Annotated in this window: 51 protein-coding genes and 1 tRNA gene (1 of these 52 running past the window's edge); 36 read left to right on the plus strand and 16 right to left on the minus strand. The window is 32.7% G+C overall.

Annotated features, from left to right (window positions below; genetic code table 11):
• The 3 genes from ACODSI_RS13160 to ACODSI_RS13170 form a co-directional block, all read left to right on the plus strand.
• The coding region (locus tag ACODSI_RS13160) for a T9SS type A sorting domain-containing protein (protein ID WP_488917321.1) at positions 1-1,871 on the plus strand (1,871 nt) is incomplete at its 5' end.
• A 214-nt stretch (positions 1,872-2,085) separates the two neighbouring features.
• Complete coding sequence (locus ACODSI_RS13165) at positions 2,086-2,769, plus strand: response regulator transcription factor (protein ID WP_488917322.1); 684 nt, start codon at positions 2,086-2,088, stop codon at positions 2,767-2,769.
• 48 nt (positions 2,770-2,817) lie between these two features.
• Complete coding sequence (locus tag ACODSI_RS13170) at positions 2,818-3,861, plus strand: sensor histidine kinase (protein ID WP_488917323.1); 1,044 nt, start codon at positions 2,818-2,820, stop codon at positions 3,859-3,861.
• Here the strand turns inward: ACODSI_RS13170 and ACODSI_RS13175 are convergent.
• Positions 3,844-4,905 (minus strand): glycosyltransferase, encoded by a 1,062-nt coding sequence (locus ACODSI_RS13175; RefSeq protein ID WP_488917324.1) that lies wholly within the window; start codon positions 4,903-4,905, stop codon positions 3,844-3,846. The genes ACODSI_RS13170 and ACODSI_RS13175 overlap by 18 nt on opposite strands.
• A gap of 93 nt (positions 4,906-4,998) precedes the next feature.
• Here ACODSI_RS13175 and trmB point away from each other — a divergent pair, with 93 nt between their 5' ends.
• Genes trmB through ACODSI_RS13190 form a run of 3 tightly spaced genes read left to right on the plus strand, consistent with a single transcriptional unit; the run spans position 4,999 to position 6,629 of the window.
• Entirely contained in the window at positions 4,999-5,673 is a 675-nt protein-coding gene (trmB, locus tag ACODSI_RS13180; RefSeq protein ID WP_488917325.1) for a tRNA (guanosine(46)-N7)-methyltransferase TrmB, read from the plus strand.
• The gene (locus ACODSI_RS13185) at positions 5,674-6,306 is read left to right on the plus strand and encodes a LysE family transporter (protein ID WP_488917326.1); all 633 of its coding nucleotides are present in this window, start codon (positions 5,674-5,676) and stop codon (positions 6,304-6,306) included.
• Complete coding sequence (locus ACODSI_RS13190) at positions 6,306-6,629, plus strand: MGMT family protein (RefSeq protein WP_488917327.1); 324 nt, start codon at positions 6,306-6,308, stop codon at positions 6,627-6,629. The genes ACODSI_RS13185 and ACODSI_RS13190 overlap by 1 nt, the downstream gene beginning before the upstream one ends.
• Here ACODSI_RS13190 and ACODSI_RS13195 read toward each other — a convergent pair.
• On the minus strand, positions 6,619-7,449 hold the full coding sequence (locus ACODSI_RS13195) for a UDP-2,3-diacylglucosamine diphosphatase (protein WP_488917328.1): 831 nt from the start codon (positions 7,447-7,449) through the stop codon (positions 6,619-6,621). The two genes, ACODSI_RS13190 and ACODSI_RS13195, sit on opposite strands and share 11 nt — an antisense overlap.
• A gap of 238 nt (positions 7,450-7,687) precedes the next feature.
• Here ACODSI_RS13195 and ACODSI_RS13200 point away from each other — a divergent pair, with 238 nt between their 5' ends.
• From ACODSI_RS13200 to ACODSI_RS13215, 4 genes are all read left to right on the plus strand, one after another.
• Positions 7,688-8,818, plus strand: a complete 1,131-nt coding sequence (locus ACODSI_RS13200; protein WP_488917329.1) for an Mrp/NBP35 family ATP-binding protein — start codon at positions 7,688-7,690, stop codon at positions 8,816-8,818.
• Between the two features lie 74 nt (positions 8,819-8,892).
• Positions 8,893-9,132, plus strand: coding sequence for a NifU family protein (locus tag ACODSI_RS13205; RefSeq protein WP_448361317.1), 240 nt, complete (start codon positions 8,893-8,895; stop codon positions 9,130-9,132).
• Positions 9,133-9,206: 74 nt separating this feature from the next.
• Positions 9,207-10,265 (plus strand): NAD(P)/FAD-dependent oxidoreductase, encoded by a 1,059-nt coding sequence (locus ACODSI_RS13210; protein WP_488917330.1) that lies wholly within the window; start codon positions 9,207-9,209, stop codon positions 10,263-10,265.
• Entirely contained in the window at positions 10,265-10,597 is a 333-nt protein-coding gene (locus tag ACODSI_RS13215; RefSeq protein ID WP_488917331.1) for a 2Fe-2S iron-sulfur cluster-binding family protein, read from the plus strand. Before ACODSI_RS13210 ends, ACODSI_RS13215 begins: the two co-directional genes overlap by 1 nt.
• Positions 10,598-10,646: 49 nt before the next feature.
• Here ACODSI_RS13215 and ACODSI_RS13220 read toward each other — a convergent pair whose 3' ends face one another.
• The 7 genes from ACODSI_RS13220 to ACODSI_RS13250 all read right to left on the minus strand — a co-directional run bounded on the left by ACODSI_RS13220 (position 10,647) and on the right by ACODSI_RS13250 (position 17,049).
• Positions 10,647-11,702 (minus strand): dioxygenase family protein, encoded by a 1,056-nt coding sequence (locus ACODSI_RS13220; RefSeq protein ID WP_488917332.1) that lies wholly within the window; start codon positions 11,700-11,702, stop codon positions 10,647-10,649.
• A gap of 41 nt (positions 11,703-11,743) precedes the next feature.
• On the minus strand, positions 11,744-12,418 hold the full coding sequence (locus ACODSI_RS13225) for a pirin family protein (protein WP_488917333.1): 675 nt from the start codon (positions 12,416-12,418) through the stop codon (positions 11,744-11,746).
• A gap of 1 nt (position 12,419) precedes the next feature.
• Positions 12,420-13,103: a LytR/AlgR family response regulator transcription factor gene (locus ACODSI_RS13230; protein WP_488917334.1), complete on the minus strand. Its 684-nt coding sequence runs from the start codon at positions 13,101-13,103 to the stop codon at positions 12,420-12,422.
• Entirely contained in the window at positions 13,100-14,128 is a 1,029-nt protein-coding gene (locus tag ACODSI_RS13235) for a sensor histidine kinase (RefSeq protein ID WP_488917335.1), read from the minus strand. The genes ACODSI_RS13230 and ACODSI_RS13235 overlap by 4 nt, the downstream gene beginning before the upstream one ends.
• A gap of 85 nt (positions 14,129-14,213) precedes the next feature.
• Entirely contained in the window at positions 14,214-14,918 is a 705-nt protein-coding gene (locus ACODSI_RS13240) for an SGNH/GDSL hydrolase family protein (protein WP_488917336.1), read from the minus strand.
• A gap of 49 nt (positions 14,919-14,967) precedes the next feature.
• Positions 14,968-15,747 carry a DUF3050 domain-containing protein gene (locus tag ACODSI_RS13245; RefSeq protein WP_488917337.1) on the minus strand — a complete coding sequence of 260 codons (780 nt, stop codon included), beginning with the start codon at positions 15,745-15,747 and terminating at the stop codon, positions 14,968-14,970.
• A gap of 123 nt (positions 15,748-15,870) precedes the next feature.
• A complete protein-coding gene (locus tag ACODSI_RS13250; RefSeq protein WP_488917338.1) occupies positions 15,871-17,049 on the minus strand; it encodes an acyl-CoA dehydrogenase family protein in 1,179 nt (392 codons plus the stop codon).
• 236 nt (positions 17,050-17,285) lie between these two features.
• Between ACODSI_RS13250 and ACODSI_RS13255 the strand changes: the two genes are divergently transcribed.
• Positions 17,286-18,107 carry a peptidase associated/transthyretin-like domain-containing protein gene (locus ACODSI_RS13255; RefSeq protein ID WP_488917339.1) on the plus strand — a complete coding sequence of 274 codons (822 nt, stop codon included), beginning with the start codon at positions 17,286-17,288 and terminating at the stop codon, positions 18,105-18,107.
• Here the strand turns inward: ACODSI_RS13255 and ACODSI_RS13260 are convergent, their stop codons facing one another.
• From ACODSI_RS13260 to ACODSI_RS13270, 3 genes are read right to left on the minus strand one after another with little or no spacing between them, the layout of a single operon-like run.
• On the minus strand, positions 18,108-18,821 hold the full coding sequence (locus tag ACODSI_RS13260) for a tRNA1(Val) (adenine(37)-N6)-methyltransferase (protein ID WP_488917340.1): 714 nt from the start codon (positions 18,819-18,821) through the stop codon (positions 18,108-18,110).
• A 60-nt stretch (positions 18,822-18,881) separates the two neighbouring features.
• Positions 18,882-19,406, minus strand: a complete 525-nt coding sequence (rimM, locus tag ACODSI_RS13265) for a ribosome maturation factor RimM (protein ID WP_488917341.1) — start codon at positions 19,404-19,406, stop codon at positions 18,882-18,884.
• 12 nt (positions 19,407-19,418) lie between these two features.
• Positions 19,419-20,015, minus strand: coding sequence for a 30S ribosomal protein S16 (locus ACODSI_RS13270; RefSeq protein ID WP_488917342.1), 597 nt, complete (start codon positions 20,013-20,015; stop codon positions 19,419-19,421).
• 179 nt (positions 20,016-20,194) lie between these two features.
• On the opposite strand from ACODSI_RS13270, the gene ACODSI_RS13275 reads away from it, so the two are divergent.
• The 15 genes from ACODSI_RS13275 to qatD all read left to right on the plus strand — a co-directional run bounded on the left by ACODSI_RS13275 (position 20,195) and on the right by qatD (position 42,729).
• The gene (locus ACODSI_RS13275; protein WP_488917343.1) at positions 20,195-20,947 is read left to right on the plus strand and encodes a DUF6252 domain-containing protein; all 753 of its coding nucleotides are present in this window, start codon (positions 20,195-20,197) and stop codon (positions 20,945-20,947) included.
• 137 nt (positions 20,948-21,084) lie between these two features.
• Entirely contained in the window at positions 21,085-21,456 is a 372-nt protein-coding gene (rbp, locus tag ACODSI_RS13280) for an RNA-binding regulator (RefSeq protein ID WP_488917344.1), read from the plus strand.
• A gap of 307 nt (positions 21,457-21,763) precedes the next feature.
• The gene (locus ACODSI_RS13285) at positions 21,764-23,119 is read left to right on the plus strand and encodes a tyrosine-type recombinase/integrase (protein WP_488917345.1); all 1,356 of its coding nucleotides are present in this window, start codon (positions 21,764-21,766) and stop codon (positions 23,117-23,119) included.
• A gap of 30 nt (positions 23,120-23,149) precedes the next feature.
• The gene (locus ACODSI_RS13290; protein WP_488917346.1) at positions 23,150-24,031 is read left to right on the plus strand and encodes a hypothetical protein; all 882 of its coding nucleotides are present in this window, start codon (positions 23,150-23,152) and stop codon (positions 24,029-24,031) included.
• Positions 24,032-24,132: 101 nt separating this feature from the next.
• The gene (locus tag ACODSI_RS13295) at positions 24,133-24,408 is read left to right on the plus strand and encodes a helix-turn-helix domain-containing protein (protein ID WP_488917347.1); all 276 of its coding nucleotides are present in this window, start codon (positions 24,133-24,135) and stop codon (positions 24,406-24,408) included.
• Positions 24,409-25,025: 617 nt separating this feature from the next.
• Positions 25,026-26,297 carry a DUF3987 domain-containing protein gene (locus tag ACODSI_RS13300; RefSeq protein WP_488917348.1) on the plus strand — a complete coding sequence of 424 codons (1,272 nt, stop codon included), beginning with the start codon at positions 25,026-25,028 and terminating at the stop codon, positions 26,295-26,297.
• 298 nt (positions 26,298-26,595) lie between these two features.
• On the plus strand, positions 26,596-27,543 hold the full coding sequence (locus tag ACODSI_RS13305) for a DUF6371 domain-containing protein (protein WP_488917349.1): 948 nt from the start codon (positions 26,596-26,598) through the stop codon (positions 27,541-27,543).
• 790 nt (positions 27,544-28,333) lie between these two features.
• Positions 28,334-29,983 carry a T9SS type A sorting domain-containing protein gene (locus ACODSI_RS13310; protein ID WP_488917350.1) on the plus strand — a complete coding sequence of 550 codons (1,650 nt, stop codon included), beginning with the start codon at positions 28,334-28,336 and terminating at the stop codon, positions 29,981-29,983.
• A gap of 11 nt (positions 29,984-29,994) precedes the next feature.
• A complete protein-coding gene (locus tag ACODSI_RS13315; protein WP_488917351.1) occupies positions 29,995-33,438 on the plus strand; it encodes an RHS repeat domain-containing protein in 3,444 nt (1,147 codons plus the stop codon).
• Positions 33,439-33,443: 5 nt separating this feature from the next.
• Positions 33,444-37,034, plus strand: coding sequence for a DUF6443 domain-containing protein (locus ACODSI_RS13320; protein WP_488917352.1), 3,591 nt, complete (start codon positions 33,444-33,446; stop codon positions 37,032-37,034).
• 3 nt (positions 37,035-37,037) lie between these two features.
• Positions 37,038-37,457 carry a hypothetical protein gene (locus ACODSI_RS13325; RefSeq protein WP_488917353.1) on the plus strand — a complete coding sequence of 140 codons (420 nt, stop codon included), beginning with the start codon at positions 37,038-37,040 and terminating at the stop codon, positions 37,455-37,457.
• A 506-nt stretch (positions 37,458-37,963) separates the two neighbouring features.
• A complete protein-coding gene (locus tag ACODSI_RS13330; protein WP_488917354.1) occupies positions 37,964-39,883 on the plus strand; it encodes a KAP family P-loop NTPase fold protein in 1,920 nt (639 codons plus the stop codon).
• 1 nt (position 39,884) lies between these two features.
• Positions 39,885-40,625, plus strand: a complete 741-nt coding sequence (locus ACODSI_RS13335; protein WP_488917355.1) for a hypothetical protein — start codon at positions 39,885-39,887, stop codon at positions 40,623-40,625.
• 2 nt (positions 40,626-40,627) lie between these two features.
• Positions 40,628-41,986 carry a Qat anti-phage system QueC-like protein QatC gene (gene qatC / locus ACODSI_RS13340; RefSeq protein ID WP_488917356.1) on the plus strand — a complete coding sequence of 453 codons (1,359 nt, stop codon included), beginning with the start codon at positions 40,628-40,630 and terminating at the stop codon, positions 41,984-41,986.
• Positions 41,983-42,729 carry a Qat anti-phage system TatD family nuclease QatD gene (gene qatD, locus ACODSI_RS13345; RefSeq protein ID WP_488917357.1) on the plus strand — a complete coding sequence of 249 codons (747 nt, stop codon included), beginning with the start codon at positions 41,983-41,985 and terminating at the stop codon, positions 42,727-42,729. The genes qatC and qatD overlap by 4 nt, the downstream gene beginning before the upstream one ends.
• A gap of 249 nt (positions 42,730-42,978) precedes the next feature.
• Here the strand turns inward: qatD and ACODSI_RS13350 are convergent, their stop codons facing one another.
• Both ACODSI_RS13350 and ACODSI_RS13355 read right to left on the minus strand, forming a co-directional pair.
• A complete protein-coding gene (locus ACODSI_RS13350; RefSeq protein WP_488917358.1) occupies positions 42,979-43,914 on the minus strand; it encodes an STING domain-containing protein in 936 nt (311 codons plus the stop codon).
• A gap of 12 nt (positions 43,915-43,926) precedes the next feature.
• Positions 43,927-44,952 carry a nucleotidyltransferase family protein gene (locus ACODSI_RS13355; protein WP_488917359.1) on the minus strand — a complete coding sequence of 342 codons (1,026 nt, stop codon included), beginning with the start codon at positions 44,950-44,952 and terminating at the stop codon, positions 43,927-43,929.
• A gap of 748 nt (positions 44,953-45,700) precedes the next feature.
• Here ACODSI_RS13355 and dnaE point away from each other — a divergent pair.
• The 6 genes from dnaE (at position 45,701) to ACODSI_RS13385 (ending at position 52,978) form a co-directional block, all read left to right on the plus strand.
• The gene (dnaE, locus tag ACODSI_RS13360) at positions 45,701-50,260 is read left to right on the plus strand and encodes a DNA polymerase III subunit alpha (RefSeq protein ID WP_488917360.1); all 4,560 of its coding nucleotides are present in this window, start codon (positions 45,701-45,703) and stop codon (positions 50,258-50,260) included.
• A 107-nt stretch (positions 50,261-50,367) separates the two neighbouring features.
• Positions 50,368-50,685 carry a thioredoxin gene (trxA, locus tag ACODSI_RS13365; protein WP_488917361.1) on the plus strand — a complete coding sequence of 106 codons (318 nt, stop codon included), beginning with the start codon at positions 50,368-50,370 and terminating at the stop codon, positions 50,683-50,685.
• A 107-nt stretch (positions 50,686-50,792) separates the two neighbouring features.
• Entirely contained in the window at positions 50,793-51,719 is a 927-nt protein-coding gene (locus ACODSI_RS13370; protein ID WP_488917362.1) for a DUF58 domain-containing protein, read from the plus strand.
• 86 nt (positions 51,720-51,805) lie between these two features.
• A tRNA-Asp gene (locus tag ACODSI_RS13375) sits at positions 51,806-51,879 on the plus strand.
• Between the two features lie 241 nt (positions 51,880-52,120).
• Complete coding sequence (locus ACODSI_RS13380) at positions 52,121-52,492, plus strand: hypothetical protein (RefSeq protein WP_488917363.1); 372 nt, start codon at positions 52,121-52,123, stop codon at positions 52,490-52,492.
• A gap of 6 nt (positions 52,493-52,498) precedes the next feature.
• Positions 52,499-52,978, plus strand: a complete 480-nt coding sequence (locus ACODSI_RS13385) for a hypothetical protein (RefSeq protein ID WP_488917364.1) — start codon at positions 52,499-52,501, stop codon at positions 52,976-52,978.
• On the opposite strand, the gene ACODSI_RS13390 is transcribed toward ACODSI_RS13385, so the two are convergent.
• The gene (locus ACODSI_RS13390) at positions 52,979-54,106 is read right to left on the minus strand and encodes a glycosyltransferase family 2 protein (RefSeq protein WP_488917365.1); all 1,128 of its coding nucleotides are present in this window, start codon (positions 54,104-54,106) and stop codon (positions 52,979-52,981) included.
• A 73-nt stretch (positions 54,107-54,179) separates the two neighbouring features.
• Positions 54,180-55,109 (minus strand): hypothetical protein, encoded by a 930-nt coding sequence (locus ACODSI_RS13395; protein ID WP_488917366.1) that lies wholly within the window; start codon positions 55,107-55,109, stop codon positions 54,180-54,182.
• A gap of 105 nt (positions 55,110-55,214) precedes the next feature.
• Between ACODSI_RS13395 and ruvC the strand changes: the two genes are divergently transcribed.
• From ruvC to ACODSI_RS13415, 4 genes are all read left to right on the plus strand, one after another.
• The gene (gene ruvC, locus ACODSI_RS13400; RefSeq protein WP_488917367.1) at positions 55,215-55,769 is read left to right on the plus strand and encodes a crossover junction endodeoxyribonuclease RuvC; all 555 of its coding nucleotides are present in this window, start codon (positions 55,215-55,217) and stop codon (positions 55,767-55,769) included.
• Positions 55,769-56,896 (plus strand): radical SAM family heme chaperone HemW, encoded by a 1,128-nt coding sequence (gene hemW, locus ACODSI_RS13405; RefSeq protein WP_488917368.1) that lies wholly within the window; start codon positions 55,769-55,771, stop codon positions 56,894-56,896. The genes ruvC and hemW overlap by 1 nt, the downstream gene beginning before the upstream one ends.
• Before the next feature lie 74 nt (positions 56,897-56,970).
• Positions 56,971-57,255 carry a GIY-YIG nuclease family protein gene (locus ACODSI_RS13410; protein ID WP_488917369.1) on the plus strand — a complete coding sequence of 95 codons (285 nt, stop codon included), beginning with the start codon at positions 56,971-56,973 and terminating at the stop codon, positions 57,253-57,255.
• Positions 57,256-57,317: 62 nt separating this feature from the next.
• Positions 57,318-57,671, plus strand: partial view of a cyclase family protein gene (locus tag ACODSI_RS13415; protein WP_488917370.1) — the 5' end (the start) only. It continues 396 nt past the right edge of the window; the window shows 354 of its 750 coding nt (coding positions 1-354); the start codon lies at positions 57,318-57,320; its stop codon lies off the right edge, out of view.

Below are 57,671 nucleotides of genomic sequence, written 5' to 3' on the forward strand. Positions count from 1 at the left end.
CTTCTAACGCTGGATTATTAATCAATCCTTACGATGTTTCAAATGCTACTAATTATGTAGGATTGGATTACCGTCCAGGGTCAACTTCAATTGTAGCTACTGGTGCTGATTTCTCGGATACTCCTTTTACAGGAATAGTACAAAATACCTATTATGTTGATGCAGATGCCGACGGTTATGATAACGGAGTTGTTGAATTGAATGCCACTACTGCTCCAACAGGATATTCTGCTACAACCTTAGGTTCTGATTGTGATGATACTAATGCGGCGTATCATAGTAACTGTCCGGTTGTGACTAACACAGTGTACCGAGGCGCATTTGCACCATCACCTACACCTATGTGGACAGATTCATGGACGAATTATGATCCACAAAATACAGTTTATCCAACACCTACAGTGGATGTTACAACTAACATTACCACTGATACTCATTGGACGGCTTGTAACACCTATTATTTAAGAGGACAGATTTATGTAAAAAACAATGCTGTTTTAACCATCGATCCAGGTGTGGTTATTAGAGGTGATCATACTGCGGTTGGTGCAGGATTGTTTGTAACTAAAGGAGCTAAAATTATTGCAGTTGGAACGGCAACAAGTCCGATTGTATTTACTTCAGACAATGCACCGGGTTCAAGAAACAAAGGCGATTGGGGAGGTGTTATTTTGTTAGGAAAAGCTTCTTACAATATTAATGGAGGTGTGAATAATATCGAAGGAATTGCCGCTAGCACAGATACCGAATATGGCGGTGGGGCTACTCCAGATGATAATGACAATTCAGGAACTTTGAAATACGTTAGAATTGAGTTTGGAGGGTATGTTTATGCTGCCAATCAAGAAATCAACGGATTGACTTTTGGAGCTGTAGGACGCGGAACAACGATTGACTATGTTCAAGTTTCTCATGCTAATGACGATTCATTCGAATGGTTTGGTGGAACAGTTAACTGTAAACACTTAGTAGCTTACAGAGGTTTGGACGACGATTTTGATACGGATAACGGCTACAGCGGAAACGTTCAATTTATTTTAGGCGTAAGAGACCCACAAGTTTCGGATAATCCATTGGTATCTACCTCAGAAGGATTTGAATCGGATAACAACGCAACAAGTACTGCAGTTTCGCCTTACACCAGTGCTATTTTCACCAACTGTACTTTAATCGGACCATCTTATAGATTGACCTTACCCAATGGTGGAACTTTAGCTTCAGGGTACAAGAGAGCGGCACGTTTGAGAAGAAACACTCAATTAAAAGTATACAATTCTGTGTTTTTAGATTTCCAAGAAGGACTTCACATCGATGGTGCTACCACAGAAGCTAATGCTACGGCAAATACTTTGAAATGGAAAAACAACATCTTAGCGGGTATTGTTACTACGTCAAAAATACTACAAGTAAACACAGGTTCTACTTTTGATATTACCACTTGGTACAATGCCAATGCCAACACTACAGTTGCTTCTAACGCTGGATTATTAATCAATCCTTACGATGTTTCAAATGCTACTAATTACGTAGGATTGGATTACCGTCCAGGGTCAACTTCAATTGTAGCTACTGGTGCTGACTTTGCAGACATCAACACTTTAGCCAATACCACATTTGAAAACAATGAAATAACATTAAAAATTGCTCCAAATCCATTCGGAAATAATTTCAAGTTGTACTTATCATCTCCATCATCTGAAGATGTAAAAGTTTCCATTTACGACATGACAGGCAGACTTATAGAATCACAAAATATCGAATTTTTGAATGTAAATAATCAAGAGTTTGGAAGTGACTATAATGCTGGAGTTTATATTGTAGTGGTTAAACAAGGCGAAATTTCTAAATCATACCACATTATTAAAAAGTAGTCAGTAGTTTTTTTCAATAGATTGAAAGGCCTCATGAATTAAGTTTCATGAGGCTTTTCGCTTTAAAATAACTTTTTTAGGATGCTATTTTGCGATATTATTGGTTTGTTTTCTAATTGTTACTTTAATGTTATCATATTAGATTGCGGTTACTATTTTATAACGTTTTGTATTATCTTTACCATTGAATAAAAATTACTAACTTCTGTTTTTTATGAAGAAAAAAGACATTAAGATTTTATTGGTTGATGATGAACAAGATATCCTAGAAATTGTAGGATATAATTTGACACAAGAAGGATATAAAATTGTAACAGCAAGTAACGGTAAAGAAGCCATTGCTGTGGCAAAAAAAGAACGTCCACAATTGATAATCATGGATGTGATGATGCCCGAAATGGACGGAATGGAAGCGTGTGAAAACATCCGAAAAATCCCAGAGCTTAGCAACACCATCATCACTTTTTTAACGGCTAGAAGTGAAGACTATTCTCAAGTAGCTGGTTTTGACGCTGGAGCTGATGATTACATAGCCAAACCAATCAAACCAAAATTGTTGGTGAGTAAAGTAAAAGCATTGTTACGAAGATTAAAGGACGAAACAGGTTCCAGTGAAAACCTTAATGTGGGTGGTATCGAAATCAATCGTGAAGAATATAAAATTGTAATGGAAGGAAGAGAAATCGTACTTCCAAGAAAAGAATTTGAATTGTTTTATCTATTGGCTTCCAAACCTGGAAAAGTATTTAAAAGAGAAGAAATTCTCGATAAAGTTTGGGGTAATGAAGTTATTGTTGGCGGAAGAACCATCGATGTTCACATCAGAAAATTACGCGAAAAAATAGGTGAAGATCTTTTTAAAACCATTAAAGGTGTAGGGTATAAATTTGAAGCTTAAATTCCGTATTTTTACCGCATTAATTGCAACCACAGATTGTTTTCCAACATGGGATTAAGCTTTAAAAAAACATATACTTTTGCTGTAATATCTACGTTTTATATTACACTTTTTTCAACCACTTTAGTAGCGGTATTGTTGTTTTTGTTTGCTACTTTCTCCTGGCAATTTTGCGTTGCTTTTGCCTTTTCAATTGCTGTTTTCTCTTTTTTTGTATTGCAATATCGTGTAGAACATTTTATTTACAGACGGGTCAAAAAAATCTACGACGACGTGTCGCTTCTAGATTCAACTACACTTCGAACACAATCCATTACTACCGATATGGCTACGTTAACGCGTGAAGTAAAAAAGTTTGCCACCGACAAAAAAATCGAAATTGAAAACCTAAAAGTCCGTGAAGAATACCGACGCGAATTCATGGGAAATGTGTCTCACGAATTAAAAACACCACTTTTTACGGTTCAGGGTTATCTTTCTACGTTGCTTGATGGCGCCATGAAAGACAAAGATTTGCGTAAAAAATACATCGAAAGAGCCGAAAAAGGAGTAGAACGTCTCATTTACATCGTGGAAGATTTAGACATGATTGCCAAATTGGAAATGGGCGAATTGAACCTGGAATACTCCGAGTTTAATATTGTGGAACTCATACAGAATGTCTTCGATTTATTGGAAATGAATGCCGATAAAAAGAACATTATTCTCATGTTTGATCGAAAATACAACAAGCCTGTAATCGTTTATGCTGATCAAGAAAAAATCCAGCAAGTATTGACTAATTTGATCATGAATTCTATCAAATACGGAAAAGAAAACGGTACTACTGAAGTATCTATTGAGGATTTGGTTAAAAATAAAATTATCGTTAGAGTTAGAGACAACGGCGAAGGAATTGAAAAACAGTTCATTCCAAGACTTTTTGAACGATTTTTTAGAGTTGATAAAAGCGGTGCTCGCAGTGAAGGCGGTTCTGGATTAGGGCTTTCTATCGTGAAGCACATTATTGAAGGTCATAATGAGAAAATATATGTAGAAAGTGAATATGGCAAAGGCTCTGAGTTTTCATTTACCTTAGAAAACTTGAAATAATTCGTGCCAATCGGTTGTGTCATTTATTTTTGGTAATCCTGCATATAACGGTACGGCCAACAAATCTTCCAATTTAAATTTATCTTGTTTTGAAGTAGGAATCAGTCCTTCTTTTTTATATTTTTTAGCTAAATATTCTTGCTCAAATTGTCCCGGAGTTGGTATGAAAAAAGCTTTTTTCTCCAATTTTGCCAAATCCATAACGGTAGTATAACCCGAACGACACAGCACCATGTCACTTTCGTTAAACGTCTTTTCTAATTGTTCGCTTTGCATAAAATTATAGTACGTAACGTTACCCATTTGTTCTGTTTTTTGTTCGGCTTCAACCTTACCTTTGATAAAAATTACTTTTTCAGAATAGTCTTGTAACTCAACTATTAATCGTTTTTCTAATATAGTGCGCTGTGGTTCTGGACCTGATAAAATCACCATCAATTGGTATTGGATAGGAAGTGTTTTTTTACGCAATCGACTTAAAACTCCGATGTATTTTAAATTGAGATTCGTTTCTTTTAAATGACCAAGTTTGCCCGATAAATTCGGAATTCCACTTACATCGGGAATCCAACATTCGTCAAATTTAGCTATAAAATGTTGGTGTAACTTACTCGAAATCCACGTAGTTTTGCCCGATAAAACGGTCAGTTGATGGGTGATAAAAACACAAGAAATTTTTTTGTTGTGAACGCCCAATCGGTTGTCTGAAATAATGCCATCAAGGTTATACTCTTTAATCCATTTTTTGACTAATTTTTTTTCAGATAAAATGGCATTGATGGTTTTCGGACTATTTTTGATTAATTTCCATTTAAAATTTTCGCCTTTTTTGGCGTATTCAATACAATAGGAAGGTAAATCCAGAGCTGTTAAGTGCGGAAATTCTTTTTTTAACAGTGCCAAAGCAACACCATCCGAGGCAATTATTGGGTTAAAACCATTTTTTTCTAAAGCACGAATGATCGGAATACAACGTGTAGCGTGACCCAATCCCCAATTTAATGGGGCTACAAGAATGTTTTTTGGCGAATTATTCAATGGCATCTGTTACGATTCTATTTAGTTTTGAATTGGCAAGATAAAACTAATTACTATCTTATATATTTCCTTAATTTTGCCAAAATATTAAATTTAGTCGTGGGAAGTAAAAATAAGTTAAAAAGATTTAGGGAAAACGAAACATTTGAAAATGTTTTTCAGCCAACTAGAGAAGAAGTAGTAAGCAATAGTTTTCCGCTTAGAGGCAAATGGAATAGCGATTTTTTCAAAAATGATAACCCAATCATCATTGAGTTAGGTTGCGGAAAAGGAGAATATTCGGTTGGTTTGGCAGCGCGTTATCCCGATAAAAACTTTGTTGGCATTGATATCAAAGGTGCTCGTTTTTGGCGTGGTGCTAAAACAGCTGTCGAAGACGGTATGCATAACGTTGCCTTCATCAGAACTCAAATCGAGTTGATCAATCATATTTTTGCTGATGGCGAAGTGTCCGAAATTTGGATAACATTTCCAGATCCACAAATCAAATACAAACGTACCAAACATCGCATGACCAACGCTGAATTTTTAAAATTGTACAAAAGAATTTTAAAACCAGAAGGTGTGGTCAATCTTAAAACCGATTCCGAATTTATGCACGGCTACACGCTAGGGTTGTTGCATGGAGAAGGTCACGAAGTGTTGTATGCCAATCATAATGTGTATAAAAATGAAGGCGCTCCAAGTGAAGTGACGGCAATTCAAACTTTTTATGAGAAACAATATTTGGAAGTAAATAAAGCAATTACGTATATTCGTTTTAAAATCAAATAAATGGGGATTTTGCTTCCGTTCGTTTTCGGCTTTTTAGCAGCAGTTATTGGGGTTCTTCCACCAGGATTGATCAACATGACAGCCGCAAAAGTGAGTTTGGTTGACGGACAAAAACGAGCAATGATGTTTGTTTTAGGGGCTTTAATAATCATTTTTTTTCAAACCTATATTTCAGTAATCTTCGCTGAATATATCGATAGCCATCAAGAAGTACTGATTTTACTTCGCGAAATCGGTCTTTTTATTTTTATTGCATTAACGGTTTACTTTTTAAAATTTGCTAAAAAACCCAAAATACACGACGAAAATGAGGCCGTAAAAAGCAAACGCAGTCGGTTTTTTATGGGAATGGTGATTTCTGCTATTAATTTTTTCCCCATTCCATATTACGTATTAATTAGCATAGCCTTAGCTTCGTATAAGGTTTTTACTTTTGATATTTTTCCTATTTGTAGTTTGGTATTTGGAGTGGTATTTGGCTCTTTTGCGGTGTTTTATTTTTATGTAATGTTCTTCAATAAAATGACCTCCAAAGCCGATTTTCTGATTAATAATATGAATAAAATGATTGGTATTATTACTGGTTTGGTGGCTTTGTTGACTCTTTTTAATGTGGTAAAATATTACTTCTAATGGAAGAAAATTTCTTTGAACGTGTTTACGCTATTGCCAAGCAAATTCCCGAAGGCAAAGTAACTTCCTATGGTGCCATTGCCAAAGCTTTAGGTACAGCTCGTTCTGCCAGAATGGTAGGTTGGGCCATGAATGCGTCACACAATAGACAAGATGTTCCAGCGCATCGAGTAGTTAACCGAAAAGGATTATTGTCGGGTAAACATCATTTTGAAGGTACTAATTTAATGCAACAATTACTCGAAAATGAAGGTATTGAGGTAATTGACAATCAAATTGTAGATTTTGAAAAACATTTTTGGACTCCCGAAGTTACTTCTTGATGATTTCCATAAATTGTTCGATTAATTTGTTTTCATAATCAAAATTCACTTCCTCTTCTTCCACTTGCTGTGCTTCAATTTTGTGCTGATACAAGCGCCACCTTTTATTGTTGTACTCTAAAGCAGTGAGGTTTTCAACCCAATCTCCCGAATTTAGATACATCGTACGACCTTTTTTGTTAGAAACTTGTTCCATTTTAGGTTCGTGAATGTGTCCACATATTACATAATCAAATCCGTTTTCAATAGCCAATTCGGTGCATACATTTTCAAAATTGGTAATGAATTTCACAGCCGATTTTACACTGTTTTTAATTTTTTTAGAAAGCGAATACGGTTCTTTGTTGAAACGAGCCAATACCCAATTGATAAACCGATTCAATACAATCAATAAATCATAACCCCAACCGCCAAGTTTGGCCAACCATTTAGCATGATTGATCGAGGCATCAAAAACATCACCATGAAAAACCCAAGCTTTTTTACCGTCTAAATTTAAAGTCAATTTATTTTGGAGGCTAAAATTTCCTAAATGAATATCGGTAAATTTTCGTAAAAGTTCGTCGTGATTGCCTGTTAAATAATAGACTTTGGTTCCTTTAGAACACATCGAAATGATTTTCTTCAAAACCTTTAAATGACTGGCTGGGAAATATGATTTTCGGAATTGCCAAATATCCACAATATCACCATTCAGAATTAGAATTTTAGGTTTGATACACGATAGGTAGTTCAATATTTCTTTGGCATGACAACCATATGTTCCAAGATGAATATCCGAAATGACAACAACTTCAATTTTTCTTTTTTTGCTAGACATGTTGTTTCTTACAAAGGAAACCAACCGAGATGTACAAAATGTTACAGGTTCATTATTAAATTATTATATTAACTTTTGATGATATTAGTTTTGTCCTAAATTCTTCTAACAAAATTTTATCATTTGTGTATCTAAAGTTTACATCCTTAAACTTTTAAACTCATAAACTTCTTTACTATCTTTGCAATCTAAAATGAGTCTTAATAAAAAGACGTGATTTTGATTTAATTTATTGAAAATGAAGTTAGATAGAAAAGAAATACTGAAAGCATTAGAAACCATAACTATTGCTGGCGAAGGAAAAAACATGGTAGAAAGTGGCGCAGTGAAAAATGTGCTAATTTTTGGCAACGAAGTTACTGTTGATTTGATGATTTCAACCCCAGCAATGCACATTAAAAAACGTGCTGAAGACGATATCAAAAAGCTAATTCACGAACAGTTTTCTCCAGATGCTGTTGTAAAAGTTAACATCAAAGTGGAAGCTAAAGAAAATCCTAACGAAATTAAAGGGAAATCTATTCCAGGAATCAGTAATATTATTGCCGTTGCTTCGGGTAAAGGTGGTGTTGGTAAATCTACAACAACAGCTAATTTAGCGGTAACTTTAGCCAAAATGGGATTTAAAGTTGGGGTTTTAGATGCCGATATTTATGGGCCAAGCATGCCAATCATGTTTGATGTTGAAAACGAAAAACCCATTTCAGTTGATGTCGATGGTAAATCAAAAATGAAACCGATAGAAAGTTATGAAATTAAATTGCTTTCTATTGGATTTTTCACTTCCCCAAGTCAGGCCGTAATTTGGCGTGGACCAATGGCTGCTAAGGCATTAAACCAAATGATTTTTGATGCCGATTGGGGTGAACTCGATTTTATGTTAATCGATTTACCACCAGGAACAGGAGACATTCACTTATCAATCATGCAGTCGTTGCCTATAACAGGTGCCGTAGTGGTAAGTACACCTCAAGCAGTAGCTTTGGCTGATGCTCGAAAAGGAGTCGCTATGTTTATGAGTGAAGCCATCAATGTTCCGGTGTTAGGGATTATTGAAAATATGGCGTATTTCACACCAGAAGAATTGCCGAACAACAAATATTACATTTTCGGACAAGAAGGAGCTAAAAATCTTTCAGACGATTTACAAGTGCCATTTTTAGGCGAAGTGCCACTGGTTCAAAGTATTCGCGAAGCAGGAGATTATGGACGTCCAGCAGCATTACAAACCGCTTCTCCGTTAGAAAAAGTGTACGAAGAAATTGCGAGAAATGTAGTGCAAGAAGTGGTGAATAGGAATGAGAATCTTGCTCCAACCGAAGCAATCAAAATAACCACAATGGCAGGTTGTTCTGCTGTAAAAAAATAGATTTCTGGAGTATTAGATTGTTGGATTTATAGGTCTGACAATATAAAAACTCTAACAATCCAACAATCTAAATTATGACACACGAAGAATTGACTTTAAATATCGAAAAAGCACTAGAAGAAATCAGACCTTTCTTGAATTCGGATGGTGGTGATATCAGTTTGATTTCCATTGAAGATGAAAAACACGTAAAAGTGCGTTTTCAAGGTGCTTGTACGAGTTGTAGCGTAAATCAAATGACGCTTAAAGCAGGAGTGGAAACGACTATTAAAAAATATGCTCCACAAATAGAAACCGTAGAGAACATCGCATAATTCTTTAGATATGATAAAAGTCATATTTAAAGAAGCTGTTGCTTTGTTACTTTGCCAATCTTAATTTTGAAAAAATGATTGAAACCGATATACTTATCATAGGCGCAGGTCCAACAGGACTTTTTGCCGTTTTTGAAGCAGGATTATTACAATTAAAATGCCATATTATCGATGCACTTCCACAACCTGGTGGGCAGTTGGCCGAATTGTATCCGAAGAAACCAATCTTTGATATTCCAGGGTATCCCGAAGTTTTAGCTGGCGATTTAGTAACCAATTTGATGGAACAAATCAAACAGTTTCAACCTGGATTTACTTTGGGAGAAACCGCTCAAACCATACAAAAATTAGAAGATGAAACTTTTATAGTAACTACTAATGAAGGAACAAAACATCATGCAAAAGCTATTGCAATAGCTGGTGGTTTGGGAACATTTGAACCAAGAAAACCCATTTTAAAAGACATCGAGTTTTACGAAAAAGAAGATAGAGGTGTTGATTATTTTGTAAAAGAACCCGAAAAATATCGTGGTAAAAATATTGTGATTGCTGGTGGTGGAGATTCTGCTTTAGATTGGAGTATTTTCCTGTCAAATGTAGCCAAATCAGTGACATTAGTACACCGAAGAAATGAATTTCGTGGTGCTCTTGATTCCGTAGAAAAAGTACAAGAATTGAAATCATCTGGAAAAATAAAATTGATTACGCCAGCAGAAGTTGTCGGTTTTAAAGGGAATGAGCGCATTGAGTCGTTAGATATTGAAGTTAATGGCGCCCGAATGAATGTGCCTGCCGATTATTTCATTCCACTTTTTGGGTTGACTCCTAAGTTAGGTCCAATTGCTAATTGGGGATTAGAAATTGAAAAAAATGCCATCAAAGTAAATAATGCTTTGGATTATCAAACTAATATTCCCGGAATTTACGCCATTGGTGATGTAAATATTTATCCGGGTAAATTAAAATTAATTTTGTGTGGTTTTCATGAAGCCACCTTAATGTGCCAAAGTGTGTACCAACGCATCAATCCCGGTAGAAAATATGTACTAAAATACACTACCGTTTCTGGTGTAGACGGATTTGATGGAACGAGAAAAGAAGCTGAAAAAGCCGTTGTAAAATCGATTGACTAATGCCGCAAGATATTACCATAAAAATTACGGATAGAGAAGGGCTTGTGCACGAAGTTCAAGCACCAACCGACATGAACCTTAACATTATGGAACTGATTCGAATGTATGAATTAGCTCCTGAGGGCACCGTTGGGGTTTGCGGCGGAATGGCGATGTGTGCTTCTTGTCAGTGTTATGTTTTAAATGATGTTGTTACACTAGAAAGAAATCCCGATGAAGAAGCGATGCTTTGGGAAGCTTATCACGTAAAAGAAAATTCAAGATTGGGTTGTCAAATTCCAATTACTGAAGAAATAGACGGATTGGAACTTGAAATAGCACCTGAACAATAACAAAAAGGCGAGAAGAAATTCTCGCCTTTTTTACAGATAACAATCAAAACTACTTTACAAGCATTTTCTTGTTTTCGGTGTACATACCATTTTCGGTCTCAATATGTACTTTGTAGATATAATATCCACTGGATAGATTGGCTTTGTTTTTATCAATCACGATATTGTTTAATCCTGATGAATAATTATGGTCAATAGGAGTACTAATCAATCTTCCGGTTAAATCAAATAATTCAATTTTGATGTTAGCGTTTTCATTAAGAAATATCGGAATGGTTGTAGTATCTATAACAGGATTTGGGAAGTTTTGCCCAATTTGATTTCTATTATAATTCAATGCATCGATAGCCAATGTTGGTCCAGCCACATAGATGGTATGATTTAGAACAAAACCATCGGCTACAGTCCCTGCAACAGAAGATAATTCGCTTGTCACTCCATCAGAAAATACATTATCGGAAGCATTATAAGTATAACCCGTCATTCCTTTTGTATAACCATATGCAGTAGCGGCATTCACAAGGTTTACAGCACTAGAAGTGCCTTCAGGAAAAGCAATTTGAGTAACTAATAACGAAGTTCCATCGGGTTTATAGACATGAACATGTATGTGCGTCGCTCTTCCAGAATACCAACCCGGAAAAATAGACGTGAAAGTAACTAAACCATTGGCATCTGTAACTTGTCTTCCTCTTAAGAAATGAACAGTAGTATAATTAACGGTTTGCATTGCTGTTCCACCATATTCTGAATAATAACCATCTTTATCGCAATGCCAAATATCTACTAAAGCACCTTGATAAGCGCCGCAATTGGCATTGGTGTTGTTAATGGTAATGTTTATAGTAAAAGCAACTCCAGTACGATTGTCTGAAATGATATTGCTTCTTACATAGGAACCAGGAGTTATTGTTGGAAATGGACCAGCGGTTTCGCTGTTGGTTACACTACAAACGGCAACATCTTCTTCGTTAGACTTGGCGCTAATTAAAGACGGTGCAGCAATTGCCAGACCTAAAAAACCTACGCTCTTTTTTAAAAACTCTTTTCTTTCCATACCTAAAAAAATTAATTCAAAAACAAACCTAATGGATTCTTTTTTCATTCAAAAATAATTGAGGTAAACGGAACTTTTTTAAAGGTAAATTAGATTAAAACTTCAATAATCAACAGCATAGCATTAGTAGATAGGGCTTCGAATTCAATTTGCTCTATATCCCAAATTATTAATCCATCTCGGTTTTCTAATAATCGATTTTGGAATTCGAAAGCCCCATTTAACACAAATGTGAAAAGGCCATGTTCTTTGTTTTTCATAGTATGAATGGCTTCGCAACGCGCATCGAATAAGCCAATAGAGAGGCAGAAATTTTCATATTCGGCTAATGGGATTACTTTATTTCTAGGGTCTAAATCAAATGTGATTTTATTTGAATCTTGACTTTTAAAATTAAATCGGATTTGTAAAAAGTTGACTAACTCTATTTTGTAAGGATTAGAAATTGAAAAGGTTGTTTCTTCTTCCGCTGAAAAGAGTTGAACTTGATTAACCGTTATAAATTCAGTCGTGTTTTCGGTTTTAAAATCGATGGCGCCAACTAAAGGTATCAAAACAATGGTCTGGTTTGCTTCAACCGAATAAGTCATGCTTTCTTGAGGAGCAAGCGTTTCATCATTTAAAACAGTTAATTGACCGAAAGGTTTTCTACTTTCTTCTTGATAATTTAGATAATTGAATGTTGAAAAACAGCTATAGATACTGCTTTCTGTTTTTCCTCGAAGCGCTGATTGAAAAATTTGTGAAGGTGTTTGAGCCAGCATTTTACTGAAAATATTTTAAAATTTCTTCTTTATAAGTATCTCCGATTGGAATTAAAAAATCTTCAATTTGAATCGTTTTGCTTTGAAGTGATTTTACCTTTTTTATCGGAATTATGTAGGACCGATGCACTCTAACAAAATCTTTTTCTGGGAGTTTTTCCATAATATTTTTCATGGAAAGACGGGTAACAATTTTAGTTTGAGTACTCAAATGAATTTGAATATAATCGTCAAGGCCTTCTATTAAAAGAATGTCATTGTATTCTATACGGCGTAATTTATAATCGGCTCTAACCATTAAATGCGTTTGAACCGATGCATCATTTCTAAATTGAAATTCGTTTCGAGCTTTTTGAACAGCAGTTTGAAAACGCTCTTGCGAAAACGGTTTTAGTAAGTAATCGGTAGCATTCACATTAAATCCTTCTACAGCGTATTCACTATAAGCGGTTGTGAAAATTACAATCGGATCGTTTTCGAGCATTTTATAAAAATCAATTCCGGTTTTATTAGGCATTTGAATATCTAAAAAAATTAAATCGACAGGATAATTTTTCAAATATTTGAGTGCTTCACTTTGCTTAGTAAATGTTTTATCGAGCACAATAAAATCAATCTCTTCACAAAAATGAGAGATGATTTTTAGTCCTAAAGGCTCGTCATCTATGGCAATGGCTCGTATCATTCCAAATTTATTTTTAAATTTACTTCAAAAACAGCATTCGCTTCTGAAATGCTTAAAGTATGTTTGTTTGGATACATGTATGCTAATCTTTTAGTCGTGTTGTCCAATCCTTTTTCCGATTTTAGTTCTTCAGGAATCGATACATTTACAATCGAATTTTTTATTTTTAAGATAAAATCATTGCGTTCAATTTTGATGTCAATTTCAATAAACGAATTTTTATCGGGGTTGATGCCATATTTAAACGCATTTTCAATAAATGGAATCAAAATTAAAGGCGCTATCATTTTGCCAGAAGGATTGCCTTCAAAAGTTACAACGAGATTGGTTTCTTTGTCAATACGTAGTTTTTGCAATGCAATGTAATCGTTAATGTGATTGATTTCTTTTTCTAACGATACAAAATCAACAGCACTTTCTGTGACTACATAACGCATCATGTTGGATAGTTTTAGTACGGCATTAGGCGCTTCATTCGATTTCTCTAGCGTTAATGCATAAAGACTGTTGAGGGTGTTGAAGAGAAAATGTGGATTTATTTGGGCCTTTAAATAAGAAACTTCGGCATTTAATTTTTCCGTTTTAATCTTTGATAAATTGCGATTCATTTTGATTAAAAGAGCAAAAGAAAGCATTAAAAGATAGGAAATTAGGATTTGTGTATCAAAAAATACAATGGATTGACCAATTCTTTCAGGTGGGTGATGATCAAAGCCAGGTACTTGCCGAAAGACCTCATTAGGGATTATTCTATTAGGAAAATAAATGAATAGTAGAAAACCGATACAGCTAACAATAAAAAATGGTATTTTATTGTTTTTCAAAAATAATTTAGGAATTAAGTAATAGTAGTTAACGTAAAACAATAATATCAACAGGCTATATCTTAAAAAATACCCTTGAAAAGGCCTGATGTGTATTAATTTCCAGCCTTCATTAAAATCGGGTGAAGTCAGAATTGGAATACTCAAAAAAGCCAAACAACCAATAACGTTTATTAAGATTTTTTGAGTATTTGGCTTCATATTCTCTAGATTTATTTCAAATCTAAAAAGAATACTATAAAGTTTTATTTTTTTGAGGTAAATAATGCTTTTTTGTAGATGAACACTAAGGTTGAATAATACTCATTGCCTTCGGTAAAAGGCGTTCAACAAATTTACTATATGCCAAGGTTGAAGGATGTAGTCCATCCGAGGCTACTAAACTAGGTTGCGCCAAACCTTGTTTGGTAATGTCGGTAATGTTTACAAACTTAATGTTGTTTTGCAAGCAATAATTCTCAATATACGCATTGTATTGGTAGATGCCTTGGGAAATAGTCATCGAACCTTGTCCAAAAGCAGTATAGGCATAATCTGGAATTGAAATAACGATAAGGTTTTCTTTTTTTCCTTTTCCTTTTTGTATAGCAGTGTTAACTAATTCAGGAAATTCTTGTTCAAAAAGGCTAAAGGGTTTATTCTGAAACTGATTATTTACGCCAATTAACAATGTCACTAAATCAAAATCATGGGGTGGATTTTGAGTAGCAATAGCTGCTTTTAAATCGGAAGTTGTCCATCCTGTTGTCGCAATAATTTGGGTAGAAAAAAGGCCAATAGAAGCATCGTGTTTTTTGATGCTATCTTGTAATTGTATGGGATATCTACAGGTTTCACAAACACTTTGTCCAATAGTATAACTGTCACCTAGCGCTAAATACTTTAGATTTCGGGGTGGTGTTTGATTAACAACAGTATTGTTTTCGGTGCTGCAACTCGTAAAAAAGAGTGTTACAATCAAAATCACTGTAATTTGAAATTTTATTTTCATAACAAATAGTTTCTAAAAACAGTTACGTTGATTAAAGGATGTTGGTTTTTTAAACCAGTTCCACATTCGTCAAGATTTGTTCTTCAATGGCATTCCACAAACCGATACGTTTTTCTAGAGCCATAATAGAAATTTCTTTCACTTCTTTCCATTTGGTTTCATTGTCACATAGTTCATCAATCATTTGCATCGCCATTGGCCCATGTTCATCGGCATCCAACTCAATGTGGCGCTCAAAATAGTATACCAACTTATCTAATTTAATTTCTGGGAAATTACTTTGGAAATTCTTCAATATTTCGGTAAACATTTTCGGGATCAAATCTTCACGTCCAAAAGTAAAAGCAGCAGCAATTTGATGTGGCTTTCCTTCTTCAATTACTCGAAAAGTAAAATCTAAAAAGGCTTTTACATTAGGATGTAAATCACTTTGCTTAATCGAAACAAAGATATTTTGAGTTGCAGTTACATTTTCAAGAAAAGCGGAGATTGGCTCTGTGTTAGCACCACATTCACGCATAGCATCCAAATACATTTCGAAATGACTTTGTCTCGAACCGTCAAAAGCCAAATCGGTTTCTTCAGCTACTACAATTTCATTGATTAAATAGCGAGTGGCTGGATTTCCAACAGGTAACCAAGGAGTGGTAGTGCAAGTCAATTTGTTTTGCAAGGCTTTCAGCAACGACATAAAATCCCAAACAGCATAAATATGATTTTCTAAAAAGCAATGTAAATCTTCTATGGTCTTTACATTTTCGTAAAGAGAATGATTTAATAATTGGTTTTTATGATGCAATATTGACTGGTTTATTTCTTGAATGTTCATGACTTTTTTAGTATGATTTACGAATTTACTATACTTTTTGGATTTGTATAATCTATACAAATGTAAAAAAGCTCCTCGAATTCGAGAAGCTTTTTGTATCAATTTTATTTATTGTTTAATCTTTTATTTGAAGGCTGGAATTCCAGTGATATCAGCGCCTGTAATCAACAAGTGAATGTCATGTGTTCCTTCGTAAGTAATTACTGATTCTAAATTCATGCTGTGACGCATAATCGAATACTCTCCAGTAATTCCCATTCCGCCCAACATTTGACGCGCTTCACGAGCAATGTTAATGGCCATATCCACATTATTTCTTTTGGCCATCGAAATTTGAGCCGTAGTGGCTTTTCCTTCGTTTCTTAAAACACCCAATCTCCATGTCAACAATTGTGCTTTCGTGATTTCAGTAATCATTTCGGCTAATTTTTTTTGTTGTAATTGAAATCCAGCAATCGGTTTGTCAAACTGAATACGTTCTTTAGAATATCTTAAAGCAGTGTCATAACAATCCATAGCCGCACCAATAGCGCCCCAAGCAATTCCATAACGAGCAGAATCCAAACACATCATTGGAGCTCCAAGACCCGATTTACCGGGTAATAAATTTTCTTTAGGCACTTTTACGTTGTCAAAAATTAATTCTCCTGTAGCACTAGCACGCAATGACCATTTGTTATGCGTTTCAGGAGTAGTAAAACCTTCCATGCCACGTTCAACAATTAATCCGTGAATTCTACCCGATTCATCTTTTGCCCAAACTACGGCAACATCTGCAAAAGGCGCATTCGAAATCCACATTTTAGCACCGTTCAACAAATAATGGTCACCCATATCTTTGAAATTGGTTACCATACCACTCGGATTCGAACCGTAATCAGGTTCGGTCAAGCCGAAACAACCCATGAATTCACCGGTGGCTAATTTAGGTAAGTATTTCATGCGTTGCTCTTCAGTTCCGAATTTCCAAATAGGATACATCACCAAAGATGATTGTACCGATGAGGTTGAGCGAACTCCAGAATCACCGCGTTCGATTTCTTGCATGATCAAACCATACGAAATTTGATCCAACCCGGCACCGCCATATTGTTCGGGAATGTACGGACCAAAACCGCCAATTTCACCCAAACCTTTAATAATTTGTTTTGGAAATTCAGCGCGTTGTGCATACTCTTCTATAATCGGAGAAACTTCGCGTTTCACCCAAGCACGAGCCGAGTCGCGCACTAATTTATGTTCTTCTGTTAGTAAATCATCTAACAAGTAATAATCGGGAGCTTGAAATAAATCTGGTTTCATTTTAGATAAGTTTTTATTTTACGAAAACGTTTGCAAAGGTAAGAAAATAGAATTGAGAAATAGTTCAACGTTTGTTATTTTTTGAAGCTATTCCAGCTTTCGCCTTTATCACTCCATTGCATTCCGTGGATACCGGCTTAATCTGGGCTAGGGCTACATCTTTAAATTGAAGTCTTTTATGTTTTTACGTTGGTAAGATTAAATTCAGTATTTTTAATAAAAATTTCCATATTTAAATGAAACAATTTATATTTTTTTTACTATTTACAAGCTGTAGTCTTTATAGCCAAACACCAATATCATTAAGAGATAAAGTAACCAACAGTCCTGTATCCTATGCTAATATTTGGAAAGATAAAGTATTGTACAAAACTTCCGATTCACTCGGTGTTTTTCAAGTTGACACAAAAGACCTTGGTCATTTTTTCAAGATTACGTGTGTAGGATATAATGATACTATTGTTAAAATGAGTCAGGAAATAAGACTGCAGCAAAGTGCCATTGCTCTCGATGAGGTAGTTATTGCGAAACGTAAATTTGAACAAAAACTAAAACTTGGTAAAGCAAATAGAGGTGATACACGTTATGGAGTTCAATGGGATAGCAAAACAGGGATGGTCGCAAAATTTTTTCAAAACGAAAAGAAAGAAGTTTGTTATTTGAGTAAAGTTCGTTTTTCGGTATATTCAAGTGCCAAAAATAGAAAATTAATGGTTCTGATTTACTCGGTTGATAAAAATGGAATACCGAGTGAATTAATCAATACCGAAAATATTATATTGAATCCCAAAAAAGGAACTCATGTGGCAGAAATTGATTTGAATAAATGGAATATAGAGTTTCCAAAAGAAGGAATTTTTATAGTAATTCAACATCCTTTGTTAGAGCAAAATAAGTTGTATGCAGAAAATACGACCAACCCGAATGCTTTTATTTATGAGCCATTAATAGCTGTAGATTATTCGAATGGTTATAAAGATACCTGGTATTTCAAAGATGATAAATGGAATAAAAATGAGGTTTATTCCGTAGCTGTAGAGTTGCAACTCACAGATTAGTTACATTTTTAAATAAAACGCTTTTGTTAATTCTATGTAATCATCGGTATATTCATGACGATTGATTTCAATAACCAATTCATCCGCCGTTAAAACTGAAAGCTCGTAGCGTTTAAAAGCCAACAAACTTCTCACAATTGGGGTGTTGTGCGATCCTTTTACTCGAGTAACTTTCACTGGAAATAATTCGACTTCGGCACATAAATCAATGAATTTTTCTTCTTCTTTAAAGGGAATGATTACCGCAAAAATGCCGTTTTCAGACAATAACAAATCCGCAGCTTCAACTAAATCTTCAAAAGGCATGGCATCTTGAAAGCGTGCTAAATCACGTTGGGAATTCTCGGTTTTAAAATCTTCAGAATAAAATGGCGGATTGGAAATAATGATGTCGTATTCGTCTTCGGGTTCGTCAACAAACTCATCCAAACCGGCATGAAAACAAAACAATCGATCGCCCCAAGGAGAAGCTTCAAAATTTTCGACACATTGTTCGTAAGCTTCTTCGTCAATTTCTAAAGCATCGATTTGCTCAGCATTACTGCGTTGTGCCAACATTAACGAAAGAATTCCGGTACCCGCACCAATATCCAAAACAGCATACGGATTATTGTCAATAGGGCACCAAGCACCAAGCAAAACGCCATCGGTGCCAATTTTCATAGCACATCGGTCTTGTTGAACACTAAATTGTTTGAAATTGAAAGTAGACATAAAGTTTATCGAAGCGGGTTTTTCAAATAAACAAAAACACAAATAACCAAAGTAACTTTCTTAAAGGTACATTTCGACTAAACCTTCTGGTAAATTCATAATGACCTTTTTGTTTTCTCGATCAATCTTAACCAAAAACTGGTCAATCATTGGAACAAGAATTTCTACATTTCCATTAACAACTTCAAAAAGTGGTTGTGCGGAAGTATCGTTTATGGAGACAATTTTCCCAAAAACGCCCAAGCGTTGGTCTTCAATTTCAAATCCGATAACTTCGTGATAGTAGAATTGGTTGCCCTCTAGTTTTGGGAGCATGTTTAAAGGAAGGTAAATTTCGCAACCCATAATGGCATCAGCTTCTGCTTCATCATCAACATCTTCAAACTTCACTCGAAGAAAATCGCCTTTGTGTAAGTTGCTATTTTCAATAAAAAATGGAACCAAGTTTTTGTTGAATTCAACAAAAACTGATTCCATATCTTCATATAACTCGGGTTCGTCCGTATCTAAATAGATAAGAACTTCTCCCTTGAAACTAAATTTTTTAGCGATTTTGCCTAGGTAGAAACAATCTTCTTTACGCATTATCGCACTAAATTACGCTTCAGTTTCTTCGCTAGCTTCTTCAGCAGCTGGAGCTTCTTCTACCGCTGGAGTTTCCTCAGCCGCAACTTCTGCAACAACTTCTTCTGTAGTTTCTTCTACTGCTTCTTCAGCAGCAGCTTCAGCTTCTAATGCTTTTGCAGCTTCAGCAGCAGCATTAACACGTTTTTCGTTAGCTTCTTTTTCTGCTTTTAATGCTTTAGCTTTAGCATCTGCTTGTTTTTTAGACAATCCGTCTTTTTTAGCATCTACTTTACCCGCTTTTTCTTCAATCCAAGCCGCTAATTTTGCATCCGCTTGTTCTTGTGTTAAAGCTCCTTTACGAACGCCACCATCTAGGTGATGTTTTAATAAAGCGCCTTTGTAAGAAAGAATTGCTCTTGCAGTATCTGTTGGTTGAGCACCATTGTGTAACCATTGAACTGCTTGGTCAAGGTTTAATTCAATAGTAGCAGGATTGGTGTTTGGATTGTAAGTTCCGATTTTTTCAAGGAATTTACCATCTCTTTTTGCGCGAGCATCTGCCGCTACGATCCAGTAAAAAGGTTTTTGTTTTTTACCGTGTCTTTGTAGTCTAATTTTTACTGACATAATCTTGTGATTAAATTTTGAGGTACACGACCTCTGTTAATTAAGGGTGCAAAGATATAAAACTTTTTGATTCAAACTAATACCTTGCGGAAAAATTGTTTTTAATCGATTTTTAGTTAAAAAAACTATGCTAATTCAGTAAAAAAACTATTTTTGTAATTGTAAATGAAATTTTAAAAATGAAAAAGATAGCTTCCCTAATCGCAGTTTTAGTATTGTTCAGTTCTTGTCAAGAGGATGTTAAGTTTAATAACCCAGGTTTTCAAGCCTACAGAGATGGTTTGTTGTTTAGAGGTATTGATGTTAAAGCCTACAAGTCTGCTTCTACTGGTGCATTGTCATTAGTAGCTCTAGCACAAGATGAAGATGTAACCATAGATGTTGCTAACTCTGCAAAAGGAACGTATTATTTTGGTACAACAGCTCTTGCAACTAATGCGTCATATAACTCATCGTTCAATAATGTTAATCTTAGTTATGAAACGGTTCTTATTTTTGGTCCAGTAGCAAATATGAGTGCCGCAATGACAGCAGGAGGAACGGGTTATGTTTCTGATTGTACTTTGTCTGGAGGTCAATATACATGCACTAACTCACACCAAACTACTGGTGGTTCGGGTTCGGGTTTGTCATTGTCTGTAATCACCAATGCATCAGGTGCAGTAACATCTGTAAAAGTAGCGTCTCCAGGAAATGGATATAAAGCTGGTGATTTAATTACGATTGTAGGAGGTAGTAATAACGCAAAAGTCAAAGTCTTGAACGTAGAAGGAAGTAATGGTGAAATCGTGATTACCGAAAATACAGGCGGTACTGTTTCTGGAAATTTCAAGTTCAATGCCGCTAATATTAGTGGAAATCCAGACGGAGGTGAATTGGTAAATTTTCAATACGGAACCTTCTATAAAGTACCTGTTTTAGCAGCTCCCTAATTGAATTTAAGATACTACTATACAAAAGCCATTCGAATTTCGAATGGCTTTTGTGTTAAAAAAAGAATTAAAACCTAATTCATAGTAGTTTACGTTTTTATTTAACCTATCTTTGACAGGAATTTTAAAAAATAATTATGAATATTTTTGTTGGAAGTCTTCCTTGGAGTATTGAGGAAGCAGATTTAAGAGAGTCTTTTGAAGTGTACGGATCGGTTAGTTCTGTTAAAATTATTACTGATAAATTTACTGGAAGAAGTAAAGGTTTCGGTTTTGTTGAAATGGAAAACGATGAAGAAGCTGAAAAAGCAATAACTGAATTGAACGGTGCTTCAGTTGAAGGACGTACAATTGTAGTTAATAAATCAGAACCAAAACCAGAAGGAGAAAGAAGATCTTTTTCAAACAACCGTCCAAGTGGTGGTGGTTACAATGGTGGTGGTAATTCTCGCGGTGGTTCAAGCTACAACGATAGAAACAGTGGTGGCGGTAACAGAGGAAGATACTAGTTTTTCAAACTTATTATACTACAGAAACCATTCGATAATTCGGATGGTTTTTTTTATTCTTAACAGCGAAAGGCTTGGAACTTATCAGCTATCCTTTTTCCTGCTTTTCGTCATGCGCGGCATTTCCTTCAATCAGGACTCAACCTGTATTATTTGCATAAATCAAAAAATACCTAAACAACTCATATTATGTGTATTTACGTATTTTTCAATTCACCTAGATTCATCAAAACTCCATTAAATTTGCATTTTGTTGACTAAATGTTGACTAATTCATTATCTTTGTTTTATTGTAAAAAGCAAAATAATGGCTAAGATAAAATTTTTACTTCAAAGTAAAAGCGAAACATCCAATATTTATGTTCGCTATTCTGTAAACAGAGCTACCGTTTTAAAACGCAAAACAGGACTTGTTATTAGTGCAAAAGATTGGAGCATTGATAAAGGATTACCCAAAACTGGTAGAGAAGATTTAAAAATCATAAAATCCAAATTAGATAAATTAGCTTTATTTATCAGTGATGCTCATAATGAAGCTATTGGAAAAGGGATTGAACTTACAGGAGATTGGTTACAAATGCAAATTGATATTTTCAACAATAAAGTTGCCATTGTTGAACTTGATATTTTAACCAATTACATCGATAAATACATTAAAGAAGCTCCATACAAAACCAATCAAAAAAGAGAAACAGGATTGAGTTTAGGACGTATTAGGGCTTTAAATTTATTTAAAAACACAATCATTCGTTATCAAAAAGAAGCCTTAAATGATAAAAGTATTTTAATAAAAAATATTGATTTGCAATTTATTGAAAAATACAAAATGTGGCTTTTTAGTAAAGGCTATGCGATTAATTATGTTGGTAAAAATATCGCCAATGTTAAAACCATTTGCAACGATGCCTATAAAAATGATATTGAAACCTCTTCACAATTAAAAAATATCAAAATTATTTCAGAGAATAAATCGCCCGAACAAATCATTGTTTTAAGTGAAGAGGAACAAGAGAAAATTAAAAATATAGTGTTATTAAACCCATCACTAATTAATGCTAGAAAATGGCTTTTATTAGGATGTTTAATTGGTCAAAGAGGTGGTGATTTATTAAATATAACTGATAAAAACATTAAAGACTTGGGAACTATGAAAATAATTGAACTCAAGCAACAAAAGACTGGAAAACTCGTTGCTATACCATTACTTCCTGAAGCTTTAGAAATTATAAAAGATGGTTTACCGTATAAAGTAACATTGCCATATTTTAATATGTTTATTAAAAGTATTTGCAAGACAGCTGGTCTTAACCAAACTATTAAAGGTAGTAAATCAGTAACAACTAAAACAGGAAACAAAGTGATTTCAAAGAGAACAGGTAAATTAATTGATGAAAAAATTAGCTTAAATGTTTTAGGAAACTACCCAAAACACGAATTGGTTACCTCACACATTTGTAGACGTTCGTTTGCAACAAACTTTTATGGACGCATTCCAACGCCGATATTAATGAATATTACAGCACACGGAACAGAAAAAATGTTTTTAAACTATATCGGAAAAACCACCTATGACAATGCGTATCAAATGTTAGAGTATTTCAGCAAATTAACCCCTAAAGAAAAAACGCCTGTGATGGAAATTGTTAAAAATAACGTTAGTTAATACATTAAAAAACGACCTTTAAAATCAACAATGGATTACGCAAAAATATATAACGATTTTTACACAAAGTACTACGATAAAGCGGAGCTTTTAATAAAACATTTTTTTGTAAAACGTAAAAGAAAAAAAAGAACTTATGGAGATACTTTGAACTCCATTCGGTTGTATTTGAGTAATGATTTTAAGGCTACACATGAAATAGAAAAAAGTGAAATATTAAAAGAATTGCATTCACTTTTTAACAAGCGTTATAATTTTTATGAAACTGATCCAGAGCAGGAGATTTTTGCAAACGAACTCAAGGAAGCTTTTGATAAAGTTGATTTCTCAAAACTTGGCAAAGATTACAACTATATTAAACTGATAAAAAGTATTGCAATAATTGAAGTAGTAAATGAAATTTCAAGATTGTTGTCTAACAATTCTCGATTATTTGAGATGATGTATGATTTAGATGACTTTAATGATTTTGAAATACGATACCATAGAGGTTTACTTTTAGACCATACACCAATATTTAAAAAATTGCATCGAAAATTATATACTGACAATTATATAGATTATACAGGATTAGGTATTACATCTGACGAAAATCACTCAATCAATCCAAATATTGTTTTATCATTGTTTAAAAGTGAAGCCGTGTATAATTACTTTATAGAATATCAAAAACATATTTTAGATTTTTATACGGACTACTCCTATCTTAAAAAGAGATTAGAGAAAGAAAAACTTATCTATTATCACAAAGACAATGATTTTATGAAAATCATATTTTCAGATTTTAAACTAATTACAGAAAAAAGATATAACGAGTATTGTGTTTATTCAAAATTAAAATCACTTACTAAAAGTTACAGCACACAAAGACAAAACAACTTCAATATTGTCTTTGAAAGTGTTTTATCCTAATTCATTGGGGTTTATTTCCCCAAAAAGGGAAAATTAAGGTCTAAAATGGGCATTCATACAGACACACCTTTGTACTTATAAATCATAAAAAAATAAGTACTATGAATGCACCAATTTTATTAAACGGCATTACAGTTGAGGAACTTGCACAGGCACTTAAACCACTATTGCAACCTCAAAAAACAGCAAATCAATCTAATGATGAGCCACAAAGCGAACTTCTAACAAGAGAGGAAGTTTGCAAACTTTTATCTATTAACAAAACAACACTTTGGAAGCACACCAAATCGGGTAAACTTAAAAGTTTAGGATTGGGTAATAGAGTGTATTACAAAAAAAGCGAAGTACTACAAGCTGTTAAACATTTGAATCAATAAATCAAACAGCTAAAAATATTGTTTTGCAATTTCAAAAAATCATTGCAATGGTATTGCAAGTGTTTTTTGTTTAAAACAAAACAAATCAATTCTTAAAACATCAATAAAATAAGCCATTGCAATGGTATTGCAATGAAATTCAAAAATAATTGCAATGCTTTTCAATAAAAATTGCAATGCTATTGCAATGTTTTTTTTCATATGAATCAGAGATTGATTATGGATTTATTGCCGATTGAAAACCATCAATTCAATAGTTAAAAAATCCCTTATTTTATAGGGTTTGTATGGATTGATTTAGAATTGAATATAATCAATCGTGTATTTTAAAATATCAATTTGCTTACTAAAAAACTTATCAATTATCAAATAGTAAATTCTGTACAAGTAAGAATCATTGCAATGATATTGCAAAACAATTGCAATTAAGAATTAAATAAAATTTTAAAGTTAATACATCAAAAGCCTAGCAAAATCAACCCTTGAAATTTGTCTTGCAATTGTCTTGCAATGAAATTGAGTAAAAATTGCAATTGTATTGCAATGCTTTTTTTGACAAAAAATAATTAATTAACATAACCAATAGAATAAAATTCTATCTCTAAAAATCAATAGCGATGCAAATAAACAACCTAAAAGATATTGATTGTAAAATTGAAAATGCTTTTAAAACCAATAAAGAAATTGCGGTTTGTCAGTTGGAGCAAATACTATCTAAAATGCCTACAGAAATCAAAGATTTAATAAGCCAAGCTTTTGAATTAAAAAGAATCCCCAAAGAATATTTGTTTAGTTCGATACTATTTGCTTTTAGTAATGCTTGTGGTCTGGCATTTTCTATAAAAGCAATGGGATATGTTAATTATTCTAACTTGTATTTTGCCATTATTGGAAGTCGTGGAGATAGTAAATCCCCTGCAATGGATTTAGCAACACAACCTTTAGTTAAGTATGACAATCAAAAATATAAAGAGTTCAAAAAAGATAATGTAGAACTAGACGAGCTGGAAAAAATAGATAGAAAGCAATTATTTATTCAAGATGCTACCATTGAATCCGCAATTTATACCCACTATAAAAACACCTATTCTATCGGAATTTTTATTGATGAACTTTATTTTTTAATTGAGAAAATGGCAAATAAAAAAAGTACAGAGGGTACAGCTTGGCGAACTTTCCTTTTACAGGGAAATACCAATAAATATATCGATATTTCACGTAAAACAACAGAAAGTTTTAGAATCGAAAAATCATATCCAACCTTGCTGGGTTCTATTCAACATCAATTTGTACCCAAATTGTTTGCTGATGGAAATATAGAAAGTGGATTTATTGATAGAATATTATTCACTAATAAGCTAACGGTAAACAATCAATTATCAATTAATGATATTTCAAATGATGTTTTTCAAAACTATTCCAATTCACTAATCAACCTATTAAACTATAGAACTGAAATTGAAAATGCTTTTGAAATGGACGATTTAAGAATAGAGATTGAAACTATTGCACACAAACGTCTATTTGATTATTCTCAAGATTTAATTAATCTCCAAAATACAACCAATGATTTAAGCAAGGAGTATATTTCAAAAATGCTTATAAACATTCATAAAATAGCCCTTTTAACACATCTAATTTTAAATTCAAAAAGACAAAGTTTTCAGAGTAAAATCAGTATTGAAACTATTGAAATTGCAATTAACATATTGGAGTTTTATTTTACAAATTTCAAAATTGTTTTAGAAGAAAACATACATCAAAAAGAAAGGACAACAAACATAGATGACATTATAAAAATGGCTATTAAAAACAATGCTACTCAAAAAGATGTTGTAGCCATTACGGGATTGAATAAATCAACAATATCAAGAAAATGGAAAAATTAATTTGTGCAACCTGCAACTTGCAACCAAGAAAAAAAAGCTTTGCAGATATAATAAAATCAATGCTTAACAAAGATTTTAACAAAAAAATCGAGTTGCACAGGGTTTTAAAAACAACTTAACTGCTAAAAAATAATTTTGCTCCTATAAAAAAACAAAAAGCCACAAAAAGCATAAAAAATAAGATGTTGTGCAACTCGTTTTTTTGAGTGAAAACCCCTGAAGATATAGTAAAATTAATGCCTTGCAAGGTTTTTTATAAAAGTTGCAAGTTGCAGGTTGCAAAAAAATATTTTAAAAAATGTTACAAAAAAAAGAAATTAAGCTTGTTTTTGACATCAAACGAAATTATAAATTAATTACGCCTTGTTGTAACAAAAAAAATACAGATGGTAAATTTGTAAACTATAAAAATCTAAATGATTTTTATGGTTATTGTCATTCTTGTGGTAAAACAACATTACCCCCAACGATATACATCGATGAGCATTCAAACGAGTTTTTTTGGAACGATACACAAAATAAATTTGAATCGGTTTATTTGATGCCACAAAAAGAAACTCAAAACGAGTTGCAAAAGATTTCTTTAAATCAAGCCATTTCTCAAAAGTTCATTGATGAATCTATTATTTGGGATTACTACAAAATCATTCCCGAAAACAATCTTTTGCAGTATTTACGAAAGACTTACGGCAACCAAAAAACAGAAGATGCAAAACAAACTTATGCTTTAGGAACAAGTCGAGATAGTGGGGTATTGTTTTGGAGTATCAACTCTAATTTAAAAGTACAAAAAGTAAAAGTCGCTTATTACGATCTAAATGGTAAAAGAACCAATAAATTTAAAGTTCCCTACAAAAATGAACAGGGTTATTTTAATTGTTTATTTGGTGAACATTTGGTTTATGATACCATTAAATCAAAAAAAATAATCGTGCTAACAGAAAGTGAAAAAACAGCCATTGTAGGCTATATTTTATTTCCTCATTATGTCTGGGTAGCTTATGGCGGTATTAATGGTTTGACAAATGATAAATTGAAACCTTTAATTGGTCACAACGTTCTTATAATTCCTGATATGAGCCAAAATGCTGTAAAGATAATTTTAAACAAAATACAACTTTTAATTTCTCTTGGAATTAATGCCAAAATATGGGATATGACAAACGGCAAAACAGATGAGCAACTTAAAAATGAAAATAGCTACAACAATGATTTAGAAGATGTTTTTAGAAAAATGATATTATAACTTTTTAAAAGTCTAAATCTGTTCGTTAAAAAACATTAATCTATTAGTCAACAACAATTTAATTCAAAGAATTATTTGTTTTATAGGCATATACGGATTGGTTTTCGATTAAAAATTATCTCAAAAAATCCGTGTAAATACGGATTGTTTTGTTTTACATAAAGCAATATGTTTGAAACTTTTATTTTAACATTATTTACACTTAAAGTGTAAAATTAGTATAAGTTCAATCTTTAGGTTTGTGGCAAAATAAAAAAATCGTGTAGTGATTTTTCTTGAAATAAGCATTAGGGTTTTTCCTAGAATTGATTAGGAGTTTTCATAGGGAAAATATTTTTTTGCTCAAACACAAACGGATATGTTTGAGAAAAATAAAAAACACGTAAAACTACGTGTATGGGTAAAAAACGATTGTGTTAGATTTGAAAAATAATTAAAAATGTACACTTTTTGCTTACCTGTTTATTTTTTTAATTCTTATACATTTGAAATAAAACGATTGGTAATTAAAACTTGATTATTGAACTATAATAAAGTATAAAACAAGCAGATGAAGTGTCTTTTAAGATTAGGTATCAAAAAGAAATTTTATAACATTATAGTTTTTAAAATTAAAGTCAATAATTGATAACAAGAGTACATTTTTACATAGTCAGCAAATTGATTTTTAGTTAGTTTTCCATTTTGTCTAAAATCATTTCACATTTTGATAGAAAAATAATAATTAGATAATACCAATACCAGTACAATAAAATATTTTTATAAAATTTAATATAACCCTTTTTTATCTATGAAGTACCACTTAATCAAACTCAGCTTGTTAGTTACCTTGAGTAGTAGCTGTACCGCTTTATTTTCCCAAAAAGTACAATGGGAGAAAAGCTATGGCGGTAAGCATTCGGATTATTTAATGGATGCCAAGCCCACACCCGATTACGGATTTATTTTAGCAGGAAGTTCGCTGTCTAAAAAGACAGGAAACAAAACCGAAGGCAATAATGGCGATTTGGATTATTGGATTTGGAAGATGAAAGAAAATGGCGATTTGGATTGGCAAAAGAATTTTGGCGGTTTAGGTAGCGACTTTTTGCAAAGTATTGCGCTTACTAAAGATGCAGGATACATTTTAGCAGGAACTTCTAGTTCTAATAAAGGATTTAATAAGGAAGCGGACTCCAAAGGTGGTGAAGATTTTTGGATTATTAAACTCACCGCTACAGGTTCTCAAGAATGGCAAAAAACTATTGGTGGCAGTGGACAAGATAAGTTGCAAAGTATTTTGCAAACTACGGACGGAGGCTATCTAGTAGCAGGTTCTAGCAGCTCTGAACCTGTTGAAAAAAAGACCACAACGAGTGATGAAAAAACGGCAAAGAGTTATGGTAATTTAGATTATTGGGTGGTAAAATTAGATTCTAAGGGAAAAATAGAGTGGCAAGAATCGTATGGCGGCCTGTATAGTGACGAGCTTCGCAGTGTATCGCAAACTAAAGATGGTGGTTATATTTTAGGTGGTTATTCTAACTCACCTGAATCTGGAACTAAAACTGAAAATAATAAAGGTATTGGAGATTATTGGGTGGTCAAAATAGATAAAAAAGGCGCTGTTGAGTGGCAAAAAACCATTGGCGGTGATCAAGACGACCAGTTGTATGTGGTGTATCAAACCTATGATAAAGGATATGTATTGGGCGGTAACTCCAACTCACAAACTAGCAATGAGAAAAGCAAGAGTAATGAAAATGGTACGGACTTTTGGGTAGTAAAACTTGATGAAAACGGTAAAATGCTTTGGCAACAAACCTACAATTTTGGAAAGGTTGATGTACTAACTTCTTTGGTAGAGAATGAAGACCATACGTTGTTATTGGGAGGATTTGCTCAAGGAGAAATGAGTATCAAAGCCAAAGGTAAAAACTCGAAAGCAGCTCCAAAAATGAAAAAAGGCACTGATGATTTTATTGCTTTGAAAGTGAGTGCCTCAGGAGAAGAACTATGGAGCGCAATAGTAGGAAGTGATGGAACTGATATCTTGAAAAAAGTAATTGAAACTAGAGATGGAGGGTATTTAATGACAGGGACTTCTAATGCGAAAGCCTCACGAGATAAAAATAGTGCCATTGGACAAAATGACTTTTGGGTGGTTAAGCTCAAAGACGAGCAAAAACCAGAGAAAGTCAAACTGAACTTGGAAGCCTCGCCTAATCCTACTCAAGGGTTTACAAATATTGTGATTGGGTATGAGTTTGACAACGGAACCGCCACAGTTGTTGATTTGGCAGGACGCGTGTTGCAAACTTTTGAAATCAATAGTAAAACGGTTCCTGTAGATTTGAGCACAGTTCCCGAAGGAATTTATATTGTGAACCTCAAAACCAACTACCAAGGTAAAGAAACCTCAGAAGGGGTAAAGATTATTAAAGGAATTACTAAGAATTAATGAATTTAGATATGAAAGTTAGATATATAACAATACTTGTCATTTTATTGAATTTTGGATTGGTTAGTGGTCAGAGTACTACTTCAAGTCCAACAAATAACAATGTAGCATTGCCAAATTTCACTCCACCATCACCTCATTCGTTTGAGATGACCAAGTATGGAGATATCCCTGTTAATGAATTTACAGGGATGATCAATGCTAATATCCCAATTTATGAATATAAAGCTGGTAATTTAAGTTTACCTATTTCTCTAGAGTATTCCGGAAGTGGAGTTAAAGTAGACCAATCGTGTACTTGGACAGGAATAAACTGGGTGCTTCGATCTGGTGGTGTTATTACAAGAACAATAAATGATTTAGCCGATGAATTATACGGTCAATCTAACAGAATTGTCTTAGATAATATTCCAGCTAATTCAGGAGAAGATGGTACGGTAGCAGCCAATAATATTATTAATATTATTGAAAATCCTATGTTTGATAGTGAGGCTGATATTTTTAATTTCAACTTTAATGGTTTCTCAGGTAGTTTCTTCTTAGATAATAATTTTCAACCTACTTTGGTAAAAAATGATTCAGAATTAAAAATAACTATAGTAGGAACTTTATTAAATAATCAGGAGTTTATTATTACTACACCAGATGGTGTAAAATATTATTTCGGAGGTGCTAATGCTATTGAAACTGAAGTCGGAACAAGTGCAAACCCATGCTCTTCCTGTGGTATGGCTACAGCATATTATTTGACAAAAATTGAACATCCAGTAAATGGAACAATCTTGTTTGAATATGATGCAGGAGTTGGCGCAATAAATACAATAGCCAAATCGAGGAATTATGGCATTATGACATACTCAACTCAGACTAATTACGATTGTAGTCCACCTCCACTACCATCTGAAAAAACAGAAGAAATTGTTGTTACAACAAGACAAGGTGGTAGCAAATATTTGAAAAAAATATATAGTCCTGATACTCCATTTTATGTGGATTTTATGTCAGAAAATAAAAACTTAGGGAATTCTCATAAAATATTAAACAAAATAAATATTCAAAATGGATTATCAATTATAAAAGAAGTTGATTTTGAATATTTAGGATCTGATCAGTCTAGTTCTTTTAGTAAACGTTTTTTCTTAAGCAAAGTATCAATAAATAAGAATATTGCAATTATTAATGGGTTGCAAAATAAATATGAAGAATACAGTCTTGTTTATGATGATATAGAAGGTTTACCAGATAGGTTATCCTATGCTCAGGATTACTATGGATATTATAATGGTGAAGAAGATAATATTTCTTCATTACCACAATTGAATATTAATACTTTTAACAATTCTAACTACAATTACTTAACAGCAAAAAGGAAGCCTAATTTTCAATATGCAAAGAAAGGAACCTTAAAGAGAATTATATATCCAACAAAAGGGTTTACCGAGTTTGAATATGAAGGAATACCTGTTAAAGAAAAAGTGTATACTCATTACACAGGTAATGCAATACTTAGTACTACAGGTGCTGATTTAACAAATAATCATGTGCCAAGATATGACGTTGATTTTGAACATTGGTATAATTTAGATCCAATTTTTGAAGATCAGTTAGTAAATATTGAAGTTGTTCTATCAAGAGATAGTATTTGTGCTTTACCAAACCATAATTTAAAGACAAGACTAATAATTGAAGATTTATCTTCTCAAAGTAGTCAAACTAATATTACAACTTTTGATCAACAAATAGGTTACCAAGGAGGAACAGCAATATTTCCGTTTACATTCCTAAAAAACAAAAACTATAGGGTTAGTGTGATTTTTTTAAATACAACTTCCTATTGCACCTCTTCACCTCTAAATGTGAGATTTAATTTCGATTTATTTACAAGTTATAGAGTGGTAGATGGCAAAGGAGTTAGGGTTAAAAGAGTGATTGATAAAACGGCTCCTGATGTGGTTGCAACTGTAAAAAGATATTATTATGTTCCCGTAAATAAAGTAAATACTTATTTAAATCCAGAAAATGTCCCATTTGAATCTATACCAAGATTAATAACTTATGGAATGTCAAATTATCGTGGTAAACATAAATCAACGGATAATCCTGATGCAACTTGTGTTGTCAATTTTTGGACTGATCAAGCCTATTACAGTTATATCAACTCAAATGCAGTTCAAAATTCATTTTCTGCAACAGATGGAACGGTTTATCCATTTGTAACAATTAGTTATGGAGGTGATGATTTCGAAAATGGAGGCACACAAAAAATTTACAACAAAATTGTTCCTGAGATTGGAAATCAATTAAGCCCATTATCTGCACCTCAATATCCAACAGATATTTCAACAAATAGATTCTACAACAAATTAAACAATGAAAATATAATAAGTGGAGATTTAGTTCAAGAAATTGATTTTGAGAAACGAGGTACTAGGTATTACAAGAAAAAACAAAAAGATTATAATTATGAGAATATTGATCAAATAGTTAATAAATCATACATTAATATAGTAGGTAGAAAAGTATATGAAGTATTAGAGTTTTATAATGGTATAAATGACCCAATGATGATTTCTTCAAATTATTACATCAAAGCATATCTTACTAAATCATTTAACACTAAATTGAATTCTATTACTGAAAGTTATTATTTCAGTCAATGCGAAATGCCAAACTATAATTATGATTTTTATGGGTTGGAACAAGAACTATCATTTAATTTTTCTGATTACCCAGATCCTACTAATGTTAAGAAAGTAATTACAACTCAAAGTAATGTTTATGGAGCTTTGCGAGGTCTCCCAATTGAAACTACTGTCACTACAAGTGATAATAGTAGAATTTTAAAGACTAAAAACTATTATCCCACTGATGCAATTTCTTTAAGTGGGTTGACTAATAGTCAAGTACATGCTTACACTACTTTAGTAGATCAAAATCGTATTGCTTCACCAATTCAAGTTCAACAATATGAAAACAACGATTTGCTTTCTACACAACGTACTTTATATAATTCTTGGAACAATAATACTCAGATACTAACTGAAATAATCCAAACCTCTAAAGGCAATAATCCTTTGGAAGACAGAGTTGTTTTTTCTGAATACGACGTAAAGGGTAATCCTACTGTAGTCTCATTAAAAGATGGTACTAAAACCAAGTATTTTTATAATGCTTTAAATCAAGTAGTGGCAAAAGTTGAAAATTATTCTGCTATATTAAATATTCCAACACAGCCCAATTTAAGTAATGCCTGTGCTTTTATCACACAATATCCGCAAGCGTTGATTTCGGTTTATAATTATGACGCGGTCACTAATCAGATTTTAAGTATTGTGGCGTCTAATTGTAAAGTAATTTATTATGATTATGATGCCTCACATCAGTTAAAAGCCATTCGGGATAACGATGGCAATATCGTTCAAGAGTTTGACCGTAATTATAAACCACAAAACTAATAGCCATGAAGAAATTATTATATATTTTAGTTTTGTTTCCAATACTATCAATTGGACAAACACAGAGTCAAAATTATACTAAAGTTACTACGTATAAAAAACCAACAACTACTTCAATTTCTAATCCTGCTGATACTGTTGCCACAGTTCAAGTAACCTATTATGATGGATTGGGAAGACCTGTTCAATCGGTTGCAGGTAAACAATCTAATACAGGTAAAGACATTATTACCCATGTAGAATATGACCCATTTGGCAGACAAACTAAAGAGTATTTGCCCTATGTAAGTGCTAACGGAAGTTTAGCATTTGATAACAATGGACTCAGTAATACCTTGAATTATTCTGATGGAACTTCTGTTGGAATGTTACCTACCAACTATAATGGACAAAATCCTTACAGTCAAAAGTTTTTTGAAGCTTCGCCGCTTAATAGAGTATTAAAACAAGCAGCCCCAGGAGCTTCTTGGATTGGGCATGATACCGATGATAATGATCATACTATTAAGTTTGATTATCAAACCAATAATTCAAATGAGGTTAAAATGTTTAACGTTGTCCTTAGTTGGAATTCCTCAACCAATCTTTATGATAGTGCTTTAGTGGATAATGGTTATTATTTAGAAAACAAATTGTACAAAACCATTACCAAAGACGAAAATTGGGTTCAAGCAGATGGATTGAATAATACCACAGAAGAATTTAAAGATGTTCAGGGTAAGGTTGTCTTAAAACGAACGTACAACAGTAGTGTGGCTCATGAAACCTATTACATTTATGATAAATACGATAACCTAACCTATGTGATTCCTCCAAAAGTTGATTTGACTCAAGGCATTTCGCAAAATATACTAGACAATTTGTGTTATCAATACAAATACGATTATCGCAATAGATTAGTAGAAAAAAAACTACCTAGCAAACAATGGGAATACATAGTGTATGACAAATTAGACCGCGTGGTAGCTACTGGACCAGCTTTTACTCCATTTGGAGGAACAGATACAGGATGGTTAATCACTAAATATGATGTCTATGGAAGAGTAGCTTATACAGCGTGGTTGTATTATGATGTGCTAATGGAAAGCAAAACAAGATCAAATTATCAAAATAATTACAACCTCTACAATGCACAACTTTATGAAACTAAAACAGGTTCCAATATTGATTCTATTGTAAATATTTATTCAAGTAACGTTACTCCAACTAGTAACTATAAATTACTCACAATTAATTATTATGATGATTACTCATTTCTTGACTCCAGTATAACTCTTGCTCAAAGTGTTTATGGCGAACCTGTTTTATCAAATACCAAAGGCATAGCAACAGGCAGTTGGGTTAGAGTGCTTACCGATGAAAATGAAACAGGAGCCACACTATCGTATTTGCTTTATGATAATAAAGCTAGAACACTTGCAACTTACAGCCAAAACTATTTGGGTGGTTTTACCAATGTAGAAACTAAATATAATTTTGTAGGTCAAGTTTTATATGCTGTAACCTTACATAGAAAAGATAATGATTCTAATCAAGTAAAAGTTCGTGAAGAATTTGAATACACCCCACAAGGAAGATTACTAAAGCATTTCCATACGGTTAATGGTGGCGTTAAAGAACTGTTGTCTCACAATGTGTATGATGAATTAGGCAAACTCATCAGTAAAAATGTGGGTGGAACTGATGTTGTGAATTGTACTGGTTTGCAAAAAGTAGATTATGCCTACAATATCAGAGGTTGGCTAAAAAACATTAATGACATCAATAATCTAAATAATGCCAATGCACCGACGGATTTATTTGCTTTTAAGATCAATTATGATGAAGTAGATAATGATGTTTCGGGAAGTGTAAAAGCCCTATTTAATGGTAATATTTCGGAGACCTATTGGAGAACAAGTAGTGACAATGTAAGACGTAAATATGGGTACCAATACGATAATCTAAATCGCTTGACCAACTCGTTCTATCAAAAACCCGATGCTCCAGTTAGTATTACCAACAGTTACAACGAGAGTATGAGTTATGATAAAAACGGAAATATCATGAGTTTGCAACGCAATGGTGCCCTAGACGACCAACAGCAAACGTTGCGAATTGATAATTTAACCTATGCCTATCCGAATGATTCTAACCAGTTGGTTAAAGTAACCGATGTTACTATTGACCCCAATGGCTTTAATGATGATACCGCAACTGATCCTCTAGATTCTAATGATGATTATAAATATGATAGTAATGGTAACATGAAAATAGACACAAATAAAGGTATTGAAAATATAGTGTATAATCATCTAAACTTGCCGACTGAAATAGATTTTGGAGCCAAAGGAATTATTCATTACTTTTACGATGCAACAGGTAGAAAATTGCGAAAAGTAGTAAACGATACCATTCATGGTGAAGTACTAACTGATTATTTGGATGGATTTCAGTATAAAGACAAAGGATTGCAATTTTTCCCTACAGCTGAAGGCTATGTAAACATATCACACATTCGTTATAAAAACAATAAATTTGAAATTATCCCTATTGAAACCGAAGACGATGTCTTTAATTATGTGTACAACTACACTGATCATTTGGGAAATATTCGTATGAGCTATGGTATCGATCCAAGCAACGGCGTTCTTAAAGTTGTTGAAGAAAATCATTACTATCCTTTTGGGCTTAAACACAGTAATTATAATAGCGACATCAAAGCTTATGTTAAGGAGGAGGAAGAAATGAAAATGAAGATTATACCAGTAGGTAGTAGTTCGATATTGACCAGTTTCAATTATAAATACAACGGTAAGGAATGGCAGAATGAGATTGAGTTAAACATGTATGATTATGGTGCACGGAATTATGACCCTGCATTGGGAAGATGGATGAATTTGGATAATTTGGCAAGTATGTATCCAGATAAATCTCCTTATAATTATGCTTTTGATAACCCTGTTAATATGCTTGATCCTGATGGGAACTTTGTCATAAGTGCTGCTTTTGCGAAAAAATATCCTAATATAACAAAATATATAAAAAATAACCTTAAATCTGACATAATGAAGAATAAGGTTATTAAAGAAGCACTATTTAATAACACAAGAGAATATGGACATGCGGATAGACCGGGGAATTTAACTGAAAAAGTTTTAGCAGAAATTTTAACAAATGGGAAAGGTCCAAATATTGTGTCAAAAAAACAGCCTGGAGGCTTGCTTGAGGCTAATGGCTACACTAACATGCAAACTAACAGCATTGAATTAAACGAAGCAACTTTGAAATATGTTGAAGACATCTTAAGTTCGCAAGATAGTGATTGTAATGTACAAGATAAACTAAAAGCTTATTTAGGATTATATATGTTGATAATTCATGAAATGGGTCATTATGGAGATGAAATGGATGGTCTTCATGATGGTGGTAGTGACATGCGTGAAACAGGTGATGCAATTGAGTTTGCAATATGGCTTAGAGATAAAAATGGTGAAGCATACTTAGGATCAACAAACAAATTCGATCCAGAAGTTACGGAACAAATAATTGAGGAAAAACCTAAAGAACTTATGCCAACTCCAATAATTGAACAAAATAACAATAAACACAACTAGTATATGAAAAAAATATTTTTTATTTTCTCAATGATTGTTATATCATATTTTCAATCAAATACATCATTAAATGATAATGACAAATTACTTAAATGTGTATTTTCAGAAAAATTTGAGAAACATTATTCTATTTGTAATAAAAAAACGGATACAATATATTTATATAATAATTTAAATTTATTTAATGATTTACCTATCTTAAAATTGAGATGTAATAAATTTTTAAAAATAATTAATAAACCTATAAAACTAGATTTAAATAATCCAAGCTTGAAAAGAGAAGATAAGTTGGTTTTATATAAATATGATGTTGTCGATAGAAAATCTAAATTTTATTTTATTGATTCTGGTTCAAACTCAACTTTAACTTTTACATTAAACAGTAAAAATAAAATTATTAAATGTGAAACTGGTGCTTTTTAAAATTAGTAATAATATGTCAACAGAGAATATTTAAAAGTTATTGATAATCAAAATTTAAAATTGTAAAAACTAATTGAATTGCAGATTATACTGCAACTTATCCCGCTGAAAAACATGAATTTGCATTGAAGTATTAATTTAAATAAAATTTCTAATTTTTTTTGAAAGATTTTTTGGCTGATCTAAAAAATAACAAAGTTAAATCTTTTAGTTCATCAATTAAATAGCAAAGAATACCAATAGTATTCAAATAGCAGTAATTTCTTTAACTTTTCTAATTGTTTTTATTTAATATCTTAATTAAAGGCAAAATGTTAGAATCTGTTCAGAATTAATCTTTGATATATTTTATCATAGAAAATATAACTTAGTTTGAAATTTAAAAAGTTTATTTATTACTAGTAAATGAAAAGAGTATAAAGTCTATAAAAGTATTAGACAAATTATGTTTTTAGTTTAAAATCAAAAAAAAATCATATTACAGTATCAAATTATAAAATATATTTATGTGGAGTGATAATGAAACATCCGAAGACCTTTTAGGATTTAAAGTACACGCAAATTTATTAATTGATGTTGTGAAAGACGATAGTATTTTGCCTATTAGTATTGGTGTATTCGGAGATTGGGGTAGCGGAAAATCGAGCATTTTACAGATTATTAAAGATAAGTTTGACGAAAAGGACAATAGTGATAATTTCATAGAAAATGAAACTCTTTGTATTTATTTCAATGGTTGGACATTTGAGGGATATGATGATGCAAAAGCGGCATTATTAAATGCTATTTTAAAAGAATTAGAAAACAACAAGAAATTAGCAGAAAATGTAAAAGAAGCTGTAAAAGAAAAAGCTAAAAAATTATGGGAGTCAATTGACTGGATGAGAGGAGCTGGAATGGTTTTAAAAAATGTTGCATTACCTGCAGTTTCAGCTTATTTTACTGGTGGTTTAAGTTTGCTTCCTTTTGCATATCAAAAATTGTCCGAATGGGGAGCAGATAGTCCTGAAAAATTAATTGAAAAATTACAATCAGATGAGGGTAAAGAGTTTTTTAAATCTCTTACAAAAGATGATATAGAAGCTGATAAAAAAGACAAAACTAATGCAGTTGCAGAATTCAGAAATGATTTTATTGAATTATTAGACGCTACAAAATTCAAAAGATTAGTTGTTATAATTGATGATTTAGATAGATGCACTCCTGAAAGAATTATTGAGAACCTTGAAGCAGTTAAATTATTTTTAAATGTTCCAAAAACTGCCTTTATTATTGGTGCAGACCCAAGAATAGTTAAACACGCAATTGAACATAAATACAAAAACAATAGTCAAATTGAAGAGGACAACAATAGAATTATTGATGACTATTTAGAAAAATTGATTCAACTCCCTTATTCATTACCAAAATTATCTGAACCCGAAGTTGAAACTTACATTTCGATGCTAATTTGTAAAAGAGAATTAGACGAAACCTCTTTCAAAATGGTTCATTCAGAATTCCAAAAATTTAGAATAACTGATAGATATTCTGCATTTGGTTTGACAAATTTTGAAAAAATTTTACAAAAGGTTGATTTTGACAAGGTGAAAGCAAATGTTATTACAATTCCTTCATTAGTACCGTTAATTACTCAAAGTTTATATGGAAATCCAAGACAAATAAAGAGATTTCTTAATACTTATACTTTAAGACAAAGATTAGCAGATGTGGCATCATTAAGTAATTTTAATGATGCCATATTAGCTAAACTTATGATTTTAGAATATTCAGAATTAAAACTTTTCAAACAATTATTTGAATGGCAGATAAATCAAGATGGATTACCTGACGAAATAAAAGAAATAGAGAAACACTGTATTGACAAAACAAGTGAAGAAAGTTTATCAAATTTAAAATCTGATTTTAATGATTGGTGTAAGCCTAAAGTTATAAAATGGATTCAGGTAGAGCCACAATTATCTCAAATTGATTTAAGGGATTATTTTTGGATTTCAAGAGATAAAATAGGAAGTTCTATAACTGCTTCAAGTATAGTTCCACAAATCGTAAAAAAATTATTTAACGAATTACTCATTGATGGAATGACACCATCTGTTACAAAAAGTTTGATTCAAAAACAGTTTATGCAATTTACTGAAATTGAAAAAGAGAGTTTCTTTCTATTATTAAGTGGTAATTTGAAGAAGAACCAAAAGGAAAAAAGATATTATGATATTTTTAATTGCATGATGGATGAAAATATTGATAACACACCATATTACTATATGGAGTCATTAAAAGTAATTGATTCCTCTAATATTGAAGCAGCTATTGGGTTAGCTTTACAGGCTTATAGTAATCGTCCTACATTTGGAGAATTTCTTACGAGTTATTTTAAAGATGGGAAAAGCAAAGCAAGTAAAGCATTTAAAATAAAAAAATAGTATGGGTACATCAAAATCATTTTCAGATGCAAATAAATCAATGATTCCTAATTGGGGAGATTTGAGTTCTGCTATGACAACCAGTTGCGATTCTTCAACTTTACAAACACCAAAATTACAAGGAATACTTAAAAATTTTGTAAATGTTCTTGGAGGAGCTACAAAAGCAGGCAGAGGAGGTTCAAAAATAGGTGGAAAAGGAGGAATTAAAACTGCAAAAAAATTAGGTGGTTTATTTTCTACATTTACTGGTTCAGGATACAATATTAGAGAAACTCTACAGTCAACAGGTCTAACGGATATCGAAAACAAATCTGTTGCAGATATAATTAATCATTTAATCGAATATTGTTCAGGAACAGCTTCAACTATTGATGAAAATGCAGCTAAAGAAGCATCAAGATTATTATTTGAAGAATTAATAGCTGATGCAGATTCAATTGATGAAATTCAGGTTAATTTATCCAATGAATTTAATTCTCATTCCTCCGAAGAAATAATAATCAAATATTTTGGATATTACATTAATGAATTACTATCTAAATGGTTTTATGAGAAACTTATTAAAGATAAAAACGAAGCAGATTGTAATAGTTTATTTCGACAAATTAAAAATTTCATTATTGAAAGGGTTGGCGGTATTCAAAAAAACAGGCTTCTGCAAAATATTGATTGGAGTTCAAATGAAGCGGATAATTTAATAAAAGATATTCAACAAGATATTTTAACAGTATTTGAATAATTATGAAAGTAACAGTAGAAATAGTTGAAGCAGAATATGGTAATTTTTCAGATATAAAACTTTGTTATAAAAATTCTGCTAATGTTGACAGTAAAATATCCTTAGTTTTTAATCAATATGTAAAAGTATTCGATTTTACTAATGATTTTAGAAGCGTAAAATTTGATTTTTTCTTGATTTCTGCAATTGTATATGGTGTAGATAATTTATTTAACAGAGAGATTTACTCTTACGATGGTTGGGCTAGAGAATTAGAGGTTGAATTTCCAGTTTATAATTTATCTAATTGGCAGGGTAATGAAAATTTATTAGAGCAAATATTAAATTTTTTAACTGGAGACAATTGGAGTATCACATTTACTAAGAATATAGAAAGGAATTATTTTATTCCTAAAAAAGGAAGGTGGAAAAGAAATATTAATAGTTATGAAAAAGAAAAAATTAAATCTGTTAGTCTGTTTTCAGGTGGATTAGATTCATTAATTGGAGTTATTGACGAATTAGAGAAATTAGGAAATGATGAGAAAATGTTATTTGTATCTCATTTCGATTATAAGTCATCTGGACCAAATGGAGATCAATCAAAATTGTATAACTATCTAAAAGAAAAATATATTGATAAAATATACTGGATACAATCCAAATTAGCATTAAATCGTAAAAACGAAAATTTTGAAAATGTTAAAGTAGAAAATAATTATAGAAGTAGATCTTTATTCTTTATCGGATTGGGATGTTATTTGAGTACGACGAATAAATTAATAATTCCTGAGAATGGTACAATTTCAATAAATTATCCATTGACACCTTCAAGAGTAAGTTCTTTGAGCACAAGAACGACACATCCGTTTGTGATTGATAATATACAAAAACTTCTAAATAATTGTGGTTTAAGTATGATTATCGAAAATCCTTATACATCTAAAACCAAAGGAGAAATGTTTACTAATTGTACAAATCAAAATGTCCTAAATGGAATTTATGAAAAGTCTGTTTCTTGTGGCAAAAGAGGAAGAAAACAACACTGGGCAATAAAAATTGGTACTGAACAGTGTGGAAAATGTATGCCATGTATTTATAGGAGAGCGGCTTTAAATAAAGCTAATTTAGACACCCAATTATACGGAAACAACATACTTACAGTTAGTTCATTAACAAATGATTTGCCAGCATTATTTAGTTTTTTAAATCGACAAATCAGTATTGAACAAATGAAAAGAGATTTATTAATAAATGGAAGTATTTCCTTAGAAAACTTAACAGAATATTCTGAAATGGTTTTAAGATCTAAAGATGAAGTTTTACAGTTATTTAGAGATAAAGGAAATGAATTTGTTAAATCTCAATTAAGGCAAATATGATAATAGACACCCATTGCCATATTGATATGTACCCAAATCCTATTCAGGTTTTAAATGAATGTGAAAAAAGAGGAGTTACTGTAATAAGTATGACCAGTCTACCAAGTCATTTTGAATTAGGTTATAATCACTTTATCAGTAAAAAAAAAGTAAGACAGGCTCTTGGTTTCCATCCGTTGATTATAAAAAAATATGATGCTGACGAGATATTGAAATTTGAAAAATTAATAAATAAAACCTCGTATATTGGCGAAATTGGATTAGACTTTTCACGAGAGGGAATAAATACGAAAGAATTGCAGATTCAAGTTTTCAAAAAAATTCTTGAGATTATTAAAAATAATGTTTCAAGTAAAATTTTAAGTTTGCATTCAAGAGGTGCAGAGAAAGAAGTTTTAAGCTACCTGATAGATCACAATATAAAATATGCAATATTTCATTGGTATTCAGGAAACGTTGGAGATGTTGAAAATATTTTGAAAGCAGGGTATTATTTTTCAATCAATACATCAATGATTAAGTCAAAAAAAGGGGGTAACATTATAAGTAAATTACCTTTGAACAGGATATTAATAGAGAGCGATGGACCATATATCGATAACAAAGGTAAACCAATTTACCCTTATGATTTAATTGAAGTTTATAATTATTTAGCACAAAAAAACAATATTTCTATAGATGAGATTATAAGTACAGTTAAAGCCAATTTCTTTGGTTTAATAGCTAATATTAATAAAGTCTAAATTATTTATTTTTAAATTTTTAGCTTTAAATATATTTTGTTTTCAAGTGACTTTCCCTATTATACTATAACAAATTTCAAGCTACATCTTCTTGAAACTATACGAATCATCGTATAACAAAATTGTTTTCTTGGTGTGAGTTGCTAATTCGGAAGTTATTATTTCCACTAAGATAATTTCTTGCTAAACTTAAAAGTGAATTTGCCATAAAATTAGAAATTGTGTCAAATATTTGTTAGTGGCTGGACTTTAAAATTCATCTATAATTTCTACGGTCTGTTGAGCAAATGGGCTTTCATCAATTAACATCTGTAAAACACGCCTAAAATTATTCAATTCACGTTGCTCAATTACTTCTTGAATTTTAGTCCTGCCTTTATATCCTTTTTCTAGGATTAATTCTATCGCATCATCTATTCCAGTTAACGTACTAGGCATATCATAAAGAATAGCTGTAGGAGCTGAGTTTGGATCAATTTGAAACCATGAAGGATGTTTCCTAAATTCTGTGACTAATGAGTTTTCGACAAATCCATTTCTCTTGTAGAAAAGGCTTGCTTTCTCACGAACCCTTCCCTTTAGATTTTCTGGAACGACAATTTTTAGTTTAAAATCTGTGTATGTAACTCCATCTATGACAAGTGGGTTTGCTTTTTGTGCGCTCTCAACTAATTCTTTTACAAAATTTTTATAGTAACCTATTGCCAACGCTGTAGTTGGATAAAGACTTATGTGTCCAAGTTCATAATGTTCTGCTATTGTTCTTGAATATGCTTCAGTTGCAAGTTTAATAGTAGAATCATCATCTGGATCAAATCTTGGCATATATATTCCATTGAAATCAGTTGGTAATTTTATGCCATCTTCAACAAGTAAAAAAGATTTATGTTTTCCCATTGCACCTAGAAATAATGCCATTTCTAAAATTACATTATCTCGTGCTTCAATCACGATCTTATCGTTTGTCAAAGTCAAATCATCGGAAGTAGCTACAAAAACTCCGAAATCGAAATACGAAGCCATTCTTAACAAATTATCAAAAGTACTTTTATTAGCTTCCCATATATTTGGATTTTCCCAAATGAAACAATCACCAATAGAAGATAAATTATTACTAACTTTTTTTGCAACAGGCAACCCTGCTTTTGAGGAGCCTATAAATATTTTTGGTTTTAAATCAGTCATAGTAAATAATGTTTAATAAGTTAAAATTGCACGCTTGATGATCGGACTGCTCAAAATTTCCTTTGCAGAATCTTCGATTAAGGAATCTAAATCCGATTTAAGCTTTCTTAGTTCAGGCAATAAAGTATCATCCTCAAGTGGATTTTCTAAACCATTCGGACTAGTCACTGATTTTCTGTAATTACTGTTAATTATCAAATTTTGTAATTCTTTAGATATCTCTTGAGCTATTTTCAGTTCCTCTCCAATTGAATAATTTATTAAAACATTTTCAATTGAATGAACTATTGTAGTCAAATGAAAACTAGATAGATTAATTCTAGTGTCGGAATCTGCTTTAAGATTTTTTAATAAACGAATACCTCTGCGTGATCCATCTGATGTTGTATCGCCTTTGTGATTAACATTATTTATTGTTGCAAAAGGAAAATCTTTTAACTTGGTCTTTGTTGGAAATTTATATAAATAAACTCCCCGGTAATGTTCATTATTTGTTTCATTATATTTATTAGAATGATACCAAAAACAGAATACAATATCTACTTTTCGATTTAGTGATTTATTAAAAATTGAAATACTCTTTTCTCCTGAATCGTCTACTTCATCGTAAATATTTTTTAAGATTTTGATGGCTTGTTTTCTAAGTTCTATTATGTCCTCATTGGGGTCAGAACTTGTATAAGTATTATTTGGGTCAGGTTCTTGTGGATAATGATAACGATCAATTATTACTAATAAATCAAAATCACTATGTACTTTTATATTTGTTCGTGTTCTAACTGAACCTTGAGTTCGATAAGCTCTTTTGAAATGTAAATCGAATCCATTCTCTAGGTGATTTTGAACTCTTTGTGCTGCTTCAATAGTTTTTTCGTTATACTTACTATCAATTGGTCTCATAGATTCTACCATATACTTAACGTTATCAGGTATGTCTTTTGAACTAAAAGATTTCGAAATTAGAGATTCATTTAATTCTCTGTCAAATTTTCTTGCTTGTAAGTTTGCAAGTCTCTGTGTGTAATTTTGTATTGCCATATATGTTTGATTTTTAGAAAGTTTTAACAATTGTTATGCCTAAAAAACCAATATGCCATTCTGTCATTTTGCAGATTTGATTTAATCTTACCACTAACTGTATTAGGTAAGTATTAGTGTATCTTTTGATTTAGTTAAAAGCCAATAAAAATTAATAATCATTGCTAAATAGTATATTTAAGAAATTGAACCTTAATTTTGAAAATATTAAAAAACTTATTGAATTATGTCTTTACAAAGGGAGGCAGTGTGAATAATTGAAAAGTATCAATTTAAAAGTTTATTTATTAGATAAAAGCTAGTTTATTATAAAAAATAAATAACAATAAGTTTAAAAAAGCTAGTATTAGGACTATGAAAAATTCTATATTTTTTTAGATTCCAATGCTATTTATATTTTATAAGTTCGAGTATGTTTTTAAAATTATTAAAATTTTTATTATTAACTCTAAATAGAAGATACTTTAAAGTATATTGTTTCAAAATATTAAAATAATTTTATCCAAATACAAATCATGGATTTAATTTGTATTATTTAAATTCGTTGACTAAATGTTTTCTAAAAGTGCTATAAATTCAATAAAATAAATGAATTTACAATTCCAATCAGGGCTAATAAGTCAGCTTTTTGAACTTTTGTTAATAACTAAAATTCATAAATTATTTTGTAAATTGTACTTTTGAACAAAGTCAAAACAATCCTTTTCTTGATATTGATTTTTGCAATTGACATTGATTTTTGTAAAGTATGTATTTAATTTTCGACACCGAAACTACCGGATTACCTAAAAGCTGGGCTGCCCCAATTTCCGATACCGACAATTGGCCAAGATGTATTCAAATTGCTTGGCAATTGCACGACGAAATGGGAAACCTTATCGAACATCAAGATTATTTGGTCCAACCAGACGGGTTTAATATTCCATACGATGCTGAACGCATTCACGGAATTTCAACCGAATTAGCACAGCAAAACGGAATTCAACTCAAAGAAATGTTGGAAAAATTCAACATCGCTTTGTCGAAGGCAAAATATATTGTTGGACAAAACGTAGGTTTCGACGTAAACATAATGGGTTGCGAATTCTACCGAATGGGAATTAGTTCTCCGATGTCGCAAATGCCTGTTCTCGATACGTGTACCGAAGTTACCGCATCACTTTTAAAATTGCCTGGTGGACGCGGTGGAAAATTCAAATTACCAACATTAACCGAATTACATCGATATCTTTTCAACGAACCATTTGCAGAAGCTCACAACGCCACTGCCGACGTTGAAGCTACAACGCGTTGTTTCTTAGAGTTAATTCGTACTGAAATTTTCACCAAAGAAGAACTTGATGTAACACCCGAATATTTCGAAGATTTTCAACTGAAAAACCCAAGGTCGATTCAGTTAATTGGTCTAAAACACATCAACCTCAAAGAAGCTTCAGGCCAAATTAGAAAGAAACTTCAAAAGGTTGAAAACGAAACCGTTCAAACCGCAATTTCCGACGAAGATAAACGCGATTTCAAGCATTCTAAATTTGCTCATTTACACAATCATACGCAGTTTTCGGTACTCCAATCTACCATTGGAGTTCCAGCTTTAGTTTCGGCAGCAGCCAAAAATAAAATGACCGCAGTTTCCATGACCGATACCGGAAATATGATGGGTGCTTTTCATTTTGTAAGTGCGGTTATGAATCATAACAAAGCTGTAAAATCCAAAATTGAAGCAGCAATTGCAAATGGTGAAGAGCCAGAAGATGCTGAAATCAAACCCATTGTAGGTTGCGAATTTAACATTTGTGACAATCATAAAGATAAATCCAAAAAAGACAACGGTTATCAAGTGGTTTTTCTTGCCAAAAACAAAAAAGGCTATCATAATTTGGCAAAAATGGCATCCATTGCCTACATCGATGGGTTTTATTACGTGCCAAGAATTGACAGAACTGTTGTTGAAAAATACAAAGAAGATATCATTGTTTTATCCGGAAATTTATATGGTGAAATTCCGAGTAAAATTTTAAATATTGGGGAAAACCAAGCCGAAGAAGCACTAATTTGGTGGAAAGAACAATTTGAAGATGATTTTTATTTAGAAATCATGCGCCACAATCAAGAAGATGAAAATCGGGTAAATAAAACCTTAATTGAATTTTCGCAAAAGCATAAAGTAAAATTAGTTGCTACCAATAATACCTACTACGTAAATAAGGAAGATGCGAATGCACACGATATTTTGTTGTGTGTAAAAGATGGTGAAAAGCAAGCAACACCAATAGGTCGCGGTCGCGGTTACCGCTACGGATTGCCCAATCAGGAATATTATTTCAAGTCGGAAGACGAAATGAAAAAATTATTTCAAGATTTGCCGGAAGCCATTATAAACGTTCAAGAAATTATCGATAAAGTAGAAACGTACTCGTTATATAGAGATGTTCTGCTCCCAAAATACGGAATTCCAGAGGAATTTATAAATCCAGAAGATGCTATTGATGGCGGAGTTCGCGGTGAAAATGCCTATTTGCGTCATTTAACTATGAATGGTGCCCAAAAACGTTATGGCGAAATTACTCCAGAAATTCAAGAACGATTGGATTTTGAATTGCTCACCATTTCCAATTCGGGTTATCCAGGTTATTTTTTAATTGTACAAGATTTCATTGCCGAAGCCCGAAAAATGGATGTTTCCGTTGGGCCAGGTCGTGGTTCGGCCGCAGGTTCAGCGGTGGCATATTGTCTTGGAATTACCAATATAGACCCTATTAAATACGATTTGCTTTTTGAGCGTTTTCTAAATCCAGATAGGGTTTCGATGCCCGATATTGATATCGACTTCGACGATGAAGGTCGTGGTCGCGTTATGGATTATGTAATCAAAAAATATGGTGCCAATCAAGTAGCGCAAATCATTACTTATGGTAAAATGGCCACCAAATCAGCCATTCGTGATACGGCTCGTGTACTAGATTTACCATTGTTTGAAGCGGATAGAATTGCTAAATTGATTCCAGGAATGATGCCGTCTAAATGGAATTTAGCACGATTTATTTCTGAAAAAGAAGAAGATGTTAAAAAAGCGCTTCGTTCAGATGAATTTGATAAAGTAAAAGAATTAATTGCAATTGCTAAAGAAGGCGATTTAGCAGGAGAAACCATCCAACAAGCAAAGGTTTTAGAAGGTTCGCTTCGAAATACCGGAATTCACGCCTGTGGTGTTATCATTACGCCAGACGATATTACCAATTTCGTTCCGGTTACTACTGCCAAAGATTCTGAATTATATGTAACCCAATTTGATAACTCTGTTGCCGAAAGTGCCGGATTATTAAAAATGGACTTCTTGGGTTTGAAAACCCTTACGTTGATAAAAGATACTGTAAAACTAGTAAAATATCGAACTGGAATCGAGCTCAATCCTGATGAATTTCCAATTGATGATGTTCAAACTTATGAGCTATTTCAAAGAGGTGAAACTGTTGGGATTTTTCAATATGAATCACCTGGAATGCAAAAATACTTGCGGGATTTAAAACCAACAGTTTTTGGCGATTTAATTGCCATGAATGCATTGTATCGTCCTGGACCATTGGAATATATTCCTTCCTTCGTTCGCAGAAAAAATGGTGAAGAAGAAATAAAATACGATTTAGATGCCTGCGAAGAATACCTTGGGGAAACCTATGGAATTACCGTTTATCAAGAGCAAGTAATGCTTTTGTCGCAATCGTTAGCCAATTTTTCTAAAGGTGATGCCGACGTTTTACGTAAAGCTATGGGTAAAAAAGACCGAGCAACGTTGGATAAAATGAAACCAAAATTTGTCGAACAAGCTGCTGCTAAAGGGCATGATGCTACTATTCTAGAAAAAATTTGGAAAGATTGGGAAGCTTTTGCAAGTTATGCTTTCAACAAATCACACTCAACCTGTTATGCTTGGATTGCCTATCAAACGGCTTATCTAAAAGCACATTATCCTGCCGAGTATATGGCTGCTGTTTTGTCCAATAATATGAATGACATTAAGCAAGTTTCGTTCTTTATGGAAGAATGTAAACGAATGGGGTTAAAGGTTCTTGGACCCGACGTGAATGAATCATTTTATAAATTTACTGTAAACAATGATTACGCAGTTCGTTTCGGAATGGGTGCGGTAAAAGGAGTAGGAGCCAATGCAGTGGATACTATTGTTCAAAACAGAAAAGACGCACCCTATAAATCCATTTTTGATTTAGCAAAGAAAATCGACCTTCGGGCCGCGAATAAAAAAGCTTTTGAAAGTTTGGCTTATGCTGGCGGATTTGATTGTTTTCCAGATGCACATCGAGCACAATATTTTCATATTGAAGGCGAAGGCATTACATTTTATGAAAAAGCCATGCGTTATGGTTCGAAGTTTCAAGAAAATGAAAATTCGTCGCAAGTGAGTTTGTTTGGTGAAACTAGCGATGTTCAAATTGCGGAGCCTGTGGTGCCACCATGTGAAGAATGGAGCACGATGGAGAAATTAGCCAAAGAAAAAGAAGTGGTTGGAATTTACATTTCGGGTCATCCTTTAGACGATTATCGATTTGAAATGAAGCATTTTTGCAATGTCCGATTAGCGCATTTAAAGGGTATTGAAAGTCTTGTAGGTAAAACATTAACATTTGGCGGTATTGTGACTAATGTGCAGTATCGAACTGGGAAAAATGGTAAAGATTGGGCCATGTTTACTTTGGAAGGATATGATGAAAGTCACGACTTCAGAATTTTTGATGAAGAATATCTAAAGTTCCGACATTTCCTAGTAAATAATCAGTTTATCTACTTTAAAATCAATGTAAAAGACGGTTGGGTGAATCGAGAAACAGGCAAAAAATCCGATCCAAGAATTACGTTTCAAGACGCTAAATTACTGGCAGATGTGTTGCCAACATTTGCAAAAAAGTTGGCCATTCAATTGGATATTTATGATTTGCATCAAAATTTGATACAAAAATTAAGCGAGGTTTTCAAAGCCAATACTGGGGAAAATCAAGTGAGTTTTGAAGTGATGGAAATTGAAAGAGTTAAAAAAGTACCTGAAATTCCAATCGAAGTAGTTGCGCCAAAAATGGAACTTCCAATCGAAAATGATAGCGATTTAGAAGACGATAATTTGGATGTTGAAACCGAATTAGAGGAAGAGGATATGGCTCCTGATGTTTCTGAAGAAACCGAGCAAAATAGAGTCGTTACCCGATTAGCAATGCCTAGTAGAAAGTTGAAAATCAAAATTTCAAAAGAGCTTTTAGAAGAATTGGAAAAGTTACAAATCAATTTTAAACTCAATTAATCAATTAAAACAATTAAAAAATAACTAAAAGTAATACAAGTTCCATTTGCATAGTAAAATGTTTCTTTATCTTTGTAGCTCAAAATAATAAATTAAAAAATAAGAATATGGCATTAGCAATAACAGATGCTACTTTTGATGAAGTAGTGTTGAAATCAGACAAACCAGTAGTAGTAGATTTTTGGGCAGCTTGGTGTGGACCTTGTAGAATGGTTGGGCCAGTGATTGACGAAATTCACGGAGAATATGACGGTAAAGCTGTAGTAGGTAAAGTTGACGTAGACGCCAATCAAGAATTTGCTGCAAAATATGGTGTTAGAAACATTCCAACCGTACTTATTTTCCAAAACGGAGAAGTAGTAGGTAGACAAGTGGGTGTTGCTCCTAAAAAAACATACACTGACGCTATTGATGCGTTACTATAATACAAATTCAAATCAGTTATAAGGTCTAACGAGAGTTAGGCCTTTTTTATTTGTTAAAATAATTTTCAAATCGATTCATTTTCAAATTTTCAAATTATCTTTGGGTTATGAAGATAGAAGAACAAAAAGAACTCATTTCCGGATTCAAGCATCTTGAATTGTTAGCCAATCAAGTAGTTGAAGGGTTTATTTCGGGTATGCACAAATCTCCTTTTCATGGATTTTCTGCCGAATTTGCAGAACATAAAACCTACAATACAGGAGAAAGTACCAAGCACATTGACTGGAAATTATTTGCCAAAACTGACCGATTGTATACCAAAAGATTTGAAGAAGAAACCAATCTTCGTTGTCATTTAATAATTGACAACTCGTCTTCGATGCATTATCCTAAATTAGAAGGAAATCAGCCGTTCTACGAGAGTAAAATCGGATTTTCAGTATTGGCTTCGGCCGTATTGATGAATTTACTTAAAAAGCAACGTGATGCGGTTGGATTGAGTGTCTATTCGGATAATTACGAATATTATGCGCCCGAAAAAGGAAGCGACCGCCATCATAGGATGTTGTTGAATAAATTGGAAGGTCTCCTGGAGTCACCCAAAATATCAAAACCAACCGATACGATTACTTTTTTACATCAAATTGCTGAAAAAATGCACCGTCGTTCTATGATTATTATTTTTACAGATATGTTTCAAAACGACAATCAAGAAGCCTTGTTTAATGCGCTACAACATTTAAAACACAACAAGCACAAAGTAGTTTTGTTTCATGTAATTGACGAAAAAAGAGAGCTGAGTTTCGATTTTGATAACACACCACGTAAATTTATCGATGTCGAATCAGGAGAAATTATCAATCTATTTGCTGAAAATGTAAAAGAAGAATACGAAAATAATATTAAAAAGTATTTTAAAAGCATTTCGTTAACCTGTGCTCAGAATAAAATTAAGTACGTTCCTGTTAATGTTGGTGCCGATTTCGAAAAAATAATGACTACATATTTGGCTGAAAAACAAATGTTTGGTTAGTAGAGTTGAAAATAACTAAAAAAAATAAGAAAAAACGTTTGCAAGTATCAAAAACGTGTGTATATTTGCAACCGCAATAAAGCGATGGTTTGGTAGTTCAGTTGGTTAGAATACATGCCTGTCACGCATGGGGTCGCGGGTTCGAGTCCCGTCCAGACCGCTAAATTGGGAAAAGCACTTCAGAAACGAAGTGCTTTTTTGCCCAAAAAAGCAAATGAAATGTAAGTGTTGTTTTTATTTTAATTCAGCAAGTCATTCAAAATTAGTTGTGTTGTTTCGTCAAGCCTTGTAAACTTGACAAAATGGTTTAGTAGTTAGACCAATGAAAAGCTTTCCACTTTTGTGGATGGCTTTTTTGCTTTTATAAAGTTTCATCTTTTTTTACTATTTTTGAATCCATCATGAAAAGAATAATTCAAATAGCATTTTTTACGGCAGTAGTAGTATGTTCAGCTGGAAATACTTTCGGACAAGATAAACAAGGTACTGATCCCGACGGTTCTTTGAAGCAATCGATTTACATAAAATATAAAAGAGAAGTTCAAGCTTTTGATAAGAAAGCTTTTGATGCCTTGTTTTTCGATTTTTTTCAAAAGCAAAATGATAATACGATAACGCTAACGAAAGAAGAATACTACACCTATACTATCAAAATAGCTATTTATTCGGAGAAACTTGGACTTTTGTATAAAAATCAAAAAGAAGAAGCCCAACGTACCAAACAAGAATGGTTTGATAAAAAATATTCCGACTATTTAAATTCCAAACACTAATATACTTTGAAAAAGTTTTCAGTTCTATTATTACTCTTGTTTTTGCAATCTTGTCAATATTTTGAGAAGCAAGTGCCTTCTGAAAAAGAATTGCTGGAAAAACAAATCAAAGAAATAAATTGGAAAGAAGTTGATGAATACCCATCTATAGTCGACTGTCAATCTATATCTGATGTAGCGCAACGAAAACAATGTTTTTTTGAGTTTTTATCGGCAACAATACAGCAAAAATTGAGTGTGGATACGTTGAAAATATTATTTCCGAAACTCGATACCATTGAAGTAAAGGTTACCGTAAATCCTGATGCTACTATGCAATTTGAACCTCAATTTCCTAGAGATACAGTGGCTTATGACACCATCAAAATCGACAGCATTTTAAAACTGAAATTGGTCGATTTTCCAAAAGTTAATCCGGCCAGCAAACGTGGTATTCCTGTTAAAACGCAATTTATTTTACCAGTAATCATTAAAACGGGTAAATAATTACTTCGAAAACGTTCTGCCTTTCCAAGTAAAAGTTCCAAATAACGAATAGATTCCTATTAAACTCGAAAAAATGGGATATATTAAGCTACTGGCTAAAGGCAATACGATTTTTCCTTTTCTTAAATATGCATTCGATTGGTAAAGTAATATGTAATCGATACCATATTTTACAATGAAAATGCATAGAAGAATGGACCAATTGAGATAATTAAATAGCCAAAAAGTAAATCCAACCACCAAACTCAAGTTCATTAACAACACGGCCACCGCCAAAATTTTAGCATAAGTGTTTTTATAACCCGTAGTTTTGCTTGCCCAACGAACGCGTTGCATGAATAATTGAAACAAATCGTTTTCGGGTTTGGTTTTTACTAGGAAACCGGTGTTGCGTAAGTATGCTATTTTTTCAGGATTTTTTTGAACCGCTTTTTGCAATAAAAAAACATCATCACCGCTAGCTTGTTCGTTAATGCCACCAAAACCGCCCAATTCATGGAAGAATTTTTTCGTGTAAGCAAAATTAGCGCCATTGCACATAAACGGCTTTCCAATTCCGAAACTGCCTATGGTTGTTCCTTGCAAACTCAATAAATCCAATTGTTGGAAGTGATGAAACCAGTTGTTTTTGGTTTTGTAAACCACAGCGCCAACCACCATTTCGGTGCTGTTTTTTTGAATAAAATTATCCAAAGTCAAGAGCCAGTTTTTGTTGACAGTACAATCGGCATCCGTAGTGATAATCCATTCGTTTTTTACAATAGGAATGGCTCGAGTAATGGCGTCTTTTTTAGGAGAATTAGACAAGCGCAAATTTTCTAAAAGCGTCGAATGAATCAATCCGTTTTCCATGCGCCATTTGATGTACACACGTTCTGAAGCGTCTTCCGAAAAATCGTCAATCATGATAATTTCAAACAATTCGACAGGATAATTTAGATTTGAAATGGATTGTAATAGTTTGCCTAAATTCTTTTCTTCGTTTCTAAACGGAACAATGATGGAGAAGGTTGTTTTGGGTTTTTCGTTGGTTCTTTCAAATGATTTTACTTTGTGAAAACCAATTGTAAGCTGTAAAATGAATACAACATAAAGACACAAACAAATGAAAAGTACTATTTCAATCATAAAATTTATAATACAGATTACACAAATTTACATAGATAAATGATACAATTCGATATAAATATCTTTACACGAGTTAATCTCTTTGTGGAGCAATCTTAAAAATTAACACAAAATAACTTCCAATGATCACAGGCAACACCACATTCAAAAACCACATGAGCGTGGTTACAAAAATGACCACCCATTCGTTAACACCCAGTAATCCGAAGAAATACACAGCCAAACTGCCTTTTAAAGCAAAGTCTAAAAATTGAAAACTCGGAATGATGGAAGCTAAAAAATAAACGGTAGTAATGGTTGCCATCAATGTGGTGTATGATAAATCAACATCAAAAGCCAAAAACAAAAAATAATATTGATGGGAAAACACCAAATAGCGACACATTCCTAATGCAAAATTCTTGCGGTGAATGTTCTTCGGAATTTCGTTAATTCGTTGTATTAAGTTTTCAATCGAATAGCCTTTAATGGCAATGGTTTTGGTAAAGTAGGAAACCAATAGAAACACAACTGTAAATACTAAAATTCCCAAACTCCAAAGCCAATAGCCCAAAAGGAGCATGCCTAATAATCCAAAAAAGCCAGTGGCAACAATCTGAATTCCGTTGCAAATCAAGTTGAGGAAAATAATTTTTTTAGCCTCATTTTTTTCAAAATACAACGCTTTTCCAGCATATTCACCAACTCCAACTGGAGTAAAAACGCCTAAGGTTAAAGCGGCAAGGACTTGTTTAGTAGCTTCGTAAACGGATATTTTTCGAACTACTTGAGCCAAATTTTGCCATTTTAAAATCTCAAAATAACGGTTTAGAAAACTGAAAAATAAAATAAAAGCAATTCCTGCAACCGACTGGTTCTTATGGTATAACACTAAAAAACGTTCCCAATCTAACTTGTCGTTGTGCGCTAATTGATCATAGATAAAATAAAAAGCCGCAATAACAATCAAAAGTTTGATTATAAAAACGCCGAATTGTTTAGCTTTGTGAGGAATTGAAATCATTGTTGCAAAAGTAGTCAATTTGAAGATGAGACAATTTGAAAATTTGAAAATGAAAAGCAAAATAGGATGTAACGGTTAATGAAAAATTGATAATCCTCAAAACATATGGCACACGAACGCATCATATTAGGAATCGACCCTGGAACCACCATTATGGGTTTTGGTTTGATTAAAGTCGTCAATAAAAAGATGGAATTTCTTCAGTTAAACGAATTAATTTTATCCAAATACGACGATCATTATACTAAATTGAAAGTCATTTTTGAACGGACTATCGAATTAATTGAAACGCATCATCCTGATGAAATTGCTATTGAAGCACCTTTTTTTGGAAAGAACGTGCAATCGATGTTGAAGTTGGGAAGAGCGCAAGGCGTAGCAATGGCGGCCGGATTGTCGCGTCAAATTCCGATTACAGAATACGAACCAAAAAAAATAAAAATGGCGATTACCGGTAATGGAAACGCCACCAAAGAACAAGTCGCCAAAATGTTGCAACAACTTCTCGGATTGAAAACACTACCCAAAAACCTCGATTCTACTGATGGATTAGCGGCTGCCGTTTGTCATTTTTTTAATTCTGGAAAAGTGGTTGGAGCTAAGAGTTATACCGGTTGGGATGCTTTTGTAAAACAGAATGAAGAACGCGTAAAGAAATAATGAGCGGCATCTACATCCACATCCCTTTTTGCAAGCAAGCATGTCATTATTGCGACTTTCATTTTTCAACATCTTTGAAAAAGAAAGAGGCAATGGTTTTGGCTTTGGCTAAAGAAATCGAAATGCGAAAAAGTGAGTTCCAAGATGAGGTTGTGGAGACTATTTATTTTGGTGGTGGAACGCCGAGTATTTTAGAAATTTCCGATTTAAAATTATTGATTGATACGGTTTACAGTCATTATAAAGTTATTAAAAATCCAGAAATCACTGTAGAAGCCAATCCAGATGATTTATCTAAAGAACGCATCATCGAACTGTCTCAACATAAAGTAAACCGACTTTCTATAGGCATTCAGTCGTTTTTTGAAGACGATTTAAAACTGATGAATCGTGCTCACAATGACCAAGAAGCACGAGCTTGTTTGGAATTTGCTACAAAACATTTCGACAATATTTCGATTGATTTGATATACGGAATTCCAGGCATGAGTAACGAAAAATGGCTTCAGAATATCAAAACCGCTTTATCATATAATATTCCACATATTTCCAGTTACGCCTTAACGGTAGAACCCAAAACGGCTTTGCACTCGTTCATCCAAAAAGGACTTATTCCGCAACCCGACGATGAAGTAGCTTCAGCACATTTTCAAATTTTGGTAGACCAATTAGCAGAACACGATTTTATCCATTATGAGATGTCTAATTTTGCCAAAGAAAACTATTTTTCTAAAAACAATTCGAGTTATTGGTTGGGAAAAAAATATATCGGAATTGGTCCGTCGGCTCATAGTTATGATGGTGAAAAACGCGGTTGGAATGTTTCTAATAATGCCCTGTATTTGAAAGCAATTCAAGAAAATCAATTGCCCATTGAAACCGAAATCTTATCCAAAACAGACCGGTATAATGAGTATGTAATGACTGGTTTGCGAACAATTTGGGGAATTTCTTTAGAAAGAATTGCTACCGAGTTTGGTCAAACGTATCTCGATTATCTCAACCAACAAGCGGCCAAATATATGGAAGATCATTTGTTGTTTGTAGATGAAAATATTTTGAGAACTACCAAAAAAGGAAAGTTTTTAAGCGACGGAATTGCTTCCGACTTATTTATGCTGAACTAGTTTCAGCATCTGTTGAGTTTAAAGAAAAATGTGTGAACTAGTTTTAGCATCTATTGAACGTAAGAAAACTAAATATGATTAAAGGATACACATATATAACGACAAACAAAAACTTCTCAGTTTTATATATTGGTGCTACTAAAGATTTGAAATATAGGATAGAATGTCATAAAGATGGAACCGGAGCTGTTTTCACAAAAAAATATAACGCTTCTATTTTAATATATTTTGAAGAATTTGATGATTATCGAGATGCATTTGCAAGAGAAAAACAATTAAAGAGTTGGCATAAAGATTGGAAATGGAATTTAGCAAAACTTTCAAATCCTGAATTAAAAGATTTATATTTGGAGTTATAAATTAGTGTCTTTTTAACAAGTTTACATAAAGTTGAAAAGATGCTGAAACAGGTTCAGCATAAATGAAAGCAACAATCAATAATATCGAAATTAATCTATCAAAGCCGATTGATATTTCCATTCCGTTATCCAATACTGATGCCAATCCAATTGCGTGGTATATTGAAAAACCCGAAATTGAACCTGTAAAATTTGGTGATTGGGTTGGAAAAGTGTCGGAAGGAAGTTCGACCAATTTCAATAATATTTTCTTCAACCCACACGGACATGGAACCCATACCGAATGCTTGGGTCACATCACAAGAGAATTCTATTCCATCAATCAATGTTTGAAACAATTTTTCTTTACGGCTCAATTAATTTCCATTGGACCTGAAATGATGAATAATGATTTGGTGATTACCAAAAATCAAATC

Source organism: Flavobacterium sp. FG139, from assembly GCF_057809695.1.

Excerpts from the sequence above, each read along its gene's own strand:
- ACODSI_RS13395 (WP_488917366.1), bottom strand. The coding sequence starts at position 55,109 with ATGATTTCAATTCCTCACAAAGCTAAACAATTCGGCGTTTTTATAATC.
- ACODSI_RS13330 (WP_488917354.1), top strand. The coding sequence starts at position 37,964 with ATGTGGAGTGATAATGAAACATCCGAAGACCTTTTAGGATTTAAAGTA.
- ACODSI_RS13315 (WP_488917351.1), top strand. The coding sequence starts at position 29,995 with ATGAAAGTTAGATATATAACAATACTTGTCATTTTATTGAATTTTGGA.
- ACODSI_RS13295 (WP_488917347.1), top strand. The coding sequence starts at position 24,133 with ATGAATGCACCAATTTTATTAAACGGCATTACAGTTGAGGAACTTGCA.
- ACODSI_RS13195 (WP_488917328.1), bottom strand. The coding sequence starts at position 7,449 with ATGTCTAGCAAAAAAAGAAAAATTGAAGTTGTTGTCATTTCGGATATT.
- qatD (WP_488917357.1), top strand. The coding sequence starts at position 41,983 with ATGATAATAGACACCCATTGCCATATTGATATGTACCCAAATCCTATT.
- rbp (WP_488917344.1), top strand. The coding sequence starts at position 21,085 with ATGAATATTTTTGTTGGAAGTCTTCCTTGGAGTATTGAGGAAGCAGAT.
- dnaE (WP_488917360.1), top strand. The coding sequence starts at position 45,701 with ATGTATTTAATTTTCGACACCGAAACTACCGGATTACCTAAAAGCTGG.
- qatC (WP_488917356.1), top strand. The coding sequence starts at position 40,628 with ATGAAAGTAACAGTAGAAATAGTTGAAGCAGAATATGGTAATTTTTCA.
- ACODSI_RS13205 (WP_448361317.1), top strand. The coding sequence starts at position 8,893 with ATGACACACGAAGAATTGACTTTAAATATCGAAAAAGCACTAGAAGAA.
- ACODSI_RS13300 (WP_488917348.1), top strand. The coding sequence starts at position 25,026 with ATGCAAATAAACAACCTAAAAGATATTGATTGTAAAATTGAAAATGCT.
- ACODSI_RS13255 (WP_488917339.1), top strand. The coding sequence starts at position 17,286 with ATGAAACAATTTATATTTTTTTTACTATTTACAAGCTGTAGTCTTTAT.
- ACODSI_RS13245 (WP_488917337.1), bottom strand. The coding sequence starts at position 15,747 with ATGAACATTCAAGAAATAAACCAGTCAATATTGCATCATAAAAACCAA.
- rimM (WP_488917341.1), bottom strand. The coding sequence starts at position 19,406 with ATGCGTAAAGAAGATTGTTTCTACCTAGGCAAAATCGCTAAAAAATTT.
- ACODSI_RS13260 (WP_488917340.1), bottom strand. The coding sequence starts at position 18,821 with ATGTCTACTTTCAATTTCAAACAATTTAGTGTTCAACAAGACCGATGT.
- ACODSI_RS13285 (WP_488917345.1), top strand. The coding sequence starts at position 21,764 with ATGGCTAAGATAAAATTTTTACTTCAAAGTAAAAGCGAAACATCCAAT.
- ACODSI_RS13350 (WP_488917358.1), bottom strand. The coding sequence starts at position 43,914 with ATGACTGATTTAAAACCAAAAATATTTATAGGCTCCTCAAAAGCAGGG.
- ACODSI_RS13165 (WP_488917322.1), top strand. The coding sequence starts at position 2,086 with ATGAAGAAAAAAGACATTAAGATTTTATTGGTTGATGATGAACAAGAT.
- ACODSI_RS13370 (WP_488917362.1), top strand. The coding sequence starts at position 50,793 with ATGAAGATAGAAGAACAAAAAGAACTCATTTCCGGATTCAAGCATCTT.
- trxA (WP_488917361.1), top strand. The coding sequence starts at position 50,368 with ATGGCATTAGCAATAACAGATGCTACTTTTGATGAAGTAGTGTTGAAA.
- ACODSI_RS13335 (WP_488917355.1), top strand. The coding sequence starts at position 39,885 with ATGGGTACATCAAAATCATTTTCAGATGCAAATAAATCAATGATTCCT.
- ACODSI_RS13290 (WP_488917346.1), top strand. The coding sequence starts at position 23,150 with ATGGATTACGCAAAAATATATAACGATTTTTACACAAAGTACTACGAT.
- hemW (WP_488917368.1), top strand. The coding sequence starts at position 55,769 with ATGAGCGGCATCTACATCCACATCCCTTTTTGCAAGCAAGCATGTCAT.
- ACODSI_RS13190 (WP_488917327.1), top strand. The coding sequence starts at position 6,306 with ATGGAAGAAAATTTCTTTGAACGTGTTTACGCTATTGCCAAGCAAATT.
- ACODSI_RS13230 (WP_488917334.1), bottom strand. The coding sequence starts at position 13,103 with ATGATACGAGCCATTGCCATAGATGACGAGCCTTTAGGACTAAAAATC.
- ACODSI_RS13170 (WP_488917323.1), top strand. The coding sequence starts at position 2,818 with ATGGGATTAAGCTTTAAAAAAACATATACTTTTGCTGTAATATCTACG.
- ACODSI_RS13390 (WP_488917365.1), bottom strand. The coding sequence starts at position 54,106 with ATGATTGAAATAGTACTTTTCATTTGTTTGTGTCTTTATGTTGTATTC.
- ACODSI_RS13355 (WP_488917359.1), bottom strand. The coding sequence starts at position 44,952 with ATGGCAATACAAAATTACACACAGAGACTTGCAAACTTACAAGCAAGA.
- ACODSI_RS13310 (WP_488917350.1), top strand. The coding sequence starts at position 28,334 with ATGAAGTACCACTTAATCAAACTCAGCTTGTTAGTTACCTTGAGTAGT.
- ruvC (WP_488917367.1), top strand. The coding sequence starts at position 55,215 with ATGGCACACGAACGCATCATATTAGGAATCGACCCTGGAACCACCATT.
- ACODSI_RS13250 (WP_488917338.1), bottom strand. The coding sequence starts at position 17,049 with ATGAAACCAGATTTATTTCAAGCTCCCGATTATTACTTGTTAGATGAT.
- ACODSI_RS13210 (WP_488917330.1), top strand. The coding sequence starts at position 9,207 with ATGATTGAAACCGATATACTTATCATAGGCGCAGGTCCAACAGGACTT.
- ACODSI_RS13240 (WP_488917336.1), bottom strand. The coding sequence starts at position 14,918 with ATGAAAATAAAATTTCAAATTACAGTGATTTTGATTGTAACACTCTTT.
- ACODSI_RS13270 (WP_488917342.1), bottom strand. The coding sequence starts at position 20,015 with ATGTCAGTAAAAATTAGACTACAAAGACACGGTAAAAAACAAAAACCT.
- ACODSI_RS13320 (WP_488917352.1), top strand. The coding sequence starts at position 33,444 with ATGAAGAAATTATTATATATTTTAGTTTTGTTTCCAATACTATCAATT.
- ACODSI_RS13235 (WP_488917335.1), bottom strand. The coding sequence starts at position 14,128 with ATGAAGCCAAATACTCAAAAAATCTTAATAAACGTTATTGGTTGTTTG.
- ACODSI_RS13410 (WP_488917369.1), top strand. The coding sequence starts at position 56,971 with ATGATTAAAGGATACACATATATAACGACAAACAAAAACTTCTCAGTT.
- ACODSI_RS13220 (WP_488917332.1), bottom strand. The coding sequence starts at position 11,702 with ATGAAAAAAGAATCCATTAGGTTTGTTTTTGAATTAATTTTTTTAGGT.
- ACODSI_RS13200 (WP_488917329.1), top strand. The coding sequence starts at position 7,688 with ATGAAGTTAGATAGAAAAGAAATACTGAAAGCATTAGAAACCATAACT.
- ACODSI_RS13325 (WP_488917353.1), top strand. The coding sequence starts at position 37,038 with ATGAAAAAAATATTTTTTATTTTCTCAATGATTGTTATATCATATTTT.
- ACODSI_RS13225 (WP_488917333.1), bottom strand. The coding sequence starts at position 12,418 with ATGCTGGCTCAAACACCTTCACAAATTTTTCAATCAGCGCTTCGAGGA.
- ACODSI_RS13215 (WP_488917331.1), top strand. The coding sequence starts at position 10,265 with ATGCCGCAAGATATTACCATAAAAATTACGGATAGAGAAGGGCTTGTG.
- ACODSI_RS13380 (WP_488917363.1), top strand. The coding sequence starts at position 52,121 with ATGAAAAGAATAATTCAAATAGCATTTTTTACGGCAGTAGTAGTATGT.
- ACODSI_RS13185 (WP_488917326.1), top strand. The coding sequence starts at position 5,674 with ATGGGGATTTTGCTTCCGTTCGTTTTCGGCTTTTTAGCAGCAGTTATT.
- ACODSI_RS13305 (WP_488917349.1), top strand. The coding sequence starts at position 26,596 with ATGTTACAAAAAAAAGAAATTAAGCTTGTTTTTGACATCAAACGAAAT.
- ACODSI_RS13275 (WP_488917343.1), top strand. The coding sequence starts at position 20,195 with ATGAAAAAGATAGCTTCCCTAATCGCAGTTTTAGTATTGTTCAGTTCT.
- ACODSI_RS13175 (WP_488917324.1), bottom strand. The coding sequence starts at position 4,905 with ATGCCATTGAATAATTCGCCAAAAAACATTCTTGTAGCCCCATTAAAT.